This is a genomic window from Pseudomonas sp. S30 (assembly GCF_016518545.1).
In the GTDB taxonomy this organism is placed as follows: Bacteria; Pseudomonadota; Gammaproteobacteria; order Pseudomonadales; family Pseudomonadaceae; genus Aquipseudomonas.
In genome coordinates this window covers 55960-113001 of sequence record NZ_JACVTO010000016.1, presented here as the reverse complement: position 1 = coordinate 113001, position 57042 = coordinate 55960, and the positions used below count along the sequence as shown (strand labels likewise).

General features: G+C 63.9%; 48 protein-coding genes, 5 tRNA genes and 2 pseudogenes (2 of these 55 cut by a window edge). 21 read left to right on the top strand and 34 right to left on the bottom strand.

What is annotated here, in order from left to right; all coding sequences use genetic code 11:
* The 3 genes in view from IAE34_RS17910 to IAE34_RS17900 are tightly spaced (each overlapping or abutting the next) and all read right to left on the bottom strand, a layout consistent with a single transcriptional unit that may run on beyond the window.
* On the bottom strand, positions 1-552 hold the 5' portion of the coding sequence (locus tag IAE34_RS17910) for a chemotaxis protein CheB (protein ID WP_200140311.1). It extends 24 nt beyond the left edge of the window; the window shows 552 of its 576 coding nt (coding positions 1-552); its start codon is at positions 550-552; its stop codon lies off the left edge, out of view.
* Positions 549-1370: a CheR family methyltransferase gene (locus IAE34_RS17905; RefSeq protein ID WP_200140310.1), complete on the bottom strand. Its 822-nt coding sequence runs from the start codon at positions 1368-1370 to the stop codon at positions 549-551. Before IAE34_RS17905 ends, IAE34_RS17910 begins: the two co-directional genes overlap by 4 nt.
* Positions 1367-4840, bottom strand: coding sequence for a response regulator (locus tag IAE34_RS17900; protein WP_200140309.1), 3474 nt, complete (start codon positions 4838-4840; stop codon positions 1367-1369). Before IAE34_RS17900 ends, IAE34_RS17905 begins: the two co-directional genes overlap by 4 nt.
* 251 nt (positions 4841-5091) lie before the next feature.
* Here IAE34_RS17900 and IAE34_RS17895 point away from each other — a divergent pair, with 251 nt between their 5' ends.
* A complete protein-coding gene (locus tag IAE34_RS17895) occupies positions 5092-5442 on the top strand; it encodes a response regulator (protein WP_200140308.1) in 351 nt (116 codons plus the stop codon).
* A 26-nt stretch (positions 5443-5468) separates the two neighbouring features.
* On the opposite strand, the gene cobF is transcribed toward IAE34_RS17895, so the two are convergent.
* Positions 5469-6218, bottom strand: a complete 750-nt coding sequence (gene cobF, locus IAE34_RS17890) for a precorrin-6A synthase (deacetylating) (protein ID WP_200140307.1) — start codon at positions 6216-6218, stop codon at positions 5469-5471.
* 209 nt (positions 6219-6427) lie between these two features.
* Here cobF and IAE34_RS24805 point away from each other — a divergent pair, with 209 nt between their 5' ends.
* On the top strand, positions 6428-6916 hold the full coding sequence (locus IAE34_RS24805; protein ID WP_442793259.1) for an autoinducer binding domain-containing protein: 489 nt from the start codon (positions 6428-6430) through the stop codon (positions 6914-6916).
* Positions 6917-6948: 32 nt separating this feature from the next.
* Here IAE34_RS24805 and IAE34_RS17885 read toward each other — a convergent pair whose 3' ends face one another.
* The 5 genes from IAE34_RS17885 to IAE34_RS17865 all read right to left on the bottom strand — a co-directional run bounded on the left by IAE34_RS17885 (position 6949) and on the right by IAE34_RS17865 (position 10374).
* Positions 6949-7134, bottom strand: coding sequence for a DUF2256 domain-containing protein (locus tag IAE34_RS17885; RefSeq protein ID WP_200140306.1), 186 nt, complete (start codon positions 7132-7134; stop codon positions 6949-6951).
* Entirely contained in the window at positions 7131-7835 is a 705-nt protein-coding gene (locus IAE34_RS17880; protein WP_200140305.1) for a dTMP kinase, read from the bottom strand. Before IAE34_RS17880 ends, IAE34_RS17885 begins: the two co-directional genes overlap by 4 nt.
* Positions 7836-7907: 72 nt before the next feature.
* The gene (locus IAE34_RS17875) at positions 7908-8216 is read right to left on the bottom strand and encodes a hypothetical protein (RefSeq protein WP_200140304.1); all 309 of its coding nucleotides are present in this window, start codon (positions 8214-8216) and stop codon (positions 7908-7910) included.
* A 211-nt stretch (positions 8217-8427) separates the two neighbouring features.
* Entirely contained in the window at positions 8428-8862 is a 435-nt protein-coding gene (locus tag IAE34_RS17870) for a DoxX family protein (RefSeq protein ID WP_200140303.1), read from the bottom strand.
* A 105-nt stretch (positions 8863-8967) separates the two neighbouring features.
* The gene (locus IAE34_RS17865) at positions 8968-10374 is read right to left on the bottom strand and encodes a transglycosylase SLT domain-containing protein (protein WP_200140302.1); all 1407 of its coding nucleotides are present in this window, start codon (positions 10372-10374) and stop codon (positions 8968-8970) included.
* A gap of 124 nt (positions 10375-10498) precedes the next feature.
* Between IAE34_RS17865 and IAE34_RS17860 the strand changes: the two genes are divergently transcribed.
* From IAE34_RS17860 to IAE34_RS17850, 3 genes are all read left to right on the top strand, one after another.
* A complete protein-coding gene (locus tag IAE34_RS17860; RefSeq protein ID WP_200140301.1) occupies positions 10499-11296 on the top strand; it encodes a TatD family hydrolase in 798 nt (265 codons plus the stop codon).
* Positions 11297-11383: 87 nt separating this feature from the next.
* Positions 11384-12862 (top strand): methyl-accepting chemotaxis protein, encoded by a 1479-nt coding sequence (locus tag IAE34_RS17855; protein ID WP_200140300.1) that lies wholly within the window; start codon positions 11384-11386, stop codon positions 12860-12862.
* 75 nt (positions 12863-12937) lie between these two features.
* Entirely contained in the window at positions 12938-13306 is a 369-nt protein-coding gene (locus IAE34_RS17850) for an Mpo1-like protein (RefSeq protein ID WP_200140298.1), read from the top strand.
* Between the two features lie 10 nt (positions 13307-13316).
* Here IAE34_RS17850 and IAE34_RS17845 read toward each other — a convergent pair whose 3' ends face one another.
* The 3 genes from IAE34_RS17845 to IAE34_RS17835 form a co-directional block, all read right to left on the bottom strand.
* Entirely contained in the window at positions 13317-14114 is a 798-nt protein-coding gene (locus IAE34_RS17845; RefSeq protein ID WP_200140296.1) for an acyl-CoA thioesterase, read from the bottom strand.
* Positions 14115-14213: 99 nt separating this feature from the next.
* On the bottom strand, positions 14214-14981 hold the full coding sequence (locus IAE34_RS17840) for a CHAD domain-containing protein (RefSeq protein ID WP_200140294.1): 768 nt from the start codon (positions 14979-14981) through the stop codon (positions 14214-14216).
* A 14-nt stretch (positions 14982-14995) separates the two neighbouring features.
* Positions 14996-15274, bottom strand: a complete 279-nt coding sequence (locus IAE34_RS17835; RefSeq protein ID WP_200140292.1) for a hypothetical protein — start codon at positions 15272-15274, stop codon at positions 14996-14998.
* Positions 15275-15428: 154 nt separating this feature from the next.
* On the opposite strand from IAE34_RS17835, the gene IAE34_RS17830 reads away from it, so the two are divergent.
* A complete protein-coding gene (locus tag IAE34_RS17830) occupies positions 15429-16463 on the top strand; it encodes a patatin-like phospholipase family protein (protein WP_200140290.1) in 1035 nt (344 codons plus the stop codon).
* 97 nt (positions 16464-16560) lie between these two features.
* Here IAE34_RS17830 and IAE34_RS17825 read toward each other — a convergent pair whose 3' ends face one another.
* The 11 genes and pseudogenes from IAE34_RS17825 to IAE34_RS17775 all read right to left on the bottom strand — a co-directional run bounded on the left by IAE34_RS17825 (position 16561) and on the right by IAE34_RS17775 (position 26301).
* Entirely contained in the window at positions 16561-18432 is a 1872-nt protein-coding gene (locus tag IAE34_RS17825) for a SurA N-terminal domain-containing protein (protein ID WP_200140288.1), read from the bottom strand.
* Between the two features lie 181 nt (positions 18433-18613).
* Entirely contained in the window at positions 18614-18886 is a 273-nt protein-coding gene (hupB, locus tag IAE34_RS17820) for a nucleoid-associated protein HU-beta (protein ID WP_200140286.1), read from the bottom strand.
* A 147-nt stretch (positions 18887-19033) separates the two neighbouring features.
* Positions 19034-21430 carry an endopeptidase La gene (gene lon, locus IAE34_RS17815; RefSeq protein ID WP_200140284.1) on the bottom strand — a complete coding sequence of 799 codons (2397 nt, stop codon included), beginning with the start codon at positions 21428-21430 and terminating at the stop codon, positions 19034-19036.
* Positions 21431-21583: 153 nt separating this feature from the next.
* Complete coding sequence (gene clpX / locus IAE34_RS17810; RefSeq protein WP_200140283.1) at positions 21584-22867, bottom strand: ATP-dependent Clp protease ATP-binding subunit ClpX; 1284 nt, start codon at positions 22865-22867, stop codon at positions 21584-21586.
* A gap of 108 nt (positions 22868-22975) precedes the next feature.
* Positions 22976-23617, bottom strand: coding sequence for an ATP-dependent Clp endopeptidase proteolytic subunit ClpP (gene clpP / locus IAE34_RS17805; protein WP_200140281.1), 642 nt, complete (start codon positions 23615-23617; stop codon positions 22976-22978).
* 89 nt (positions 23618-23706) lie between these two features.
* Positions 23707-25020, bottom strand: a complete 1314-nt coding sequence (tig, locus tag IAE34_RS17800) for a trigger factor (protein ID WP_200140280.1) — start codon at positions 25018-25020, stop codon at positions 23707-23709.
* 246 nt (positions 25021-25266) lie between these two features.
* Positions 25267-25566, bottom strand: a pseudogene (locus IAE34_RS17795) (DUF6388 family protein).
* Positions 25567-25713: 147 nt separating this feature from the next.
* A tRNA-His gene (locus IAE34_RS17790) sits at positions 25714-25789 on the bottom strand.
* Between the two features lie 178 nt (positions 25790-25967).
* A tRNA-Leu gene (locus IAE34_RS17785) sits at positions 25968-26052 on the bottom strand.
* 54 nt (positions 26053-26106) lie between these two features.
* A tRNA-His gene (locus tag IAE34_RS17780) sits at positions 26107-26182 on the bottom strand.
* A 42-nt stretch (positions 26183-26224) separates the two neighbouring features.
* Positions 26225-26301 (bottom strand) — tRNA-Arg (locus IAE34_RS17775).
* Positions 26302-26559: 258 nt separating this feature from the next.
* On the opposite strand from IAE34_RS17775, the gene folD reads away from it, so the two are divergent.
* Positions 26560-27414, top strand: coding sequence for a bifunctional methylenetetrahydrofolate dehydrogenase/methenyltetrahydrofolate cyclohydrolase FolD (folD, locus tag IAE34_RS17770; RefSeq protein WP_200140279.1), 855 nt, complete (start codon positions 26560-26562; stop codon positions 27412-27414).
* Positions 27415-27495: 81 nt separating this feature from the next.
* On the opposite strand, the gene IAE34_RS17765 is transcribed toward folD, so the two are convergent.
* The 5 genes from IAE34_RS17765 to IAE34_RS17745 form a co-directional block, all read right to left on the bottom strand.
* Complete coding sequence (locus IAE34_RS17765) at positions 27496-28896, bottom strand: aspartate aminotransferase family protein (RefSeq protein ID WP_200140278.1); 1401 nt, start codon at positions 28894-28896, stop codon at positions 27496-27498.
* A 136-nt stretch (positions 28897-29032) separates the two neighbouring features.
* The gene (locus tag IAE34_RS17760) at positions 29033-30358 is read right to left on the bottom strand and encodes an ATP-binding protein (protein ID WP_200140277.1); all 1326 of its coding nucleotides are present in this window, start codon (positions 30356-30358) and stop codon (positions 29033-29035) included.
* Positions 30355-31038, bottom strand: a complete 684-nt coding sequence (locus IAE34_RS17755; protein ID WP_200140275.1) for a response regulator — start codon at positions 31036-31038, stop codon at positions 30355-30357. The genes IAE34_RS17760 and IAE34_RS17755 overlap by 4 nt, the downstream gene beginning before the upstream one ends.
* Positions 31039-31134: 96 nt before the next feature.
* Positions 31135-31938 (bottom strand): MOSC domain-containing protein, encoded by an 804-nt coding sequence (locus IAE34_RS17750; protein ID WP_200140274.1) that lies wholly within the window; start codon positions 31936-31938, stop codon positions 31135-31137.
* Between the two features lie 60 nt (positions 31939-31998).
* The gene (locus tag IAE34_RS17745) at positions 31999-32934 is read right to left on the bottom strand and encodes a chemotaxis protein CheV (RefSeq protein WP_200140273.1); all 936 of its coding nucleotides are present in this window, start codon (positions 32932-32934) and stop codon (positions 31999-32001) included.
* A 332-nt stretch (positions 32935-33266) separates the two neighbouring features.
* On the opposite strand from IAE34_RS17745, the gene IAE34_RS17740 reads away from it, so the two are divergent.
* The 3 genes from IAE34_RS17740 to IAE34_RS17730 all read left to right on the top strand — a co-directional run bounded on the left by IAE34_RS17740 (position 33267) and on the right by IAE34_RS17730 (position 35692).
* The gene (locus tag IAE34_RS17740) at positions 33267-33752 is read left to right on the top strand and encodes a histidine kinase (protein ID WP_200140272.1); all 486 of its coding nucleotides are present in this window, start codon (positions 33267-33269) and stop codon (positions 33750-33752) included.
* A 397-nt stretch (positions 33753-34149) separates the two neighbouring features.
* A complete protein-coding gene (locus tag IAE34_RS17735; protein ID WP_200140271.1) occupies positions 34150-35043 on the top strand; it encodes a sensor histidine kinase in 894 nt (297 codons plus the stop codon).
* On the top strand, positions 35036-35692 hold the full coding sequence (locus IAE34_RS17730) for a response regulator (RefSeq protein WP_200140269.1): 657 nt from the start codon (positions 35036-35038) through the stop codon (positions 35690-35692). The genes IAE34_RS17735 and IAE34_RS17730 overlap by 8 nt, the downstream gene beginning before the upstream one ends.
* Here IAE34_RS17730 and yegS read toward each other — a convergent pair.
* From yegS to moaB, 3 genes are all read right to left on the bottom strand, one after another.
* The gene (gene yegS / locus IAE34_RS17725) at positions 35676-36563 is read right to left on the bottom strand and encodes a lipid kinase YegS (protein ID WP_200140268.1); all 888 of its coding nucleotides are present in this window, start codon (positions 36561-36563) and stop codon (positions 35676-35678) included. The genes IAE34_RS17730 and yegS overlap by 17 nt on opposite strands.
* Before the next feature lie 103 nt (positions 36564-36666).
* Positions 36667-37893, bottom strand: coding sequence for a molybdopterin molybdotransferase MoeA (locus tag IAE34_RS17720; RefSeq protein ID WP_325100999.1), 1227 nt, complete (start codon positions 37891-37893; stop codon positions 36667-36669).
* A complete protein-coding gene (moaB, locus tag IAE34_RS17715; protein ID WP_200140267.1) occupies positions 37877-38416 on the bottom strand; it encodes a molybdenum cofactor biosynthesis protein B in 540 nt (179 codons plus the stop codon). The genes IAE34_RS17720 and moaB overlap by 17 nt, the downstream gene beginning before the upstream one ends.
* A 164-nt stretch (positions 38417-38580) precedes the next feature.
* On the opposite strand from moaB, the gene IAE34_RS17710 reads away from it, so the two are divergent.
* The 5 genes and pseudogenes from IAE34_RS17710 (at position 38581) to IAE34_RS24795 (ending at position 41548) form a co-directional block, all read left to right on the top strand.
* A complete protein-coding gene (locus IAE34_RS17710) occupies positions 38581-38802 on the top strand; it encodes a YgdI/YgdR family lipoprotein (protein WP_200140265.1) in 222 nt (73 codons plus the stop codon).
* Positions 38803-38883: 81 nt separating this feature from the next.
* Positions 38884-38960 (top strand) — tRNA-Pro (locus tag IAE34_RS17705).
* A gap of 263 nt (positions 38961-39223) precedes the next feature.
* Entirely contained in the window at positions 39224-39397 is a 174-nt protein-coding gene (locus IAE34_RS17700; protein WP_200140264.1) for a PA1571 family protein, read from the top strand.
* A 210-nt stretch (positions 39398-39607) separates the two neighbouring features.
* Positions 39608-40693: pseudogene (locus tag IAE34_RS24800) on the top strand (cache domain-containing protein); the annotation flags it as partial.
* Positions 40694-40780: 87 nt separating this feature from the next.
* Complete coding sequence (locus tag IAE34_RS24795; protein WP_442793231.1) at positions 40781-41548, top strand: methyl-accepting chemotaxis protein; 768 nt, start codon at positions 40781-40783, stop codon at positions 41546-41548.
* A 17-nt stretch (positions 41549-41565) separates the two neighbouring features.
* Here the strand turns inward: IAE34_RS24795 and IAE34_RS17690 are convergent, their stop codons facing one another.
* Together IAE34_RS17690 and IAE34_RS17685 are read right to left on the bottom strand one after the other, a co-directional pair.
* Complete coding sequence (locus IAE34_RS17690; protein WP_200140262.1) at positions 41566-42873, bottom strand: MFS transporter; 1308 nt, start codon at positions 42871-42873, stop codon at positions 41566-41568.
* 60 nt (positions 42874-42933) lie between these two features.
* The gene (locus tag IAE34_RS17685) at positions 42934-43413 is read right to left on the bottom strand and encodes a sigma-70 family RNA polymerase sigma factor (RefSeq protein WP_200140261.1); all 480 of its coding nucleotides are present in this window, start codon (positions 43411-43413) and stop codon (positions 42934-42936) included.
* Between the two features lie 203 nt (positions 43414-43616).
* Here IAE34_RS17685 and IAE34_RS17680 point away from each other — a divergent pair, with 203 nt between their 5' ends.
* From IAE34_RS17680 to IAE34_RS17670, 3 genes are read left to right on the top strand one after another with little or no spacing between them, the layout of a single operon-like run.
* Positions 43617-44795, top strand: coding sequence for an efflux RND transporter periplasmic adaptor subunit (locus tag IAE34_RS17680; RefSeq protein ID WP_200140260.1), 1179 nt, complete (start codon positions 43617-43619; stop codon positions 44793-44795).
* Positions 44796-46754, top strand: coding sequence for a MacB family efflux pump subunit (locus IAE34_RS17675; protein WP_200140259.1), 1959 nt, complete (start codon positions 44796-44798; stop codon positions 46752-46754). It abuts the gene before it with no gap.
* A 3-nt stretch (positions 46755-46757) separates the two neighbouring features.
* A complete protein-coding gene (locus IAE34_RS17670; RefSeq protein ID WP_200140258.1) occupies positions 46758-48152 on the top strand; it encodes an efflux transporter outer membrane subunit in 1395 nt (464 codons plus the stop codon).
* Between the two features lie 157 nt (positions 48153-48309).
* On the opposite strand, the gene pvdP is transcribed toward IAE34_RS17670, so the two are convergent.
* Positions 48310-49932 (bottom strand): pyoverdine maturation tyrosinase PvdP, encoded by a 1623-nt coding sequence (gene pvdP / locus IAE34_RS17665; protein WP_200140257.1) that lies wholly within the window; start codon positions 49930-49932, stop codon positions 48310-48312.
* A gap of 177 nt (positions 49933-50109) precedes the next feature.
* Here pvdP and IAE34_RS17660 point away from each other — a divergent pair, with 177 nt between their 5' ends.
* From IAE34_RS17660 to IAE34_RS17650, 3 genes are all read left to right on the top strand, one after another.
* Positions 50110-54948, top strand: coding sequence for a dermonecrotic toxin domain-containing protein (locus tag IAE34_RS17660; protein WP_200140256.1), 4839 nt, complete (start codon positions 50110-50112; stop codon positions 54946-54948).
* Positions 54949-55208: 260 nt separating this feature from the next.
* Positions 55209-56522, top strand: coding sequence for a C4-dicarboxylate transporter DctA (locus tag IAE34_RS17655; RefSeq protein ID WP_200140255.1), 1314 nt, complete (start codon positions 55209-55211; stop codon positions 56520-56522).
* Between the two features lie 70 nt (positions 56523-56592).
* A protein-coding gene (locus IAE34_RS17650) for a FadR/GntR family transcriptional regulator (protein ID WP_200140254.1) crosses the window boundary here: on the top strand, positions 56593-57042 show its 5' portion. The gene runs 252 nt beyond the window's last position; 450 of the gene's 702 nt are visible here — the first part of the coding sequence; its start codon is at positions 56593-56595; its stop codon lies beyond the right edge, outside the window.

Here is a 57042-nt window from a genome sequence, read left to right as displayed (position 1 = left end):
GGCGAGCAACTGCCCGATACCGCTCAGAGAAAGAATGTGATCGGGTCGGTGCAGGGCAAGTGCAGCTTCCGGCATCGACGCGACCTGTGCATCGCGGGGGTCCTGGACCAGCGTCCGGCCTCCGCATTTCTTGATGTACGCCAGCCCTCGGGCGCCGTCTTCGTTGGCCCCGGTGAGCACTATGCCGAGCAGCCCCTCACCATAGACATCGGCCGCCGAGTGGAACAGCACGTCGATTGCCGGCCGGGAAAAATGCACCGGTGCCTCCTGACTGAGCGACAGGCTGAAGTCGCGCTCGATAGAAAGGTGATAAGCAGGCCCGGCCACATAGATCCTGCCGGGCTCGACAGGTTCCTTGTCACATGCCTCGCGAACCGGGCGCTGCAAGCGTTGCTGCAGCACCTCGGCCAATTGGCTGGGGCGGTCTCCCGGCAGGTGCAGCACGCACAGTACAGGGGGCTCGAAGCCCTTGGGCAAGCCACCGAGCACCTCGAACAGCGCGGCCACGCCGCCTGCCGAGGCACCGATCACCACTGCGCGCACGCTGTTCATGACTTGCGGAAAATCCGCTCGGGCCGCACCAGTGGCTCGAAGCGATCCTTGTAGGCTGAGAAGTCCACCGACTCCTTGCTGCCCAGAAACAGGAACCCACGGTGGCACAGCGACTCATGGAACAGTCCCAGGGCGCGGTCCTGCAACTCCTTGTTGAAGTAGATCAGCACGTTGCGGCATGACACCAGCTGCGTCTCGGAGAACACGCTGTCGGTGGCCAGGCTGTGGTCGGCGAAGGTCACCGTGTCACGCAAACTGCCGTCCATGATGGCGTTACCGTAGGCCGAGGTGTAGTAATCGCTGAAATCACGACGCCCGCCGGCCTTGCGATAGTTCTCTTCGTATTCACGCAGGCTCTGCATCGAGTAGATGCCCTGCTTGGCCTTCTCCAGCGAGCTGGGGTTGATGTCGGTCGCGTAGAGGATGGTGCGCTCCAGCAGCCCCTCCTCACGCAGCAGGATAGCCATGGAATACACCTCTTCACCGGTGCTGCAGCCGGCGATCCAGATCTTCAGCGAAGGCCAGGTGCGCAGTAGCGGGACCACCTCGCGCCGCAGCGCGAGGAAATGGCCAGGGTCGCGAAACATCTCGCTGACCGGGATGGTCAGGAACTGCAGCAACTGCATGAACATGCCTGGGTCGTGCAACACGCGCTCCTGCAACCCCGTAACCGTGCGGCACTCGAACTGGGACAAAGCGTGCAGGATCCGGCGCTTTATCGAAGCCCCTGAGTAGTTGCGAAAGTCGTAGCTGTACTTGAGGTAGATTGCCTCGATCAGCAGACGGATCTCGATATCGGTGTTGCGCTCGCTAGTCAAATTCGCTCCAGTTGCGGCAGCCAGACCCTGATCAACGAGAACAGTCGGTCCAGATCGATCGGCTTGGCCAGATAGTCGTTGGCGCCCGCCTGCAGGCAACGGTGCTGGTCATCCTTCATGGCCTTGGCGGTCACGGCGATGATCGGCAGCTTGCGCCAGCGCGGCTGCTGGCGAATCAGGCGAGTGGCTTCGTAGCCGTCCATCTCCGGCATCATCACGTCCATCAGCACCAGGTCGATGTCGTCGTGCTGCTCGAGGCGCTCCAGGGCTTCGCGCCCGTTGCGGCCGATCTCGACGATCGCGCCCTTGTGCTCGAGCGCACTGGTGAGGGCGAAGATGTTGCGCACGTCATCGTCCACCAGCAGGATCTTGCGACCCTCGAACACCTTGTCACGGCTGCGGGCAGTCTTGAGCATGCGTTGGCGCTCGTGGGACAGCTGCGATTCGACCTTGTGCAGGAACAGCGTCACTTCATCGAGCAGCCGCTCGGGCCAGCGCGCGCCCTTGATGATGATCGACCGCGAGTACTTGAGCAGGTCGGTTTCTTCGTCGCGCGTGAGATTGCGGCCGGTGTAGACGATCACCGGGGGGAAGCTGCGGATGTCTTCGGCGGTCATGCGCTTGAGCAGCTCGTTACCGAGCATGTCGGGCAACTTGAGGTCGATGATCATGCAGTCGTAGATGTTCTCGCGCAGCAACTCGAGCGCCTCCTGGGCCATGGCCACGGCGGTGATCTCGATGTCATCGTCGCCGATCAGGCGAGCGATGCTCTCGCGCTGCAGATCATCGTCCTCTACCAGCAGTACGCGCTTGAGCTTCTGGGTGAGCTTGTCTTCCAGGCGCCCGAATACCTCCTTGAGCGCCTCGCGACTGGTAGGCTTGACCGCATAGCCCACGGCGCCCATGTGCATGGCGGCCTCGACGCGGTCTTCGACCGAGATGATGTGCACCGGGATGTGACGGGTGCTGGCCAGCTCCTTCAGCCGCTGCAGTACGGTCAAGCCAGAATGGTCGGGCAGGCGCATGTCGAGCAGCACGGCGTCGGGCAGGTATCGCGCGGCCAGGGCGAAGCCTTCGTCGGCGGCATGGGCGACCAGGCAGTGATAACCCAGTTCGTGGGCCAGGTCGTAGAGGATCCGGGCAAAATTCGGCTCGTCCTCGATGACCAGGATGCAGCGACCCTCGAAAGGCGCTTGGGCACGATCATCGTCGAAGCTGGGGACCACGACCGACTCTGGCTGGCTGGGCACCGTCTGCGGCGCTGACAACCGGGACAGTTGGGCGGCCGGTGGTCGCGCCACCGGCGCCTCGCCCTGGGGCTCGTTCGGCTCGTGGCGCTCGGGCAGGATGAGGCTGAACACACTGCCTTCCCCGGCGCTGCTCTGGACACTGATGCTGCCGCCCAGCAGCTGTGCCAGGTCACGTGAGATCGACAGGCCCAGGCCGGTGCCGCCGAAGCGGCGGTTGCTGGTGCCGTCGACCTGATGGAAGGCACCGAAGATGGCCTCCTGCTGATCGGCAGGAATGCCGATACCGGTATCGCGAACGGTGAAGACGATACCTTGGCGGGTGTCGTGGCCGATGGTCAGGCTGACCTGGCCTTTGTCGGTGAACTTGATTGCGTTGGACAGCAGGTTCTTGAGTATCTGCTCCAGCCGCTGGCGATCGGTGACCAGCGTGGCAGGTACCTGGCCCTGCAACTGCACGTCGAACTGCAGGCCCTTTTCATCTGCCAGCGGCTGAAACATTCCACGCAGCCCCTCGACCAGACGCACCACCTGGGTGGTTTCCGGACGGACTTCGAGCTTGCCGGCCTCGACCTTGGCGATGTCCAGGATGTCGTTGATCAGGTTGAGCAGGTCGTTGCCAGCCGAGTAGATCGACTCGGCGAACTTGACCTGTTCCTGACTGAGGTTGCCCTGACCGTTTTCGGCAAGCAACTTGGCCAGGATGAGCGAACTGTTGAGCGGCGTGCGCAGCTCGTGGGACATGTTGGCCAGGAACTCGGACTTGTAGCGACTGGAACGCTGCAGGTCCTCGGCACGCGCCTGCAGCTGCTGCTGGGCACTGTTGAGCTCGCTGTTCTTGCGATCCAGCGCCACCGTACGCTCGGCCAACTGCTCGTTGGTCTGCTCGAGCTCCGCCTGTTGGGTCTCCAGATAGGCCTGGGACTCCTTGAGCACCCGCGACTGCTCTTCGAGCTCCTCATTGGCGGTCTTGAGCTCTTCCTGCTGGACCTGCAGCTCCTCGTTCAACTGCTGAGTTTCAGCCAGAACTTCCTGCAGGCGCTGGCGATAGCGGGCGCTCTCGATGGACATGCCGAGGTTGTCGGCAATGCGTTCCAGCAGCTCGCCGTCACGCTCGTTCAGCGGGCGCAGGAAGCCCAGTTCGAGCACGCCATTGACTTCGCCCTCATCGCTGGAGGGCACCAGCAGCGCGCTACGCGGCAGTCCACTGCCCAGGCCGGAGCTGAGTCGGTGGTAATCCTGGGGCAGGTCGTCCAGGCGGATCAGGCGCCGCTCGCGCACACTCTGCGCCAGCAGGCCCTCGTGCTCGCCCAGGATCTGGCCGCGATTCTGCTGTTCGGCATCCAGTCCATAGGTCGCCACCCGTACCAGTTGCCCGTGGGCATCGCGCACGTAAAGCGCGCCCACCACGCTGCCCAGGTAACTGGCGAAGAAACGCAGCACGTTGTCGCCCAGCGCCGTGAGGGTCAGCTGTCCCAGCACCTGCTGAGACAGTTGCTGCTGACCATTGCGCAACCATGCCTGATGCTCCAGGCGGTCGGCGGCGCGCTGCTGGGCCTGAAGATTGCCCACGTAGCTATCGGACAATGCCAGCAGATCTCGACGGCCCAAGTAGGCCAATAGCCCGCTCAGGCCAACGATGAACAGTATGAAGGCGGTGATCGAGATGACCGTGACACGGCTGACCTGCTCGGTGCGGTTCTGTCGCAACTGCTGCTCGGTGGCGATGAGGTCCTGGAACTCGTTGCGAATTTCGTCGGTGATGCGCTTGCCGCGCCCCCCCGCGATGGCGCCTTGGAAATCACCCTTTTCGCGACGCATGCTGATCAGCTGGGCGCCGAAATCGTTCCAGGCGCGCTGCAACCCTATGAGGCGATCGATGCGATCGACCTGGGGCAGGTTGTCGCTGACCATTTCCTTTAGGGCGTCGAGGCTGCCGAAGATGCGCGGCTTGGCCACCTCGTAGGGGTCGAGAAAGCGTTCGTCCCCGGTGATGAGGAAACCGCGCATTCCGGTTTCCATGTCGATCGACAGCTTGAGCGTTTCGTTGGCATTGCCGATCACGCGATCGGTGTGCTCTACCCACTGCATGGCAGACAACAGGTAGTTGATCACCACGACGAACGCCACGGCGCCCAACAGCCCCACACCTAGCGGCAGGCCAATGTTACGGCCCAGCAGTCTGCGGAAGCTGCGTTGATCCATGGAGGCTGCTTGAATCATCTGATAACGCCCGAGCGAGATAAGTCCATTAAAGGTAGGTAGGCGATACGCTGCACTGGGCATGCCGCGCCCACCTGTGCGTCCATTGCCGGCCCGGCATCGGGGCGTCGCAACGGGGCATTTAGCCAGTATTTGAAGGCGGCCGCGCGCAATCGTTCCCTACTGGTGCGGAGCTGGTTATTCTGAGGGAACTTCTGTTCCTTTTACAGGCACTGAGTCACTAACATTACCCTTGCGACAGGATTCAACTCATGCAACTTCTGGTAGTCGAAGACGACGACATCGTCCGCATGCTGATGGTCGAAGTGCTCGACGAATTGGGCTACACCGCAATCGAGGCAGAAAACGCCACGGCAGCCTTGACGATCCTCGAAGATGCCGGTCAGGCCCTGGACCTGATGATGACCGATGTCGGCTTGCCTGACATGCGTGGCGACGCACTGGCTGCCAAGGCGCGCCAGATACGCCCGCAGCTTCCTGTGCTGTTCGCCAGCGGCTACGCCGAGAACGTCGAGGTGCCGGAGGGTATGCACCTGATCGGCAAGCCTTTCAGCATCGATCAGTTGCGCGACAAGGTCGTCAGCATCCTGGGCACCCCGTAACCCACTCCCTGACCACGGCACAGTGCTCAGGGCTCGCGGCGCAGCAGGAAGGTATCCATGATCCAGCCCTTGCGTTGGCGCAGCTGTGCCCTGAGCGTCAGAATCTGCTCCTTGACCACCGGCAGCGCCCCTGAAATCAGTACTTCATCATCCGTCCCCAAGTAGGCGCCCCAGTAGATGGTGATGTCAGGGTCATGCAGATCCTCCAGCGCCCCTGCGCCGTCGAGCATCACCACCACATTATCCACCCTGGCCTGTTCCGCCAGCCGCCGACCGGGCAGGACGGTCAGCGGCTCGCCAATGCGGTTGAGGGCGATGAGATGCCGTGCCGCCAGGGCCTGCACACTACTGATGCCAGGAATGACCTCCAGGGTCAGGGCGGTGCCAAGGTCGCGCACTCGATCCAGGATGCGCAGCGTGCTGTCATACAGCGTTGGCTCTCCCCATAGCAGGAAAGCGCCGATTTCGTGATCTTGCAGCTCGGTCGCGATCAGTTTCGCGTACAAGCTCGCCCGCGCTTGGTGCCAGGCTTGAACCCCCTCGATGTAGTCGGACGCCGCCGCGTTTCGGACCGGGTCGGCCACCTGCACCAGACGATACCCTCCTTGCGGCACGTACCGCGCCAACATGTCCTGGCGCAAGCGCAGGAGGTCGTGCTTCTGCGCACCTTTTTCCAAGACGAAGAACACCGACGCACGCTGCATCGCCTCGACGGCCTCGATGGTGATCTGTCGAGGATCGCCAGGACCGATACCGATCAGCAGCAATCGCTTCATGGGCGCTCCATCTTCATAGTTGAAAAGCATTGACCCTGCGCCATTGTGGGAGTCGTTCGGATCTACTGCCGCAACCGTTCGTCGCCTGGCAGGATCTGACCGTCAATCCATAATGACTATACAGTCACACTCGAATACGGCACGCTTGAAGGCATCGCACGCCCAGCTCGTCGAGCGTGCGCTGATATTTGCAAACCCGGCATGGAGGCATGATGTTAGAGACCGCAGCTGCGCGCTGGGCCAGTGGGAGCGACCTGCGACACCTCCTCGAGAGTCTGCCCAGGCTGGTTCACCTGCTGGGGTTCGAGCATTATCTGTTCGCAGGTCCCAGCCTGTACGTCGACTCCAGCCTGTCGTCCGATCAGCGAGCATGCGTGCAGCGATTTTATTGCGCCTGCCCGCTACCCGACTCCACGAGAACTCACGAGCTGCCGTTGCTATGGGCCGAGCAGAGCCTCCCAGCGCCGCCGCAGTGCTGGGCGAGCTTGCATGGCTGTAATCTGCGCCATGGCTGGCTGCAACCTGTCCAGCGCAATGGCAGCTGCAGCAGCCTGGCTATATTGCGCGCAAATGGGCCCGTCTCTGCCCCGGAATTGTATCGCAAAGCCGGAATTGTGATGTGGATTGCCGAGCGTTTGCACAGAGAGATGATGCTGCAGTCGGCCACCTATGGGGTGAACGATGGCTGTCAGCACTGAAGTTCGCGGCGCCACTAGAAGCACCCTGGTCGTCACCTGAAAGGCAAGCGATGAGCCGCACTCTTGGTCAGCGCAGTGGCATCCACCGCCACGCGCTGTCGGCGGCAGCGCTGCGAACAATAACGGACCTCGTCCCAGCACCGTTCCCACTTCTTGCGCCATGAAAAAGGCCTACCGCAGCAGCTGCATGTCTTTTCCGGCAAATCGCGTTTCTTCATCCATCGGCCCTCGCGTCAGGTTCAGCCATCGTGCTGATTTGAGCAGCGCTCGACGCCTTCGGCCCGCCAGCTCTCGAGCTCAATGCTCCGGCCTGGAGGCGTACAAGAACATGGGCAGCCAGCTGACTGACTACCGTCTCCAACGGACCTTCGTTGTGGCACACCAGCCAACCTTGGTCTACCATCGCCCGCTCGAATGACTCGGTACACACCTCATGCTCCTGCATCGTTTGCACAACGGTACTGCGTAGCCCTGCACGCCTGGCCTTCGCCCTGGCCCAGGATACTGGAGCGGGAGTGACCACAGCCACCTGCAGATCAGGAACCTGCACTGCGCGCTGTAGATTGAACCGCAGAATGTCCTCGAAGGGCACTCCCCGCCTGAACGCGGCATCCGAGGCGAACCAGCGATCCATCAAGATCACGCTTCCGGGCAGCTGGTTGGGGAGCACATGACGAGAGATCCACGCACGGCTGTCAGCTAGTCGGGCACACACACGCCTCTCCAGATCGATGTCCGGCTGCCTGGCCAGGGCGTTCACCAACGCCATGATTTCGGCGCGATAGGGATCGTGATTGCGTTCGCTGAGTCGCACCACCTTGTAGCCGTCGCGCCTGAGCTTGAGCGCCAGCGCTTCGAGCAAGGTGGTCTTGCCGACCCCTTTCGGGCCGTCCAGGGAAACGAACAGCGAAGGATTCATGTATCACCCCGAGCCTGAACCACAGGTGGACGTGTGCGCCAGAGAGGAGAAACAACCATCCATGACAGGTCATCAGGCGCGGGTAATCAACCCCTGGCGCGCTATGCGGGTCAGATGACTGATGGTTTCAGCCGCCTGTTCGCCACTCGGGGCTTGAATAACGGCGAGATCGAAGCGGTCAGTGCCATAGTGGGCCAAGTTGCACGCGCTTTCAGCGAACTGGATGAGGAACGCCCGAGCCTGACCTCGTCGACGAGAGAAGCCGTCCAGGTTGCGCAGCAACGTCGGTTGATGCTGGCCTCCAAGCAGGATACGTGGAGTTCGCGCAGCCGAATCGGCAAGCAATGGAGTCAGACAGACGCTGGTACGTGGGCAACTCATGGAGTATCTCTCCGCCTCGCGAATCCCGCTGGGCAGCGGTGGGAGGCGTCACCGAACCAGCGCTTTAGCGGTATTTCGGAGAGGCTTGTCACCTTTCCCGCGCCCCGCAAGTAGCTGTTTAAATCGGCGCAATATCTATCCTAGAGGGTCGCGCATCACGCTGCAAGAGGCCTTGTCCCACAGCGTGACGTTCGAGCGCGGCAGCGGGCAGTCAACGAGCGAGCAGACGGTCCAGCGACAGTCGCCCTGCACCTTCGATCAGAATTGCCAACGTGCCACCCAACAGCGCCAGGGCGAACTCGGAGCCATTGTTGGACATGAACAAGCCATTGCCGATGTGCACGGTGAAGATCGCCACGATGAGAGTCACACTCAGCACCAGCGCCGCAGGTCGCGCCAGTAGACCCAGCACAACGGCCAGGCCGCCGAAGAACTCAGCGCTTCCCGACAGCAGCGCCATCGCGTAACCCGGAGTGAGGCCGATGCTCTCCATCCATTGCCCAGTGCCTTCGAGGCCATAGCCACCGAACAGACCGAACAACTTCTGCGCGCCGTGCGCCATGAAAATGAGGCCGACCAGAATGCGCAGCACACTGATACCGAAACCGGCACGGGTGGCGAAAAGGGAGTGAAGGGCTGGATGCATGTCGAAGGTTCCCGATTGAGGAAGAGGTGGTGCCGCCATAATAATCAATTAATGAAATGATAAAACGGCTAAATTCCGACTATAAATATCGAAAAAATGAAATCTTTAGCGCCTCAGCGGCTGTTCGAGCCTGGAGCGCTCTCGATTGAAAGCCAGGAAATACTTGTTGACGCTGTTGACGAACGTCACTGTCCCCATCCCGGCCTCCTCCATGGCGATGCGTTCAGTCTGAAAGAACCACTGATTACCATTGAGCCCCCGTCGACGCGCTTGCGCACGCATGGCCTGAACCCGTTCAGGGCCCAGATTGTAGGCAGCGAGCACGAACGCCATGCGTTCACGCTCGTTGAGCTGAGGACTCGAGAAGAACTTGCGACGAATCAGCGCCAGGTAGCGCGCGCTGGCCTGGACATTGCCGTCGACCGTCGCCGTGTCGCTGACGCCCACACGCTGGGCAGCGGACGGTGTCACCTGCATCAGCCCGTGGGCCCCGCCCATACCGCGTGCGCCAGGGTCCAGGGTCGACTCCTTGAAAGCCAGTGCCGCCAGGTTGAGCCAGTCGATCTGTTGTTCGGCCGCATGTTTCTGCAGCACCCCGCGGACCGACGCCAGACGTTGGCGATCCTGTCGAGCAAGCGGGTTCTGAACACGGTACTGTCGGCGGTAGATGCGCTCGAACGCCGCGTCCTGGTTATCCGGCGCTCGGTAGCTAGCCAGGAATCGATCCACACCGAGCATCAGCTCAACGGCATCCTTGCGCGCATACCAGCGCACAGCTTGAGGCCGGCCCAGGGCCACGCGGCCGTTGACCCGCAGCTTCGGCATCACGCGCGCCCAGCGCTGGGCGATGGGGCGCTCGACCACGGTCAGCGGGTAGATACCGGCCTGGACCATTTCCAGGACGTCTTCCACCGCCAGGGTCGGATCGACCCATTCGATCTTGATGGGCGCACGCTTGCGCAAGGCCAACTGCTGATTGATCTGTTCGATCACCGGCCCGGCCGCACTGGCACTGGTCAATGCGACGGTACGCCCGGACAGCTGGTCTGGGCGGGTGAAGGTTCGGTCACCCTGGCGACCTACCAGTTGCAGCGTGACCTGGTCGAGCACCGGGGCGCTGGCAGCCACATCCCGCAGTTGAGCGGCATCGACCAACTCGCCCGGCGCCACCAGGTCGCCCTCGCCTCGCAGCAGCGCGCCGATCAATTGTTCCTTGGCCCGCGGGACGATTTCGAGCGTGATCCGCTGCTGCGGGTCCATACGCGCATTGAGAGCATGTTCGAGCGCGCGTAGCCGATAGTACTCGACGCCGACCGGCTCGCCTTTGACTTCACCAGAGCTGTTGCGGCTTTGGTTGACCAGGACCTTGAGCACCTTGCTGGCACGAATCTGCGGGAGGTCTCGAGCCTTGCTCGCAGAACCGTGATGCGAAGGGCCGGACTCGGCAGCCACGCAAGTTCCCACGGTAAACGGGCAGAGCGACAGCAGAGTGACCAGCAATAATCGCCGCATGGGATCCGGCCTGACAAGGGAATGGATGATGGCAAAAGACCAGCAGACACCCATGAAGTTCTGGGTTTTCCCGTGAAAAGAGGGTTTTTGCTATGGTGTCGGCCCCGCCTCCAGAGAACGCACCATGCAACTGATCGATATCGGCGTCAACCTGACCAATAGCAGTTTCCAAGGTCAGGAGTCAGCCATCCTCGAGCGCGCGCAAGCGGCCGGGGTGGCGCAGATGGTATTGACGGGCACCAGCGTGGCCGCCAGCGAGCAGGCCGTGGCCCTGTGTGAAACTTTCGATGCCCAAGCGCAGCACCTGTTCGCCACGGCCGGCGTGCATCCCCACGATGCCAGCGGCTGGGACGCCGGCAGCGAGCGAAGCCTTCGAGACATGATGCGCCACCCCCGAGTGAAAGCGCTGGGCGAGTGTGGCCTGGACTTCAATCGCGACCTCTCCCCTCGCCCACTCCAGGAACGCGCACTGCACGCACAACTGGCGCTGGCGGTGGAATGCCGGTTACCCGTCTTTCTTCACGAACGCGACGCCAGCCAGCGCCTGCTGGCCATTCTCAAGGACTACCGCGACCACTTGAGCGCCGCAGTCGTGCACTGCTTCACCGGTGAGCGCGACGCGTTGTTCGCCTACCTGGACATGGACCTGCATATCGGTATCACCGGCTGGATCTGCGACGAACGCCGAGGCACTCACCTGCATCCGCTGGTCGGCAATATCGCCGAAGGTCGCCTGATGCTGGAAAGCGATGCTCCTTACCTGCTGCCTCGCACCCTGAGACCCAGGCCCAAGAATGGTCGTAACGAGCCGGCTTTCCTGCCGGCCGTACTGGCCGAGGTGGCGCGACACCGTGGCGAGAGCCTGGAGCACTGCGCTGCCCATGTCACAGCGACAGCCAGGGCCTTTTTCAAGCTACCTTGATGCACGTCATGACACCCCTGGGACAGCGCGAACAAAATAATGGCACCTTGCCAATAATGTTTCCGCTCAATTCAGAGAAGACCTTCCATGGGTGCCTGGCTTAGCAATGTTTCATTGAAGTACAAATTCTGGGCCGTCAATGCGGTGGCCTTCTTCACCACCCTGCTACTGGTACTCTATGCGGTCAACCTCGAGCAGCAGGCACGTGCGGACGATGCGCGAGCGCAGGCGCGGGCGCTGGCCAATCTGTTAGCGAGCTGGCCGGCCGAACAGCCAGTACCAGCCTTGCCCTTCTTGATCACGTGGCAGACCGGGCAGACCCCTACCTTCGCCGGCGAGCCTCTGCTGCCCCTGGGTGAAGCGACGGGTTGGGTGGAGGTACCGGCCGCCTGGTTGCTGGGGACCGATCCCGTGCGCGGGGCCCAGGTGCTGCAACAAGGCGCTCGGCACATCGCCGTGGTTGCCCAGTCGCCCAGTCTGCGCCAGGTGCTGCTGGACCGCTTCAGCCAGTATGCGATATGCGTGCTGGTCCTGATGCTGGCGATGCTCGGGGCGTCGCAGTTGCTCATCCGTTTCCTGCTGAGCCAACTCAACACGCTCAAGGATGTGATGCTCAGGGTGGAAAAGAGCGGCGACCTGTCCGCCCGCGTGCCCTTGGCATGTGGCGACGAGGTGGGGCAGATGGCCGGCGCCTTCAACGCCATGCAGGCCACCTATCACCGAGTGGTCGGTACCGTCGCACACACCGCCGCCCAGCTCGACGCCGGGGCCGCGCGGCTGGCTGCCAGCATGGACGATGTGCGTCATGGCATGCTCGGTCAGCAAAGCGAAACCGACCAGGCTGCCACGGCGATCAATGAGATGTCCGCCACGGTGCATCACATCGCACAGCATGCTGGCGCCACGCGCGATCTGTCACAGAGCGCCGACCACCTCGCCGGCAGTGGACAGGTCGTGGTGACTCGGGTACAAGCGTCGATCGCCAGCCTGTCCAGCGGCGTGCAGCAGACCGCCGAGATGATCCGACGACTCGCCGATGACAGCCAAAAGATAAACGGCGTGGTTAACGTGATCCACAGCATTGCCGAGCAGACCAACCTGCTGGCGCTGAACGCCGCCATCGAAGCCGCGAGAGCGGGCGATCTGGGCCGCGGCTTCGCGGTGGTGGCAGACGAGGTGCGTAACCTGGCCAAGCGAGTGCAGAGCTCTACCGACGAAATCACCACCATGGTGTCGGCATTGCAGGCAGGCACGCGCGACGCCGTCGACTTCATGCAGGAAAGCTCGTTCAAAGCGGACGATTGCGTACAACAGGCCCGTGAGGCTGGCGATGCCCTGGCCGAGATCACCCGTGCGGTGGCGCAGATGCGCGAAAGCAACACCCAGATTGCCGTGGCCGCCGAGCAGCAGAGCCAGGTGGCTGAAGAGATGAACCGGGCAGTGGTGAGCATTCGCGACGTCACCGAGCACACGGTACGCCAAACCGTGAGTTCGGCCAGCACCAGCAACGAATTGGCCACTTTGGCCGGCGAGCTGAACCAGGCCATCGGCCAGCTGACTCTATAGCGCCCATACACAGCCTCGATTGGCCCCTGAGCAGGGGCCGCACTACGCTATGGACATGAGCAAGAGGAACCGTCCATGAGCAAACGTCTGCCCAATCTCCGCGCCTGGCAATGGCAGGGCTACACCCGTCATCATCGTCACCCGGCCAACCTGGTGCTTCACCTGATCGCCGTGCCGTTGTTCATCCTGGCGGTCCTGCTGCTGATCTCAGGTGTTTTTTCGCTGGACCTCACCCAATTGGCCGTAGGCGCTATCGCCCTGATCGCTGCCCTTGGTATGCAGCGCCAAGGGCACCGCCTCGAGCAAGAGCAGCCTGAACCGTTCAGCGATCGCAACGATGCCTTCACGCGCCTGCTCACCGAGCAGTTCGTGACATTTCCGCGCTTTGTTCTGAGCGGCGGCTGGTGGCGGGCCTGGCTGGAGCGCCACAGGCATCGCCACTGAACCGACATGATCAGGCGAAGATGGTCACGGTCTGGCGGCTGAGCGCCAGCAGCTGTCCATCGGCCGAGTGCAATCGGGCGGCGGCGTGGCCATATCCGTCACGGGCGTATTCGGTATCCACCCGGTAGTGACACCATGCCTGGCTCGATTGGGAAGGTAAGGGTTGCATGAACTCGACCGTCCAGGTGAGGGTACTGCCAGCCGCCGGCTGCCTCAACATTGGCAGCACGCTTGGCGGCCAGGCATCGACCAGCGCCAGCAGGTGAGCGACCGTCATCGGCCCCTCTGAGATATCGCGCATTCTAACCCAACCGCCCATTTCCCGTGAGTCGCTGCCACTGAACGGCAGACCACCGATCGACCAGCGCAGCGCCAGGTGCCTCATGAACACTGGCGTGACGCCTGGAATGTGTGGCAGTTCAGGCTGGGCGTGCTCCAGAGCCGTGAAGGGCACTGCGGGTTCGGCCTCCACCACTACAGCTGAGGTGCGGCCGGCGCCGAAGCTGCCTTGTACCAGCGTCACCACCTGACCGTTCTGGATAGCTCGACCCAGCAAGGTGGTGACGCCCTTCCCTTCGCGCAGCACCTGAACATCCAACTGGATGGGCTGTTCAGGTTCGGCCGGTCCCACGAACGTGGTGGCCAGTGAGCGTACCGGGCGATCGTCGGACAGCGCCGCCTGCATGGACTCATAGACGAGTGCAGCCATGAGTCCGCCAAAGCATGCCCGGCCCTGAGCCCAGCTGGACGGAACGGTCAAATTGGCAGGCGTGGTCCTGGCTGCGAGCAGGAGTTGGTCAAAGTTCATCGGCTGTCCTCACCCAGGGCTTTCGTGGAGAAATCCTGGCCATGGTAGCCAGCAAGGACACCTGTCGGCAGCCCGTATATCGGCCATTGATTAGCATGGCTATCGGCGGGAAGCCGCTCTGCGCAGGGTTTTGAGCGTGTCGTCGCAGGTGCGCTCGGCGCGTTGCAGTTGCGCCTGCCACTGCGCCACGCAAGGCGCCAGGTCCGCATGCTCACGAGCCTGAACCAGCCACTGCAGCCGATCGTGCCAGTCGCCCAGGTCTGCCTGGGCCTGCTTGAGCAAGCGCTGGAGCGGCTTTTTGGCATGGCGCAGTTGTGGATAGGCTTCGTCGCCGTAGCGCACGCGCTTTATCAGCAGGCGCAGACGATGGCGATCGTGGTCGGGATCGTCGATGGCGGCCTGCAGCCTGTGCCATTGCTTGACGAGCCGTTTGTCGACCCGCTTGCGCAGGTCGTTCGCCATGCCTTCACGCTCGGCAGCGCGCAGGAACAGCGGCAGGGAATCCAGTATGCCCAACACTCGGGTCAGCTGCGCGCTGGCAGCGACCCCGGCGAAGGTCGTGACCCTGCCCTGTGCGCGGCGCTGTCCGGCTGCGTCATGGCCCTGGGCGATCAGGTGCAGAGCGAGCACTTCTCGATCGCGCAGAGGTGTGGTCAGGGTGCCCAGAGACCTGGCGGCGTCCTCCATCTGCTCCACACCCGGCAGCCCACGCAGTGGCCGCAGCAAGCTGCGCAGACGCCTCAGGGAGGTGCGCAGGTCGTGCAACGCTTCACTGTCGGTATCGGCCGCCAGGCGCTCACGGCAAGCCAGCAGCCGCACGTGCAAGGCCATGACCTGAGCAACAACATGATTCATCATCGCTGACATCACGGATTCCTCGATCAGCGCCCGGCGCGGGACTCACGGATATAGAAACGCGCGCGTTCGGCCTTGGTGCTGCAGCCTTCGAAGGCCTCGAATTGCTGCTGGGTCTTGGCGCCGGTCAAGAGCGAAAGTGCCTTGGAGTAGCTGACCGTGCCGGCGAACCCTTCCGCCTTGGCCAGGTCGAGCTCCTTCCATGCCGCGTCCAGCTGCGAAGCGCAGGTGTCGCGGTAGGCTGTCTTGCCAGCACAGCCGGCCAGCGCCAGGGCCATCAACGGAGCCAGGATCCACGCTTTCATCGGTAACACCTCAACAAGGGATAGACAGTCGCTGTTTCGACGGTCGGCACGATGAAAAGTGCCCGCATTGGCTGGTGGCACTGTCGACACCATTGAAGCGCAGCGACCAATGCGTGCATTGTGACGATCATCGCCAGATCATGCGGGGAAAATGATGAGCAAACGTGTCGCACTGGTACTCGGTTCTGGGGGGGCCCGGGGCTACGCTCATATCGGCGTGATCGAGGAAATCGAACGCCGGGGTTATGAAATAGCCTGTATCGCCGGTTGCTCGATGGGTGCGGTCGTGGGCGGGATCTACGCGGCTGGCAAGCTGGGCGAGTACCGGCGCTGGATCGAGGGCCTGGACTACCTCGACGTGCTGCGGCTGGTGGACGTGAGCTTTCGACTGGGTGCGATTCGCGGCGACAAGGTGTTCGGACAGATCCGCAAGATCGTCGGCGAAATGAACATCGAGCAGTTGCGCATTCCCTACACCGCTGTAGCCGCCGACCTCACCAACCAGCAGGAAATCTGGTTTCAGGAGGGCTGCCTGCATCAGGCCATGCGTGCATCGGCCGCGATTCCGAGCCTGTTCACACCGGTGATGCAGGGCAACCGCATGCTGGTCGATGGCGGCATTCTCAACCCGTTGCCCATCGTCCCGGTGGTATCGAGTCACTGCGACCTGATCATCGCCGTCAACCTCAATGCCACCAATCAGAAACAGTATCAACTGCCGGTGATCGAGCGGCCTGCGGCTTTTCGCATGCGATTCGAATCGGTGATCAGCTCGTTGGGTTCACGCATGCCTTTTCGACGCAAGCCGGCCGAGCAGTTAGTGCGTATCGAGCAGGAAATCGTCACCGAACGCATGGCACAGGGCAATCCCTGGCTGGGTGAGCCGAGCGAGACTGGTCAGTCGGCCGCCGCGCCGGAGCGTGAGGGCGCACCGAAGTCGGCGACAGGTTCGTTCATCATCGACAACGTGGGCCCGGCTTCGCTGCTGGACCTGATCAACCAGAGCTTCGAGGTGATGCAAACCTCGCTGGCACAATACAAGATCGCGGGCTATCCGCCCGACGTGCTGATCAATGTGCCAAAGCGGGTATGCCGATTCTTCGAGTTCTACAAGGCGCCCGAGTTGATCGCCCTCGGGCGGCAGATTGCGCACGATACCCTGGATGCCCACGAAGCGCAGAAGCACTGAAGAGTGCTGAAGGCTCCGCAGCGGATCCCAGCCAGGCTGGCGACCCGCATGAACGAAACAGGCCGCTGATGCGGCCTGTCTCGTGAGCGGCTAGCGCTTAGTAACGAGTAATGTCAGCCTTCTCTTCGAGATACTTGCGGTAAGCGGCGAAGTCTTCCTGACCCGTGCGCGAAGCCAGGTACTGACGAATCTGCTGCTTCTCGTCGTCGGACGCCGCAGCACCTTCATTGACCCCTTTGAGCTGCAGCACGGCTAGGCTGCCGTCCTGAAGAACGACGCTGGAATAGACCGACTTGTCCTTGCTCGCCGGCTTGGCCATGCGGAACGCAGCTTGCAGTTCGGTCGGGTCGATGCCTTCCTGATCGCGGGTGACCGCTTCCAGGACTTTCCACTGTTGACCATCCTGTGCCGAACCCGCAGCGATCGAGCCGTCACGCAGGCCCGCGATCAGCTTGTCGGCCTTGACCTTGAGCTCGGCCGTGGCCTTTTCCTTGGCCAGGTGGTCGCGAATGTTCTGCGCAACGGTCTCCAGCGCCAGTTGCTCAGGCTTGCGGTGTTCTTTGACGCGCAACACCACGACCGTTTCCGGATCGAGTTCCAACGCGGTACTGTTGGCGCCTTCGTTGAGCACTTCCTCACTGAAAGCGGCCTGGACCACGGCGCGGTTGGCGGTGATGCCGTCGCCACCTTCGCGACCGAACGCCGAAGAGGTGTGCACTTTCAAGCCTAGCTCCTGGGCAGGCTGCGCCAGGTCCGAGGCCTCGAATGCCGAGTCTTCCAGCTGCTTGGTCACTTCGACGAACTTCTGTTCGACCTGCTGGGTTTTCAGCTCGTGGGTCAGTTTGCCCTCGAGGCTGGCAAAGCTGGGGACCTCAGGCGCTTCGACGCCCAGCAGCTTGATCAGGTGATAGCCGTATTCGGTACGCACCGGGGCAGATACCTGGTCCTTGCTCAGCTTGTACAGCGCTTCTTCGAACGCAGGATCGTAGACGCCCGGACCGGCCAGACCCAGGTCGCCACCGCTGGCAGCGGAGCCTGGATCCTGCGAGAACTCCTTGGCCAGCTTGGCGAAGTCTTCGCCCTTGGCCAGGCGCTGCTGGATCTCTTCGATACGGGCCTTGGCCTGGGCGTCGTCGGTCTTGTCGTTGACCTCGATGAGAATGTGCGCCGCCCGGCGCTGCTCGGCGAGGTTGGCGATCTGCTTCTCGTACTCGGCCTTCAACTCTTCCGGATTGACCGACACCTGGTCGAAGAACGCGGATTTCTTCAGCTCGATGTAATCGATCACGACCTGGTCGGGCGTCATGAACTCCTTGGCATGCTGATCGTAATGCGCCTTGACCTCGGCATCACTGACCTGCACGGCCGCGGGGTTGGTCTTGAACGTCAAGGACGCGAAGTCGCGGGTTTGATTTTCCAAGCGAGCGAACGCATCGACCTGCTGGTCGGTGACGAAGCTGCTGTTGACCATACCGATGCGCAGCTGATTCACCAGCATGTCCTGGCCGAGCACCTCACGGAACTGCATGCGGCCATAGCCCATCTGCCGAATGACGGCATCGAAACGCTCGGCGTTGAATTTGCCATCGACCTGGAACTGCGGCATTTGCAGGATCAGCTGATCCAGTGCCGTTTCCGAGAAGGCGAACTTGGCATCCGCCGCGCCCTGCAACAACAATTTCTGATCGATCAGCTGCTTGAGAGCCGCTTCGCGCAGCATCTTTTCGTCCAGGCGCGCTGGATCGAAGTCCTTGCCCATGCGCTGCATGAGCTGGCGTCGACCCGTGTCGACCGCCTGGCTCAGCTCAGCCTGACTGATGGTGTCGCCGTTTACCTTGGCAGCATCCTGGCGATGGGTGGCGGCCTGAAAAATGGCCTCGAAACCCGTCAACGCCATCAGTACCACGATGAGGCCGATGATGGTTTTGGCAATCCAACCCTGTGAATTGTCCCTGATATTCTGCAGCATGCGTCCCCCAGAAACGGTCGTACCACTGCATCGACAACCGCGGAGAGTGGGTAGAATCCTGATAAAAGAAAGGCGCATCCGAGGATGCGCCTTTTCCTAGCGAACGTGACGGCAAGAACGTTGCACGGCCCTGCCCTCACGCGCTCGAAGCCGAAGAGATCGGCCTCGCGTGAAAGACGACTTAGTTGACGGCGTCCTTCAGGGCTTTGCCGGCCTTGAAGCCTGGAACCTTGGCAGCTGCGATCTGGATGGCCTTGCCCGTTTGCGGGTTGCGACCGGTGCGCGCAGCGCGCTCATTGACGGAGAAGGTGCCGAAGCCTACCAGCACGACGTTGTCACCTGCTTTCAGGGCTCCGGTAACGGACTCGATCACTGCATCCAGCGCGCGGCCAGCGACGGCTTTGGGAATATCAGCAGAAGCGGCGATAGCGTCAATCAGTTCCGACTTGTTCACTCTAAGTCCCCTTATATCTCGATTGAGTTGTTTCTAAGTATTTAATGAAGCGGATGAAATGCCCACTGGGGGCCCTGTGACATTGACGCCGCGCTTTATAGCAAGGCGGCGAAAAAGGTGTCAACGAGGTTACCAGTGGGGTACGAACTAGTGCCTGCTCATTCTTTCCTTGGCATCGCTGTCGCGTTTCTCTTCTTTCGCGACAATCTCCGGAGCCACATCTGGCAAGGGTTGCGGGGCGTATTGCAGCGCAATTTGCAGGACTTCGTCAATCCATTTAACCGGTTTGATCTGCAGATCCTGTTTAATATTTTCAGGAATCTCCTTCAGATCGCGCACATTCTCTTCCGGAATGATCACGGTCTTGATGCCACCGCGGTGGGCTGCCAGCAATTTTTCCTTCAACCCACCGATGGCCAGCACCTGCCCGCGCAAGGTGATCTCACCCGTCATCGCCACGTCGGCGCGTACGGGAATCTGGGTCAGTGCCGAGACCAGCGCAGTGCACATGCCGATACCCGCGCTAGGTCCGTCCTTGGGAGTGGCACCTTCAGGCATGTGGATATGCACGTCGTGCTTTTCATGGAAATCGGTGGCGATCCCCAGGCTGCGTGCACGGCTGCGCACGACGGTCTGGGCAGCGGTGATCGACTCTACCATGACATCACCCAGCGAGCCGGTCTTGATCAACTGGCCTTTGCCTGGAATCACCACGGATTCGATGGTCAACAGTTCGCCGCCCACCTGAGTCCAGGCCAGGCCGGTGACCTGACCGATCTGGTCCTGAGTTTCCGCCAGGCCGTAGCGGAACTTGCGTACGCCCAGCAGATGCTCAAGTTGCTCGCCGGTCACCTTGACCTTCACCTGCTTGAGCCCGGCGTGCTCCTTGACCACCTTGCGGCAGACCTTAGCGATCTGCCGCTCCAGGCCGCGCACCCCGGCTTCGCGGGTGTAGTAACGGATGATGTCGCGGATCGCCGAGACGTCGACTTCCAGCTCGTCCTTCTTCAGACCATTGGCCTTGACCTGCTTGGGCACCAGGTACTTGACTGCGATGTTGATCTTCTCGTCTTCGGTGTAGCCCGGCAGACGGATGATTTCCATGCGGTCGAGCAGCGCCGGAGGAATGTTCATCGAGTTGGAGGTGCACAGGAACATCACGTCCGAGAGGTCGTAATCGACTTCCAGGTAATGGTCGTTGAAATTGTGATTCTGCTCGGGATCGAGCACCTCGAGCAGTGCCGAGGCAGGATCACCACGCATGTCGCTGCCCATCTTGTCGATTTCGTCGAGCAGGAACAGCGGGTTGCGAACCCCGACCTTGGTCATCTTCTGGATCAGCCGGCCCGGCATGGAGCCGATGTAGGTACGGCGATGTCCGCGGATTTCGGCTTCGTCACGTACGCCACCGAGGGCCATGCGCACGAACTTGCGGTTGGTGGCCGCCGCGATCGACTCGGCCAGGGACGTCTTGCCTACACCGGGCGGTCCGACCAGGCACAGCACCGGGCCGCGGATCTTCTTCACGCGCTTCTGGACGGCGAGGTACTCCAGGATACGCTCCTTGACCTCCTCCAGCCCGTAGTGGTCGGCATCGAGGATCTCCTCGGCCTTGGACAGGTCCAGGCGCACCTTGCTCTGGGCCTTCCAAGGTACCTGGACCAGCCAGTCGAGGTAGGAGCGTACGACGGTAGCCTCGGCAGACATCGGCGACATCTGCTTGAGCTTGTTCAGCTCGGCCTGGGCCTTGGTCAGGGCATCCTTGGGCAGGCCAGCGGCGTCGATACGCTTCTTCAGTTCCTCGATTTCGTTGTGGCCTTCGTCGCCGTCGCCGAGCTCTTTCTGAATGGCCTTCATCTGCTCATTCAGGTAGTACTCGCGCTGACTGCGCTCCATCTGCTTCTTGACCCGACCGCGGATGCGTTTCTCTACCTGCAGCAGGTCGATCTCCGCATCCAGCAAGGCGAGAACGTGCTCGACACGTGCAGGCAGGTCGATGATCTCGAGGATCTCCTGCTTCTGCTCGATCTTGAGCGCCATGTGCGCGGCCATGGTGTCGACCAGTCGCCCCGGTTCTTCAATGCTGTTGAGCGATGACAAGACTTCGGCGGGCACTTTCTTGCCCAGCTGCACGTATTGTTCGAATTGCGAGAGCAGGCTGCGCACGAACACTTCGGACTCGCGCTCGGCGGCTTCGACCTCATCGATCAGCGTGACCTCGGCGCGAACATGCCCCTCGACCTCACTGAAGCGCTCTACCGACCCGCGTTGCTCACCTTCGACCAGGACCTTGACGGTGCCATCGGGCAGTTTCAGCAGTTGCAGGACGGTGGCGACGGTCCCGACGCGATACAGGGCGTCTTCGCCTGGATCGTCATCGCCGGGGTTCTTCTGGGCCAGCAGGAGGATCTGCTTTTCGCCCGTCATCGCAGCTTCGAGGGCTTCGATGGACTTCTCGCGTCCCACGAACAGCGGGATGACCATGTGCGGATAAACGACGACATCGCGCAATGGCAAAAGAGGCAAGTCGAGAGTGGTCTTCATGATTTCGCCTCTACAGCGGCCTTGCGGCCGGAAACCGGTGGAAATAGTGCTTGGGGCTAATGTGGGGGTAGGTCGGCAAAAATACAAGCGCTGACGCCAGAAAAGCAGAAAGGGCCCGTAGGCCCCTTCAAACTTCACCATGCTGCGACCGACTCACGCGTCAGGGGCAGCCTTGGCTTGTGGCTCGCTGTTCTCGTAGATCAGCAGCGGCTGCGAGGTGCCGTCGATGACGCTTTCATCGATCACCACCTTGCTGACTTCCTTCTGCGAAGGAATCTCGTACATGGTATCGAGCAAGACCCCTTCGAGAATCGACCGCAACCCACGCGCGCCGGTCTTGCGCTCCAGCGCCTTGCGCGCGACGGCCTTGAGCGCATCACTGCGGAACTCGAGATCGACGCTCTCCATCTCGAAGAGCTTGGCGTACTGCTTGGTGAGCGCATTCTTGGGCTCGGTGAGGATCTGCATCAGCGCAGCCTCATCCAACTCGTCGAGTGTCGCCAGTACCGGCAAGCGGCCTACGAACTCCGGGATCAGACCGAACTTGACCAGATCGTCCGGCTCGACCTCACGCAGGGATTCCCCGACCTTCTTGCCTTCCTGCTGGCTACGCACCTGCGCGCCGAAACCGATGCCACCCTTGGTGGAGCGGTTCTGGATGACTTTCTCGAGCCCCGAGAAGGCACCGCCGCAGATGAACAGGATGTTGCGCGTGTCGACCTGCAGGAATTCCTGCTGCGGATGCTTGCGCCCACCTTGCGGCGGTACCGAGGCCACGGTGCCCTCGATCAGTTTCAACAAGGCCTGCTGCACGCCTTCGCCCGAAACGTCACGGGTGATGGAGGGGTTGTCCGACTTGCGCGAAATCTTGTCGATTTCGTCGATGTAGACGATGCCCATCTGGGCCTTTTCCACGTCGTAGTCGCACTTTTGCAGCAGCTTCTGAATGATGTTCTCGACGTCTTCCCCCACGTAACCGGCTTCGGTCAGGGTGGTGGCGTCGGCAATGGTAAACGGCACGTTCAGCAGGCGTGCGAGGGTTTCGGCGAGCAGGGTCTTGCCCGAGCCGGTCGGCCCGATCAGCAGGATGTTGCTCTTGCCCAACTCGACTTCGTCGCCTTTCTTGTCACGTTGATTCAGGCGCTTGTAGTGGTTGTAGACCGCTACGGCGAGCACCTTCTTCGCGCGCTCCTGACCAATCACGTACTGGTCCAGGATGCCGCTGATTTCTTTCGGCGAAGGCAATTTGTGCGCGCTGCTCTCGGCCTGGGCTTCCTGCACCTCCTCACGGATGATGTCATTGCACAGGTCGACGCACTCGTCGCAGATAAATACCGAGGGCCCGGCAATCAATTTGCGCACTTCATGCTGGCTTTTGCCGCAGAAGGAGCAATAGAGCAATTTGCCGTTGTCCTCGCCGTTACGGGTGTCAGTCATTCGATCGATCCAATCCGGTAGGCTTGCAACACAAGATGAAGGCAATTGCGGGCTTTTTCAAGTCCGCAGGCGGACGCCTGCGGCGCCCACCCGCTCCGGCACCCTGGCTCAGGACACCAGTTGCCGCTTGTCGTAGACCGAGTCGACCAAACCGTACTCGGCCGCGCGCGAGGCGCTCATGAAGTTGTCACGCTCGGTGTCGCGCTTGATGGTTTCCAGGTCCTGGCCGGTGTGGAACGCCAGCAACTCGTTCAGGCGAGACTTGATGCTGAGGATTTCCTGGGCGTGGATCTCGATGTCCGTGGCCTGGCCCTGGAAGCCGCCCAGGGGCTGGTGAATCATCACGCGCGAGTTGGGCAGGCAGTGCCGCTTGCCAGCTGCACCGGCAGCGAGCAGGAAGGCGCCCATGCTGCAGGCCTGGCCGATGCAGATGGTGGAGACGTCGGGTTTGATGAACTGCATGGTGTCGTAGATCGACATGCCTGCGGTCACCGAACCACCCGGCGAGTTGATGTACAGATGGATATCCTTGTCCGGGTTTTCCGCTTCAAGGAACAGCAGCTGCGCCACGACCAGGTTGGCCATGTAGTCCTCTACAGGCCCGACCAGGAAAATCACACGCTCCTTCAACAGGCGCGAGTAGATGTCGTAGGCACGTTCGCCACGGGCGGACTGCTCGATAACCATCGGGACCAGGCCGCCGGCGGCCTGGATGTCAGAGCTCTGCTGAATATAAGAATTGCGGGACATGTCCTGCACTCACTCCCAAATAGTCATGGCTTTAATAACGCACAAGCCAGCCCGAAGGCTGGCTTGTGCGGTTCCTACAAAGTAGCAGATCACTCAGCTTCGGCAGGAGCCTGAGCTGGCTTGACAGCCTCTTCATACGAGACCGACTTGTCGGTCACAGTCGCTTTCTGCAGGACAGTATCTACAACTTGCTCTTCCAGCACAACCGAGCGCACTTCGTTCAGCTGCTGGTCGTTCTTGTAGTACCAGGCGATGACCTGCTCAGGCTCCTGATAGGCCGAGGCCATCTCTTCGATCGTCTCGCGAACCTTGGCGTCGTCTGGCTTGAGGTCGAACTGCTTGACCACTTCAGCCACGATCAGACCCAGCACCACACGGCGCTTGGCCTGCTCCTCGAACAGCTCGGCCGGCAGTTGGTCGGGCTTGATGTTGCCGCCGAACTGCTGAACGGCCTGCACGCGCAGACGATTCACTTCGTTTTCCAGCAGGGCCTTGGGGGCGTCGACCGGGTTGGCAGCCAGCAGACCGTCCATGACCTGGTTCTTGACCTTGGTCTTGATGGCCTGACGCAGCTCACGCTCCATGTTCTTGCGAACTTCGGCGCGGAAGCCTTCCAGCGTCGATTCCTTGATGCCGAACTGGGCGAAGAACGCTTCGTTAAGCTCGGGCAGCACAGGCGCGCTGACGCTGTTGACGGTGATGGTGAACTCGGCAGCCTTGCTGGCCAGGTCCAGGTTCTGGTAGTCCTCGGGGAAGGTCACGTTGACCACGCGCTCCTCACCCGCCTTGGCACCCACCAGACCGTCCTCGAAGCCAGGAATCATGCGGCCCGAGCCCAGCACCAGCGGGGTGTTGGTGGCGGAGCCGCCGGCGAAGGCTTCGCCGTCGATCTTGCCGACGAAGTCGATGTTAACCTGATCGTCCTTCTCGGCCGCGCGCTCGACGGTCTCGAAACGTACGTTCTGCTTGCGCAACACTTCGAGCATGGTGTCCAGGTCGGCGTCGGCCACCTCGGCGCTCAGGCGCTCGACGTTGATCGAATCGAAACCGGCGACGGTGAATTCCGGGAACACTTCGAAGATGGCGACGAACTCCAGACCCTTGCCCTTCTCGAACGACTTCGGCTCGACGGCCGGTGCGCCGGCCGGGTTCAGCTTCTGCTCGACCACGGCTTCGTAGAAGGACGCCTGGACCAGATCGCCGAACGCCTCCTGGCGCGCAGCGTCTTCGTAACGCTGGCGGATCACGCTCATCGGGACCTTGCCGGGACGGAAGCCCGGGACCTTGGCGCGACGGGCAGTCTGTTGCAGACGCTTGTTGACTTCGTTCTCGACGCGCTCGGCCGGAACCGCGATGGTCATGCGGCGCTCGAGAGCAGAAGTGTTTTCAACAGAAACTTGCATGGATATTCCTCGTTGCACAGACGTTAGCCGGCGAAAGCCCGACTCCAGAATCAAGGGCGAATATTCTAGTGACTCGAACACCAGAAGTCACCCCACCTGGAGCGACGAGCACAACGCCGGGCGATTTCCTTGAAAGACCCGTACCATAACGGCTGGGGACGACCAACCGGGCCTGGCATGCTCATCGGGCGAGCACACCAGGCCAAATCCGAACGACGGCAGCGAGACCGCCGCCTGCTTGCGCCTTCAACTGGGCTCGATGTCGTTGAAGCTGCAGTATTCTTCCCACGACATGTCCAGGGCCTGAGCCACCTCGCGATGGGTCTCCAGACGCATGGCCTGCAGCTACTCGGGCGATTGCGCGATCAGTTGCAGGGCCAGCTCCCACGGCTCGAGCCCCTGCTCCTGGGCCGCATCTTCGAATGTCCACTCGATCTGCTGGTCCTGCTCGTGCGGTGCCAATGCACGCACCTCGTCGAGCAACTGCGGATTGGCTTCACGGAAGCGTTGCAGCGCCAGGGCCTGGCGCGCTTCTCTGGCGATCATCGGCAAACTCTCCAAGGGGCCGCGAGCATTTATCAAGCGGCTGAAATCTATCAGCTTTCATGCAGAAACTGCCAGTGGCCGCCTGCTGCGCGACCATCGGAAACGACAAAGGCGCCTGATCGCAAGATCGAGGCGCCTTCGAAAATATGGGGTGGACGATGGGAATCGAACCCACGACAACTGGAATCACAATCCAGCGCTCTACCAACTGAGCTACGCCCACCATAATGCCGTGCAACGGTACAGCCTAGGCTGTGCCTGAAAAACCTTGATACTCGGTGATGCTGCGTTGAAAACAGCCTCGGAATGCTCATTTACAACCCGTAAACTCCGCTTCCTCGGCTGTTTTCGCCTTGCCTGACCTTCGCCTCAAGACTTTTCAGACAAAGCCTAGATAAACATGGTGCGGACGAAGAGACTCGAACTCTTACAGCTTGCGCCGCTGGAACCTAAATCCAGTGTGTCTACCAATTTCACCACGTCCGCGTAACGCTCAAGACAAAGGCGCCGGATACGACATCGAGGCGCCTTCGTAGAATATGGGGTGGACGATGGGAATCGAACCCACGACAACTGGAATCACAATCCAGCGCTCTACCAACTGAGCTACGCCCACCATATTGCATTACAGACCGACTTGCTTGCCCAAGCTGCCTAATGGCGCACCCGGCAGGACTCGAACCTGCGACCATCCGCTTAGAAGGCGGATGCTCTATCCAGCTGAGCTACGGGCGCATGAGCTGAAACCCAAGCAGACTAGCGTTCAACGAACCGCCCATTCTGCCCGACTTCACCAACCAGTGCTAGGCTGTGCCCGACAAGTGCGGCGAATCTTAATAGCCCCCCGTGGGACCGTCAACAACTTTCTCAGAAAAAATGAAACGATTGAAGGGCTTAGAGGATTTGCCCGACCACGTGCCTTTGCCCTCGGCTACGGTCGTGAGAGAATACCGCCTCTTTATTGTTTCCCTCTCGATGGTTAATCACCCGTCTATGACTGCACACCTTATCGATGGCAAGACGATCGCCGCCAACCTGCGCCAGCAGATCGCCCAACGTGTCACGCAACGCCGCCAGCAGGGCTTGCGCACGCCAGGCCTGGCGGTGATCCTGGTCGGCACGGACCCTGCCTCCCAAGTCTACGTCTCGCACAAACGCAAGGATTGCGAAGAGGTCGGCTTCATCTCGCAGGCGTTCGACCTGCCCAGCGATACGACGCAGCAAGCCCTGACCGATCTGATCGACCGCCTCAACGACGACTCCTCGGTGGACGGGATCCTGCTGCAACTGCCGCTGCCGGAGCATCTGGACGCCTCGCTGCTGCTCGAACGCATTCGCCCGGACAAGGACGTCGACGGCTTCCACCCCTACAACGTCGGCCGACTGGCCCAGCGCATCCCGCTGCTGCGCCCCTGCACACCCAAGGGCATCATGACCCTGCTGCACAGCACCGGGCAGGAACTGTACGGCATGGATGCGGTGGTCGTCGGCGCCTCGAACATCGTCGGGCGACCGATGGCCATGGAGTTGCTTCTGGCCGGCTGCACGGTGACGGTGTGCCACCGATTCACCCAGGACCTGGCCGGGCACGTCGGTCGTGCCGACCTGGTGGTCGTGGCCGCGGGCAAGCCCGGACTGGTCAAGGGCGAGTGGATCAAGGAGGGTGCCATCGTCATCGACGTGGGTATCAATCGTCAGGAAGATGGCAAGCTGGTAGGTGACGTGGTGTACGACACCGCCCTGCCCCGCGCCGGCTGGATCACGCCGGTGCCAGGCGGCGTGGGCCCGATGACCCGTGCCTGCCTGCTGGAAAACACGCTGTATGCAGCTGAAGAACTGCACAAATGAACTGAGTGACGCGCTGGCATGAAAAGGGCGCCTCCTGTGAGGCGCCCTTTTCATGCAGCCAGGCAACGCGCAAATGGACGATCAGGCGACCGCTACCGCCGCCTGCACCGCGCGCGCGAAGCGCTCGGCCACGTCATCGATCTGCTCGGCACTGATGATCAGCGGCGGCAGGAAGCGCACCACCGCGCCATGTCGGCCCCCCAGCTCCAGAATCAGGCCGCGCTTGAGGCACTCGCGCTGGACCTTGGGCGCCAGGCCCGGCAGGGCGGCCGGGTGACCGAGCGCATCGCGCGCGCCATGTGGATCGACCAGCTCCACGCCGAGCATCAGGCCCCGGCCGCGAATATCGCCCAAGTGCGGATAGTCGCGCTGCAAGTGCCGAAGGTGCCCCTGCAGGCGCTGTCCCATGGCCTCGGCGTGTTCGTCCAGACGGTGCCGGACCAGGTAGTCGATCACCGCCGAGCCTGCGGCCATGGCCATCTGATTACCGCGGAAGGTGCCGGCGTGGGCGCCTGGGGCCCAAGTGTCGAGCCAGTCGCGGTAGACCACCACCGCCAGCGGCAGGCTGCCGCCGATGGCCTTGGACAAGGTCACCACGTCCGGCACGATGCCCGCGTGCTGGAACGCGAACATCCGCCCGGTGCGGGCGAAGCCGCTCTGGATTTCGTCGACGATCAGCGCCACTCCGGCCTGCTCGGTGATGCGACGCACGCCGCGCAGCCATTGCACGTGTGCGGGGATCACGCCGCCTTCGCCCTGCACCACCTCGAGGATGACCGCCGCGGGCAACTGCACACCCGCCTCGGGATCGAGCAGGAGGTTTTCAAGGTAGTGCAGATTGGCCTGCACCCCGGCTTCGCCACCCAGGCCGAACGGGCAGCGGTAATCGTAGGGATACGGCATGAATTGCACGCCATTGCCCAGCAAGGCGCCCAGAGGTTTCTTCGGCCCCAGGCTGCCCATCAGGCTCAAGGCGCCCTGGGTCATGCCGTGGTAGCCGCCCTGGAAGGCGATCACAGTGCTGCGCCCGGTGGCCGTGCGCACCAGCTTCAACGCAGCCTCCACCGCATCGGTGCCGGTCGGCCCGCAGAACTGGATCTTCGCGTCACGGCGAAAGTCCTCGGGCAGCACGGCGAACAGGTCCTGGACGAAGCGATCTTTCACCGGCGTCGTCAGGTCCAGGGTGTGCAGCGGCAACTCGTCGGCCAGCACCCGCTGAATCGCCTCCACCACCACCGGGTGGTTGTGTCCCAGCGCCAGAGTGCCAGCACCGGCCAGGCAGTCGATGAACTGTCGTCCTTCCACATCCTCGACATGAATACCGCGGGCGCGCTTGAGCGCCAGCGGGATACGCCGCGGATAGCTGCGTGCATTGGACTCCTGCTGCTGCTGACGCTCCAGCAGGGGCGAATCGTGGAATTGGTACAAGGTCTCTGGCGCAGCGGCAGGCAGTGCCTGGGCGAGACTGGATACGGTCGACATCGGCGAACCCTCGCAAGCAGGTGGAGACGCCCGCCACGGCCCTGTAACCGGAAGTGTCGGGAATTCATTGCTTGGGAGACGCTTGAGCCTGGCGCCGATTTAGCCGGCACGGGGACTCGATGCGCGTGGCGAGGGCTCAGGCCCCTGTCGAACGCGCAGGCACCTGCAGGAAGACCCGCAACCCGTCGCTGCGACTGTCGAAGCTCAGGTTGCCGGCACAGCGCTGGACGATCGCCTGGACGATCGCCAATCCGAGGCCACTGCCCAGGCTCTTGCTGCTGCGCCAGAATCGTTCGGTGAGGTGCTGGAGGTCTTCATCGGCGATACCCGGGCCGTGATCGCGGACCAGAAACCCGACCTGACCTTCGGCCATCTGCACATCCAGCTCGACCGCCTCGCTGCCGCCGTGACGCAGCGCGTTGTCCAGCAGGTTGCGCAGCGCTGCCACCGCCAGCGGCGCCGGCATGCCCAGGTACACGCGCGCGGCCTCCTGCGGCAGGCGCAGCACCACAGGCCGATCCACCCCGACCCCGGCATCCTGCATCGCCTGGCGAGCGACCTGTTCTGCGCTGCACTGCACGCCATCGTCGAACGACAGGCTGCCTTCGACCCGAGCCAGCATCAGCAACTGCTCGAGCGTGCGGTGCATGCGGTCGGCGCCCTGCTCGGCATGTTCGAGGGCCTGCTCGCGCACATCGCCATCAGTCATGCGCGCCACCTGCAGATGGGTCTTGATGGCCGTCAGCGGGCTGCGCAATTCGTGGGCGGCATCGTCGGTCAGGCGCCGCTCGCGCTCCAGATTCTGAGCGATGCGCAGGAACAACTGGTTCTGGGTTTCCAGCAGGGGCTGCAGCTCGCTGGGCATGCCTGCCACCTGCAGCGGCTCGATACTGTCGGCACGACGCCTGCGCAGCGCATCGCGCATGCGGTTGAGCGGCTCCAGACCCTTGCCCAGGCCGATCCAGAGCAACCCGAGGCTGCCGAGCAAGGCCATCAACACCGGCGCCGACGCCACCAGCAGAATCGACCGATTGAGCGCCTCGCGCTCCTGGTGGCGATCGGCAGTGGTGATGCGCACATCACCATGGTTGTAGGTGAACGTACGCCAGGCGCTGCCATCGATGAGCTGATCGCGGAAGCCGCTGCGCTGGTCGTCCATGCCACCTTCATGCTTGTGGTTGCTGGCCAGGATTTCGCCGCGCAGGGAACTGACCTGGCAGGCCATCCCGTCCGGCACACTGAACTGGTCGGCGGCGAAATGCGCCTCGCGATCCTTGCCGCTGAGCGGCTGGGGCAATTGATCGACCAGCCCCGCGACCATTCGTGCCGAAGCCACCAGGCGCTGATCCAGGGAGAACATCATCTGCTGGCGCAGGTCGCGCAGCATCCAGGCGGCCGCGAGAATCCAGATCAGGATGAAGGCGCTGCCCAGAATCAGCGACAGACGTACGCGCAAGCTCATGGGGCAAGGTCCTCGGCGGCCTGCGCCGCACCCAGCCGGTAGCCCAGGCCGCGCACGGTCTCAACGATGCTGTTGCCGAGCTTGCGACGCAGGTGGTGGATGTGCACGTTGAGCGCATTGCTCTCGACTTCGTCGCTGAAGCCGTACACGCAATCCTTGAGCTGCTCGCCGGACAGCACCCGCCCGGGGTTCTGCAACAAAGCCTGGAGCAAGGCCTGCTCGCGCCGCGACAGGTCCACCGGACGCCCGCCCAGGGTCGCCTCGCAACTGCTGGGATCATAGATCAGTGCCCCATGCTCGATGACATTCACCGCGCGCCCGGCGGCCCGCCGCAGCAGGGTGTGCAGCCGAGCCGCGAGTTCGCGCAGATCGAAGGGCTTGAGCAGGTAGTCGTCGGCGCCGGCTTGCAGGCCGTCGACCCGGTCGGTGATCGCGTCCCGCGCCGTGAGCACCAGCACCGGCAGTAGCTCACCCTGCTGACGCAGGCGTCGCAGCAGCTTGAGCCCGTCTTCGTCCGGCAGTCCCAGGTCCAGGATCATCACGTCGAACTGCGCCGCCTGCAGCAGCGCCCGTGCGGCCGAGGCGCTGGCCACGCGATCGACGGTCAGGCCCTGGGCGGCAAGGCCGGCGCAGATACCACTGGCGATGAGGTCATCATCCTCGCAGAGCAGGACGTGCATGGGCGGTCTCCAGATAGGGGCTCACAGTGCAACAAGAGGCGATTAAGAGAGGATTATGAACCTCGCTGCGCGCCTCGTCGCCTGAACCCTGAGCCGTCAGTCGAGGATCTCGACCGGCATGCCGACTTCCAGGCGCCCGCGACCATCGACCGCCAGGTTCTGCCCGAACAGAACGTCGCCGTCACGCTCGCGAAAGCGCTTGAGCGTGGTCAGCGGCTCGCGGTCTGGACTGCGCTCGCCGGTGTCCGGGTCCAGGGTGGTGAAGATGCAGCGCACGCTGGGCTTGAGCACTCGCAGTGTGAGTGCGCCGATACGGATACGCGTCCAGCCGTCTTCGGCGAAAGGCGCGGCGCCTTCGACCACCAGGTTGGGACGAAAGCGCAGCATCTGCATGGGCCGTCCGATACGCCGGTTGAGTTCATCGAGGGACGCCTGGCCGATCAGCAGCACAGGGAAACCGTCGGGAAACGCTGCGCGGTCGGTATCCAGGCCATAGCCGCTGGGCAGTAGACGCGCTCGCTGGCGCGGGCAATGCACCAGCCGCACGGGCTTTTCCAGCCAGCGGCTGAGCCACTGGGCGGCCGCGTCGCCGGCATCGGGCACGCGCAGCGTGTCGCGCCAGATGGTCACACCGCGTAGGGCATCGTCGGGCGCCGGCACAGGCACGTGCAGGAGCGGCATGCCGGGCGCCTCCAGCATCAACCCACCCTGATCATCCTCGATCGCTTTCAGGCGTCCCAGTTGTGGCCAGGCACGCTGGGTGAGGAATCGCCCGCTGTCCTGTTCGACCACCATCCAGCGCCGATCACCTTCCAGCCCCAGTGCATCCAGCCGCGACTCGACCAGGCTCTGCGCCTGGCCGGACTTCACCGGATACCGATACAGCGCGCTCAGAAACATCCTTGCCGACTCCCGCCCAGCCAAATTCCAAGCCTACACCTGCAGCACGGAACGTGCTGCTCAGGCATCGGCGTGGTCCAGGGAAAGACGCTCGCGCACCACGTCCACCAGCCGGTCCGGCTGGAACTTGGAGAGGAAGTTGTCACAGCCGACCTTTTTCACCATCGACTCGTTGAAACTTCCTGACAAGGAAGTGTGCAGGACAACATAAAGGCCACGCAGACGCGGGTCGTTGCGAATTTCGGTGGTCAGGCGATAGCCATCCATCTCGGGCATTTCCGCATCGGTGAACACCATCAGCAGCTTTTCACAAATGTCTTCCCCGGCGTCGGCCCAGCCCTTGAGCAGCCTCAGCGCCTTGAGACCGTCGCTGGCCACATGGAGCTTGACGCCCAGTTGCGACAAGGTGTCGCGCAGCTGCGCCAGGGCGACGCTGGAATCGTCGACCAGCAGCACCTCACGGCCACGGGCCCGGGCCAGCACCGGGTCTTCGAGCTTGTCGCGCGAGACCTTGGCGCTGTAGGGCACGATTTCGGCCAGGACCTTTTCCACATCGATGACCTCGACCAGCTTGTCGTCCACCTTGGTGATGGCGGTCAGGTAGTGCTGGCGGCCGGCGCTGGTGGGCGGCGGCATGATCGCTTCCCAGTTCATGTTGACGATGCGGTCCACGCCACCGACCAGAAATGCCTGAACGGAACGATTGTATTCGGTGACGATGATGGTGCTGTCGGGCCCCGGCTGCAGAGGACGCATGCCGATGGCCTGGGAAAGATCGATCACCGGCAGGGTCTGTCCGCGCAGGTTGACCACGCCGCAGACGAACTGGTGCCGCTGCGGCATCAGGGTCAGCTTGGGCAGTTGCAGCACCTCCTGTACCTTGAACACGTTGATCGCGAACAGCTGCCGACCCGCCAGGTGGAACATGAGAATTTCCAGGCGGTTCTCGCCTACCAGTTGCGTACGTTGATCTACCGTGTCGAGAATGCCAGCCATTGCACAACCCTCAGCCGTCGAAGCTACAAATGAACATATTTCCCGTTTATCGGCAGGTGACTGGCGAGCTTGACCTCTGCCGCAGAGAGGTTTGGGAATTGATATCAGTTTAACATCATGCTCTACTGCAGACATCTCCTTTCAGCGACAACTCGCCAGCCCATCTTCATCAGGGAAACCCCTAGGCTCAATCAGGAGCAACCTGATATTCGCAATATCCAATAGCCATTAATGTGACGCCATTCTCAGTGCATGGACGGAGTCAGGCTTTTGTCAGCGAACATCAGGAAGTCTTCACACCCTGCCCCACCCTTGCACAGTGGAGCCTGACGATGGAGCGTGGGCCGTCGAACGGCGTCGCGCTGCAGGCATTTCTGCCTCAAGCGCAGGCCTTGCTGGAAATCGCTCAAGAATGCCTGGAGCATCTGCAACTGCTCGGCGACGACAGCGACGCGTGCCTCTGCCTGACCCAGAGCCTCGACACCCTGGCGCGGGGAGCCAGCGCGGTGGGTATGCACACCACGTGCGAATTCATTCGAGCAGTGCTGGCGATGATGCCGGATAGCCACATGTCTCGACTTTCTTCAGCCCAAGCGCTGGCCAGCCTCGAAGGCTGCCTGCATCTGCTCGACTGGCACCTGCAACTGGTCGATCCCTGCTCTGGAGGCCTGGCTCTGGATTGCAGCGAACAGCATCGGTTGCTGCACCGACTCGCCAGCGCCATGGGTCTTCCGGTACCTCGACCCTGCACTTTCTGCAGGCTGCCGCCGGAGGGCGAAGCTGTTCCGGCAGTGCCAGCGGCAGCGGCCAAGCGATGAAGATGGCTCGAGCCCAAATGCCGTGAAACACCTGAACGTGACCGTATATTGCAGCGTAAATAATCGCTAACTTGAGAAGTTGTACAAGTTTCTTCAAGGCGGGAAAACCCGTCAGCCTAGTTGCCGACGAAAGTTCATGGCTGGATACTAGGTAATAGCGCTTGGCCAGTTTTCATTGATCTGTCCAAGCGCTTGAGAGCCCCGAGATTCCTCATTCCCCCAGCAACTAGCACTCGCCACCTGAGCCATTCGAAGTGGTACCATGCGCACTAATGAACGAACATCACCTGCCTCTTGCACGCTGATCGCAGATATCGCCGATCAGAGAGCCGGACGCGTTCAACTGCCATAGCGTTTGACGACCTGCGTGGGCAATTACCCGGTGGCTTTCCAATCTATGCTTTCACGCTCGAAGATTTCCCGGCATGGCCGTGCGCGCATGGCTCTGGCGCCAACGGCGATCTGCCTGCTGTGCGCAGCCTCGCTCACCAGCAACCTGCTGCTGTATGCCAACGCCCAGCCGGTGTCTGCCGCTGCCTTGCTGCTGCAACTGGCGAGCCTGCTGGGCATTGGCTGGCAGCTCTGGCGTCGTCCCGGCACCATCAACCTGCGGCCCCAGGAACTGGCCGAGCGCATGCTGCAAGTGCAGGAGGCCGAGCGCCAGCGCCTGAGTCGGGAACTGCATGACGACATCGGTCAATCGCTCACCGCCGCCAGGCTGCAACTGGAAGGGCTGCAACGGCGCGCGCCCGAAGCGCTGCAGTCGCGATGCCGAGCGCTGCGCGACACCCTGGATGAAACACTGAGCAGCGTGCGTGACGTATCGGCGCTGCTCAATCCTCGCCAGCTCACCAGCCTGGGCCTGGAAGCGAGCTTGCGTGCGCACCTGCTGCGCACCCTGGACAACAGCGGCGTGGGCTGGAGCCTGGAATGCCGGCAGCGCCTGGGTGGCATTGGCGACGAAATGGCCATGGCCGCCTTTCGCATCACCCAGGAGGCGGTCACCAACGTGCTGCGTCACGCCAAGGCGCGCAATCTGCTGGTGAACCTGGCACGCACGGCCGAAGGATTGCGCGTGACCATCCAGGACGATGGCGTCGGCTTCGTACCGGTGGACGACCCCGCGGCCATCGGACAACGCGGCATGGCCGGTATGCAGGAGCGGGCCGCAGCGCTGCAGGGCCATCTGCGGGTAACCAGCCAGCCTGGCCATGGCACCCGCATAGAGGCCGTGCTGCCCTGGCCTCCTCGCCGCGACCCACGTGCCGCGACCGGATCCGGCCATGACTAGGCTGCTGCTGATCGACGACCACTCGCTGATCCGCGCGGGTGTGCGTGCACTGGTGGGCGACCTGCCCGGCTACGAGGTGGTCGGCGAAGCCGATGACGGTCATCATCTGCTGGACATGGTTCGGCGGCTGTCTCCGGACATCGTCCTGCTGGACATTTCGATGCGCTCGACCAGCGGCCTGGACGCCCTGATGCAGCTGCGCGCCAGCGGCAGCGCGTGCAAGGTACTGATTCTGTCCATGCACACCGAGCCGGATCTGATCATGCGGGCGCTGGAACAGGGTGCCCACGGCTACCTGCTCAAGGACACCAGCGCCAGCGAACTGGAGCATGCCTTGACCGCGCTGGAGTGCGGTGAGCGTTACCTCAGCCCGGCCATCGCCCACACCGTGATCAACCAGGCGCTGTTGCGGGCGCGGCACTCCGGCGAGACGGTCTGCGACCGTCACAGCCTGACGACGCGGCAACTGGAAATCCTGCGTTTGATCGTGCGCGGCAAATCAACGCGCGAAATCGCTTCAGGGCTGGGCCTTTCGATAAAGACCGTGGAAACCCACCGGTCGCAGATCATGAAGCGCCTGCAGATCTACGACGTGGCGGGGCTGGTGCTGTTCGCGGTGAGAGAAAAGATCATCAGTCTGGATGACTGAACAGCGCAGAGTCGCTTGGCAGGTGCACCTTCAGCGCCTTGGGTACCGCCTCGAACCGCAGACTGTCGCCCTCCAGCGGCTCGCCGTCCAGGTTGATGGCCAGGCCTTCGGCCTGACCGATCTCGACCCAGGGCAGCCGTGCCCGGACGAACAGCTCCTCACCGCTGAGCAGATCGCGCAGCGCCCCGACCATGGCCTGGGGCGCCGGCAGGATCGCGACATCCAGCAGCCCGTCGTCGGCCAGCGCTTCCGGGCACAGGACATGACCGCCACCGGCTTGACGCCCGTTGCCGACGGCCAGTGCCAGCAGCTCGCCCTGCCAGTGGAAATCCGGTCCGTCGAGGGTGGCCGAGGCGACCTGCAGCTCGCTGAAGCGCGACAGCCCGGTGAACAGGTAGGCCGCACCGCCCAGGACCTTCTTCAGGTCTTCCGAGGTGTTGGCCGTGACCTGGCTACCAAAGCCGCCGGTGGCCATGTTGAGGAACATCTGCTCGCCTACGCGGCCGAGGTCGACCGAGCGTGCGGGTACTTCGAGCAGACCCAGGGCAGCGGCAGGCTCCAGGGGGACGCCCGCAGCCCGGGCGAAATCGTTGGCCGTGCCCAAAGGCATGAGCACCAGGCTGGCCTCACCCTGGCTCTGCGCCATGGCCTCGGCGATGTCCCGCAAGGTGCCGTCCCCGCCGCCTGCAACGATCTGCGTATAGCCGGCTGCAAGGGCTTCCTCGACCAGGCGACGGGCGTCGCCGGCCTCCCAGGTCAGGCGCACGTCAAGGTGTCGCCCTGCCTTGCGCACCGCATTCACCGCGGTGCGGACCTCTTCGTTCAGCGCCTGCTTGCCGTGCAGGACCAACATCGCCTTTTGCCCTTGCATCCCGAATACTCCGTGGTAGACGCCAATCCAATCTCGACCACCGGCGAAGGGCAAATGCTGCATGCGCACGCGGATTTGTTGCGACTGCGCATCAGCGACCGGATCAGCCCATCAGCTCGCTGAAGGGAATGAAGGGCACCACGTCGCCGGACTGCACCGTACGACCTTCGCGCACCTCCACCAGCCCCTCGGCCCAGGCGGCACTGCGCAGCACGCCAGAGCTCTGGTTGGGATAGAGGATCACCCGACCCTGGTCGATACGTGCGCGCAGGTATTCGCGCCGGTTGCCAGGCTTGGGCCAGTCGAAACCGGCCGGCATCGAGAACTGCAGAGGCGTGACATCGGCCACGCCCAGGCGGCGCAGCAGGTAGGGACGTGCCAGCAGCGCGAAGGTGACCAGTGTGGACGCCGGATTACCCGGCAGGCCGATCACCGGTACGCCGCGCCAGTGGCCGAAAGTCAGAGGCTTGCCGGGCTTGATCGCCAGTTTCCACAATGCCAGTTCGCCCGCTTCGCGCAGGGCCATGCCCAGGTAATCGGCTTCGCCGACCGAGACGCCGCCGGTGGACAGGATCAGGTCGACGTCGCCGAGGTTCTCCAGGCACTGCCGGGTCAGGTCGAGGTCGTCGGCCAGGATGCCGGCATCCACCACCTCGCAGCCCAGACGCTGCAACCAGCTGACCAGCAGTTGGCGGTTGCTGTTGTAGATCTGCCCTGGCCCGAGCGGCTGGCCCGGCTCGACCAGTTCGTCGCCGGTCGACAGGACCGCGACCCGGGCACGGCGGCGCACCGTCAGTGCGCCGTAGCCGAGGGTGGCCGCCAGACCCAGCTCGATCGGCCCCAGACGCGTGCCGGCTTCCAGTACCTGCTCGCCAGCGCGGGTTTCCTGGCCCTGGGGACGCACGTTCTGCTGGGCGATCAACCCTTGCAGGAAACGCACGCACCCATCGGCGAGCACCTCGGTGTTTTCCTGCATTTCAACGCAGTCGGCCCCCTCGGGCAGCGGCGCGCCGGTGAAAATGCGCGCGCAGGTGCCTGCCTGCAGCGGCGCCGGCGCATGACCGGCGAAAATCCGCTGACTCACCACCAGCGGCTGACCCTGCAGATCGTCCAGGCGCAGGGCATAACCGTCCATGGCACTGTTGGGCCAGGGCGGCAGATCGAGGCTGGCTTCGAGCACCTGGGCCAGCACCCGTCCCTGGGCTTCGGCCAGCACGACCGTTTCGGTGTCCTGGATCGGCGTCGAGTCGGCCATCGCCAGCAGTTGCTCCAGAGCCTGCTCCACCGGCATCAGCGGCCGGCTCGCCGCGCTTTCAGCCACGGCTGTCACAGGCCGCTGCCTGCTTCAGGTGGGCGACGAAATTGCAGGGGCGATGACGGGCGTCGAGTTGCTCGGCGAGGATCCCGTCCCAGCCGGTGCGCACGGCGTTGGTCGAGCCCGGCAGGCAACAGACCAGCGTGCCATTGGCCAGGCCCGCCAGCGCCCGGGACTGGACGGTGGAGGTGCCGATGTCAGGCACCGAGATCTGTCGGAACAACTCGCCGAAGCCATCGACCTGCTTGTCCAGCAGGCAAGCCACCGCCTCGGGGGTGCTGTCGCGGCCGGTGAACCCGGTACCCCCGGTGATCAGCACCACCTGCACCTGGTCGTCGGCGATCCAGGTGGCGACCTGGGCGCGGATCTTGTACAGGTCATCCTTGAGCAGCACCCGCTCGGCCAGGCGATGGCCCGCTTCGCTGAGACGGTCGACGAAGACCTGACCGGACGTGTCGTTTTCGAACGTGCGGGTATCGCTGACCGTCAACACAGCGATATTCAGGGGAACGAACGGGGTATCTGCCTTGGCTTTCATGGGAATCCGTCACGCAGTCGGTAAAGCGTGCGTTATAACACAGGCCGGCACTCGCCCCGACCTGCATAGCCGGTGTTTGTGTCATGCCCTGCAGGTGGAGAGGAACTTTGCAGGCAGGCGTTGCGTCTGACGGACATCCCGCACCATCGAACTGGAGATACACGATGATCCAACGGACTATTCCCGCCTTCCTGCTCGCCCTGGGCCTGGCTACCGTCGCCGGTTGCGCTTCGCCGACCGTCATCACCCTGAACGACGGTCGCGAGATCCAGGCCGTGGACAAACCTTCGTATGACGAGGACTCCGGGTTCTACGAATTCGAGCAGCTCGATGGCAAGAAAGCACGCATCAACAAGGATCAGGTGCGCACCGTCAAGGAGCTGTGATGCGGAGCGATTTTCGAGCAATGTCCCTTTTAACAACAAGGGCTTGCGCTCGAAAATACGATGCAGTAGGATTTCGCTCATCGGAGTGTAGCGCAGCCAGGTAGCGCGTCTCGTTCGGGACGAGAAGGCCGCAGGTTCGAATCCTGTCTCTCCGACCAGCTTATTGAAAAAACCCGCCCAGCGCGGGTTTTTTTTCGTCTGCCCAGAGATCCGGCCACTCATCGAAGTCCGCGGAACTCTCATGCCTGCGCCGCACTCGCATTCAGGTATGCCCAGTGCCTATCGCCTATCGGTCTAAGCGGCGCTGGAGCTTTGTTGCACTTTCTGGTGCACTGTACCTGTCGTGATTCCAAAGGAACTGTCACAGGGCAGTCACGGCGAGTGTTTACCTTGAGCTTGCAACCTGAAGAGGAGACAGGAAATGAGCTTGCAACATGGCAGCAGCAACGCGAACACCCCCCACTACGCTCAACACCAGGCGTGCGGCTCGATCATCGACGCCCAGGGTCGCGAAATTCCGATTACCGAGCAGATGATCCAGAAGGCCTGCAAGGAACTCGAAGAAACCCGAGACGAAAAGATCCACCAGGCTTGATGCCAACGAATCCATTATGCCCGGCGCTTGCGCCGGGTTTTTCGTTTCTGCGCCGGGTGAAAACTGTCGGTTGCCGCTTGACGACCGTAGTGGCGCCTGTCCTGCGCTAAAGCTTTGGCAGGTACGCGCCGAAACAGGGTAAATAGCATTTGGCCATGTCTGCGTGCAGGCTGCTCCTTGCGTGTTATTCCCCACGAATGGTTCGTCCCGATGAAGATAAAAAACAAGCTGGTGATTGCGTTCGTTCTGGTGGCATTCATCCCGGTCGCCCTGGTAGGCGCGATTTCGGTGATCAATATTCGCAACGAGGCGATCGATCAGTTCCTCGATGGCAGCACCCGGGAGATACGCCAGATCGACGGAAACATGCGACAGTTCTTCGACGGCACCCTGCAGAACGTCGAACAGATGGTGACCGACCCCATCTATGCCTCGGTCACCAGCCTGAAAGATTACACCGCAGCCGACGCTGCCAGCCGCCCCCTGCCCGCTTCCGCCCAGCAAGTCATCGATGCGTTCGCCCGCTATGGTGCTACCCACCCGGCAGCGGCGATCATCTCCATCGGCCTGCAAGACGGCACCTATGCCAAGTGGCCGGACGATCCCAAGCTGGCCAGCTATGACCCGCGCACGCGCCCCTGGTACAAGGCGGCCATGGCCACGCCCGGCAAGACCGTGCGCACCACCGCTTACTATTATGACAAGGACGACGTGGCCCTGGTCGGCACCGCCCGCACCCTAAGCGATGCCGCGGGCGCGCCCAAGGGTGTGTTCGTGGTGAGCGTGTCGCTGAAAAACCTCACCGAGCTGATCAAGAGCATCAAGCTGGGCAACAGCGGCTACGTGATGCTGATCGAGGACGGCACTGTACTGGTCGATCCACGCGACGCCAGCCATGGCTTCAAGCAGCTCAAGGATCTCGGCGAGCCGTATGCCAAGCTGGCGGCCACCGAGCAAGGCTCCACCGAGGTGGTGATCGACGGTACGCGCTACATGGCCAATATCTGGACCTCACCGGTCCTGGGCTGGCGTTTCGTAGGGCTGATCGAATACAAGGAGGTGATGGGCTCGGCGACCTCCATGACCTACCTCACCGCGATCATCGTGGCGGTGCTCGCGCTGATTTTCGCCTTGATCGCAGCCGCGTTTTCGCGCGTGATCGTCAAGCCCATCGGCCAGGTGAGCACGGGCCTGCAACAGATCGCCGAGGGCGAAGGCGACCTGCGCCACGACCTGGTGATTCAGGGCAAGGACGAAACCGCCGAACTGGCCGGCTGGTTCAACAAGTTTCTCGCCGCGATTCGCCAACTGATCCAGCACATCGGCGCAGCCTCGGGCAACCTGCATGAAGCTTCGCGCGCCAACAGCCAGCTGGCCGGCAACATGAACCAGGCGGCCGGGCGCCAGCGCGAGGCGGTGGAGCTGGTATCGACCGCGTTCAACCAGATGGTCGCCACGGCGAACGAGGTGGCGCGCTCGTGCAGCAGTGCCGCAGGCGCGGCTGAAAATGGCCATCGTCGGGTCGCCGAGGGCAAGCAGCAGATCGAGCAGACCACCGACAACGTCAACCGCCTCGGCACGCGCCTGAGCGAATCGTCCCAGGCCATGCTCGAGCTGGAGGAAGGCAGCCGCAACATCAACCAGATCCTCGGCACCATCCGCGCGATCGCCGAGCAGACCAACCTGCTGGCCCTGAACGCGGCGATCGAGGCTGCGCGTGCCGGCGATCAGGGTCGTGGTTTTGCCGTGGTGGCCGACGAGGTGCGGGCGCTGGCCAAGCGCACCGCCGACTCCACGGGCGAGATCGACCAATTGCTCAGTGCCTTGGGCAACAAGACCCAGGAAGTCTCGCACAAGATGGAAAGCTGCCTGGACCTGTCACGCGCCAGCGTGTCGTCCATCGAAAGCGCTCGCGACAGTTTCGAGGGCATCCAGCTGTCGGTGAACGAGATCCGCGACCAGAACCTGCAGATCTCCGCCGCCGCAGAGGAACAGCACAGCGTGGCCGAGGAGATCAACCGGCACATTCAACAGATCTACGACGAGGCGCGGCTGGTCGAGGGCCTGGCCAGTTCGGCGCAGTCGGACTCCGGGCGGCTGTCGCAACTGTCCGAAGAGCTGAACGGGCTGGTGGGACGCTTCAAGTCCTGACGCTCATTCGCGCCCGCTCAGCACCCCGCCGGCTCCTCGACACGCAGAGGGGCCCGCTGGCCATAGACGGCACCGGTCATGGCGCCCACGGCGCCCATGATCAGGCAGAACCCCAGGCACACCCACGGGCTCCAGGGCATCAGCGCGATCAGCAACAGCGGCGTGACACTGGCCCACAGCGCGTAGGTCAGGTTATAGGTGAACGAGATGCCCGACACGCGAATCGACGCCGGGAACAGCCCCACCATCACTGACGGCACCACACCGACCACCCCGCAACTCAAGCCCGCCAGGGCATAGGCGGCCCAGATCGAGCCCCACTGCCCGACCAGGCCGGCATACAGTGTGCCGATGCCCAGCGGCAGCAGCAGGCTGTAGAGGGTCAGGGCGCGCCAGGCACCGATTCGGTCGACCAGCAGCCCCGCCAGCACGCAGCCGATGTTGAGAAAGACGATGCCCACGCTGCTCAGGGCGAAGGTGTGCCCGGCATCCAGACCGAAGCGCTGCTGCATCACCGTCGGGGTGATCACCACCAGCACCACCACCGCCGAGGTCAGTACGCAGGTCAGCAGCGCTGCGGGCAGTAACGCCGCGCGATGCTCGGTCAGCACAGTGCGCAAGGGAAAGGCCACCGGCCGCGCCTGGCGTTCGCGCATGGCCAGGAACACCGGCGTTTCGCTCAGCCAGCGGCGCAACCAGACGCCCATCACCCCGAACACGCCGCCGAGCACGAAGGGGTAGCGCCAGGCGAACTCGAGGATTTCCTGTGGCGTGTAGAGCCGCGCCAGCAGCGTGGCGACCAGCGCGCCGAGCAGATAGCCGAAGGTCAGCCCGGCCTGCAGGAAGCCCAGCGCATAGCCACGCCGGCCAGGCGGCGCATGTTCGGCGACGAAGGTCCAGGCGCTGGGCACCTCGCCCCCGACCGCTGCGCCTTGCAGGATCCTCAGGGCCAGCAGCACCAGCGGTGCGGCATAGCCGATGTCGGCGTAGGTCGGCATCACGCCGATCAGCAGGCATGGCAAGGCCATCATCAGGATGCTCAGGCTGAACACCCGTTTGCGTCCCAGGTGGTCGGCGAAGTGCGCCATCAGCAGGCCGCCAAGCGGTCGCGCCAGATACCCGGTGACGAAGATCCCGAAGCTCTGCAACAGGCGCAGCCATTCGGGCATCTGTGGCGGAAAGAACAGCTGGCTCAGGGTCAGGGCGAAGAACACGAAGATGATGAAGTCGTAGATCTCCAGCGCGCCCCCCAGCGCCGCGAGACCCAAGGTACGGTGATCGCCCCGACTCAAACGGGGCGTGCAGGCGGTATCGATGGCAGTCATTTCAGGTTCGGCTGATTGGGCAAAGCCTGGGAGGATAGCAAAAACCGCCGCCGGGGCGACCTAGGACTCCAGGTCCCGCAGGCGTCGGCGGCAATGCTTCATGGCATTGACGATATGCTTTTCGACCATGGCCTTGGAGATGCCCAGGCGCACGGCGATCTGCTCATGGGACAGACCTTCGATCTTGCGCAGCAGGAAGCTTTCGCGGCAGGGCCGACTGAGCTCGTCAAGCGCCTGGTGCACGTTTTGCAGCCGTTGATCGATGTGGAACAGTTGCGCAGGCGCCGGGCTGTGCCAGCGTTCGTCGTCGTCCAGGACTTCCAGCGGTTCGAGTTGACGCACGGACTGACGGCGATGGCGGTCGATCACCAGGTTCAGCGCCGTACGATAGAGGAAAGACCTGGGGCGTTCGATAGGCGGCAGCTCGCCGCGTTCGAGCAGGCGCACGCAAGCGTCATGGGCCACGTCCTCTGCTGCATGGCGACTGCCAAGCCGGGTGCAGAGAAAGCCCACCAGTTCGCGATAGTAACGTTCGACCACTGCCCTCGCCTCTCCCAGGCAACACCGATGCAGCTGAGAATGCGCATCAGTGATATCAGCTTGGCATCTTACAAAGTACAACCATTCTCAGCAACACGGCCTGCACGACTGGCTAAATCTTGCCGCGCAGCGCTCGTCTATCGGTGACGTTCGTGCGTGCCCGTTGCCCTGGCGCGCCCTCATTCCCCCGGTCGGAAGTCTGCATGAGTCGTACCTCACAACTGCCCCGCCGCCTCGCCCTGGGCGCCCTGGGCCTGCTCGCACTGGGCGCTCTGCTGGCTTGGAAGACGCTGCCGTTCGGCGCCCCGACGGTGAGCACGGTGCAGGTCACCCGCACCGACATCGAAAGCAGCGTCACCGCGCTGGGCACGCTGCAACCGCGACGCTACGTGGATGTGGGGGCGCAGGCCTCGGGGCAGATCCGCACGCTGCACGTGGAAGCCGGCGATGAAGTGCACAAGGGGCAGTTGCTGGTCGAGATCGACCCTTCCACCCAGCAGGCCCGGCTGGATGCCGGCCGTTACTCGATCGAGAATCTCAAGGCGCAGTTGGCCGAGCAGCGCGCCCAGCATGTGCTGGCACAGCAGCAGGTCAAGCGGCAGGACGATCTGGCGCGCTCCGGCGCCACCCGCGCCGAAGACGTGCAACGGGCCCAGGCCGAGTTGAAAGTCACCCAGGCGCGCATCGCGATGTACCAGGCGCAGATCCTCGAAGCCCAGGCCAGCCTGCGCAGCGCCGAAGCCGAGCTTGGCTACACGCGCATCTACGCGCCCATGGACGGCACCGTGGTGGCCGTGGATGCCCGCGAAGGACAGACCCTCAACGCCCAGCAGCAGACGCCGCTGATCCTGCGCATCGCGCGGCTGTCGCCGATGACGGTCTGGGCCCAGGTGTCGGAGGCGGACATCGGCCAGGTCAAGCCCGGCATGAGCGCGTACTTCACCACGCTCGCCGGCGGCAAGCGACGCTGGACCAGCACGGTGCGGCAGATCCTGCCGATTCCGCCCAAGCCCCTGGAGCAGACCAGCCAGGGTGGCGGCAGCCCGGCCAGTGCCAGCAGCGGTTCCACCGGCAGCAAGGTGGTGCAGTACACCGTGCTGCTGGATGTCGATAATCCCGATAGCGCGCTCATGGCCGAGATGACCACGCAGGTGTTCTTCGTCGCCGGCCAGGCCCACCAGGTGCTCACCGCCCCCCTGGCGGCACTGGACGAGGCGCCCAGCGATGGCCTGCGCCTGGCCCAGGTGCTCAATGCCAACGGCAAAATCGAGCAGCGCCAGGTCCGTACCGGCCTGAGCGATCGCCTGCGCGTGCAGATCCTCGACGGCCTGCAGGAAGGCGAGCGCCTGGTGATCGGTGCGGCTCGTGCCAGCGGAGGCTGAATGAACGCAGCGCTGATCGAGCTTGACGACATCCACAAGGTCTATGGCGGTATCGACTCGCCCGAGGTCCAGGTGCTGCGTGGCATCAGCCTGAGCATCCAGCCCGGTGAGTTCGTCGCCATCGTCGGCGCTTCCGGCTCCGGCAAGTCCACGCTGATGAACATCCTCGGCTGCCTGGATCGCCCCTCCAGCGGGCGCTATCGCTTCGCCGGGCGCGATGTCGCCGAACTGGACAGCGATGAACTGGCCTGGTTGCGCCGCGAGGCGTTCGGCTTCGTGTTCCAGGGCTATCACCTGATTCCCTCGGGCTCTGCCCAGGAGAACGTCGAGATGCCGGCCATCTACGCCGGTACCCCGGCGGCGGAGCGCCACGCCCGCGCCGCTGCATTGCTCGAGCGCCTTGGCCTGGCCAGCCGCACCGGCAACCGCCCTCATCAGTTGTCGGGGGGCCAGCAGCAACGCGTGTCGATCGCCCGCGCGCTGATGAACGGCGGCCACATCATTCTGGCCGACGAGCCCACCGGCGCCCTGGACAGCCACAGCGGCGCCGAGGTCATGACCCTGCTCGACGAACTGGCCAGCCAGGGCCACGTGATCATCCTCATCACCCACGACCGCGAAGTGGCGGCGCGGGCCAGACGCATCATCGAGATCCGCGATGGCCTGATCGTCAGCGACTCGGCCAGCGCCCAGGCGCCGTCCGTACCGGGGCTGCAGGCCGATGACCTGCGTCGGCGCCTGGATCGCGGCGCCAGCCTGCGCGGCGCCTGGAAGGGCGAGATGATCGAGTCGCTGCAGGCCGCCTGGCGGGTGATGTGGATCAACCGCTTCCGCACTGCGCTGACCTTGCTCGGCATCGTCATCGGCGTGGCCTCGGTGGTGGTGATGCTGGCCGTGGGCGAAGGCAGCAAGCGCCAAGTGATGGCGCAGATGGCCGCTTTCGGCTCGAACATCCTCTACGTCAGTGCCAAGCACGCGACCACCCGCGAGGCAGCGGGTCGGGTCACCCTCGACGACGTCGCCGCGATCGCCGGTTTGCCACAGGTGCAGCGCATCATGCCGGTGATCGGTGGCGACCTGATGGTGCGCCATGGTAACAACAGCCAGTCGTTCTACGTGGGCGGCAACAACACCGAGTTTCCGCAGATTCTCAACTGGCCGGTGGTGCATGGCAGCCTCTTCACCGAGGCCGACGAACGCAGCGGCGCAGCCGTGGCGGTGATCGGGCAAAAGGTCAGGGACAAGCTGCTGGCCCCCGGCAGCGATCCCCTGGGCCAGTACCTGCTGATCGAAAACGTGCCGTTCCAGGTGCTTGGCGTGCTGGCCGCCAAAGGCGCCAGCTCGGGCAACCAGGACAGCGACGAACGCATCGTGGTGCCCTACTCGGCCGCCGCCACGCGCCTGTTCGGCTCCCGCGACCCGGAGTACGTGATCATCACCGCTGCCGACTCCAGCCGGGTGGCGGACACCGAAGCGGCCATCGATCACCTGCTGCGCCAGCGTCACCAGGGCAAGCGCGACTTCGACCTGACCAACGACGCCGCGTTGATCCAGGCCGAGGCACGCACGCAGAACAGCCTGTCGCTGATGCTCGGTGCGATCGCCGCGATCTCGCTGCTGGTGGGCGGCATCGGCGTGATGAACATCATGCTGATGACCGTGCGCGAGCGGACCCGCGAGATCGGCATCCGTATGGCTACGGGGGCGCGCCAGCGCGACATCCTGCGCCAGTTCCTCACCGAGGCGGTGATGCTGTCGATGGTCGGCGGCCTGACCGGTATAGCCCTGGCCCTGGGTATCGGCGGTGCCCTGCTGCTGGCCGACATCGCCGTGGCCTTCGCCCTGCCCGCCATCCTCGGCGCCTTCGCCTGCGCCGTGATCACCGGTGTCGTGTTCGGCTTCATGCCGGCGCGCAAAGCCGCCCGACTCGACCCGGTCAAAGCCCTTACCAGCGTGTAGCCCATGACATTGCCAAGCCGCATCAGCCTGTTGACCCTGAGCCTGTGCCTCGCCGCCTGCTCCGCCGCGCCGCCACCGCCTGCGCGCATCGTGCCGCCCAGTGCCTGGGAGGGAGTCGCCCAGCGCGCCGACGCCGCCTTGACCCAAGCCTGGTGGCAGGCGTTCGCCAGTCCCGAACTGGATCGCCTGATCGCCCGAGCGCTGGACAACAGCCATGACCTGGCGGCAGCCGCTGCGCGCGTCCGCCAGGCCCAGGCCAGCGCAGTGGTGGCCGGCGCGCCGCTGCTACCAGAGGTACAGCTGGGGCTGGACGGCAGTCGTCAGCGTCTGCTGCGCGGCCCGGGCAGCGATCGCCTGGACGCCTCCAGCAGCGAGCGTACCAGCACCGCGTTCTCCACCCGGCTGAGCGCCAGCTACGAGATCGATTTCTGGGGTGGCCTGCGCAGTGCGCGCGACAGCGCCCTGCGCACGCTGCAAGCCAGCCGCTTCGATCGCCAGACGGTCGAGCTGACACTCACCAGCGCCGTGGCCGACAGCTATCTGCAAGGCCTGGCACTGGACGAGCAACTGCGCATCGCCCGCCTCAACCTGGCCAATGCCCGGGACGTGCTGCGTCTGGTGGAGGCCCGTGAGCGCTCGGGTGCCTCGACCCGTCTCGAGCTGGCCCAGCAGCGCAGCCTGGTAGCCAACCAGGAACGCCAGGTGCCGTTGCTGGCACAGCGGCGCCAGGACAATCGGGTGACCCTGGCCACCCTGCTGGGCGACCCGGTGCAGGCGCTTGCCGTCAGCGACCGTTCGCTGGGCGCACTGCACTGGCCGAGCATCGGCAGTGGCGTGCCCAGCGAGCTGCTCAGCCGGCGCCCCGACATCGCCGCGGCCGAGGCGCGACTGGCGGCCGCCAGTGCCGATGTGCAGGTGGCCAGGGCGGCGCTGCTGCCGCGGGTGGTGCTCGGCGCCGACCTGGGCAGCAGCGAGCGAACCTTCGCCCGTGTGCTCGACAGCCCGTTCTACACCCTCACCACTGGCCTGGTCACACCGATCTTCGACCATGGCCGGCGCCGCGCCGAGCGCGACCGCGCCCAGGCACGCGAGCAGGAGTTGCTGGAAGACTACCGGAAACAGATCATCGCCGGCTTCGCCGACGTGGAGAAAGCGCTGAACGCCATCGATGGCGTAGACCGGCAACGCCAGTGGCAGGACGAGGAAGTGGGGCAGGCGCGCATCGCCTTCGAACTCGCCCAGCAGCGTTACGCTTCGGGGGCCGAAACCTTGCTGACGGTGCTGGAAACCCAGCGAACCCTCTATCAGGCCGAAGACCAGCAGGCCCAGTTGCGCCTGGAGCGCCTGCAAGGCAGCGTGGCGCTGTACAAGGCGCTGGGTGGCGGCTGGAAGCTCTGAGAGGTTGACGCGGCGCGGGCCATCGCTCGCGTCCCGGTGGCCCGACTGAGGTTAGGCGGTTCGAGCGAGGTGGCGCCTGGCCCGCCAGCCAGCGAAACGAACAGGCGATTCGTACACGGCGCGGCCACCGCACAGGGCGCCCGTCGCCGCGCCCGGGTCAAGACAGAATGTTCTTCATCGACAGATGCCGTGCGTACCAGGGCCGCTGCGGTACGCGGCGCAGTAGCCGGTCGATCGCGTCCGGTTCGCCGAAGGTGATGCGCAGGGCCAGCTTCATCACTTCGGGGTCCATCTCGACACTCTTTCCGGGGCGAATCCCTGGCAGGGTGCTGCAACCATGGGTGTCGGGACCCAGCCAGGGATCGGCGACTTCCACCCACGGCCCCGGCGCGAACCACGGCACGCCATTGACCTGCAGACGACGCACCTGGCCGGGATGATGGCGCTCGTGGGCGCGATACCAGTCTTCGATGCGGTCGTCGATCCAGCCGTGGAAGCCCCAGAAGACCGGGTGCACGTGGGACGAAAAGGGATCGCCGAGAAAGTCGTTCTCGCGCTCGAACCAGCGCCCGGCGAAGTCGTCCTGCGCCCGAGCGAACGGCACTGGAATCCCGCTGGCAGGGTCGCGAGGCACCGAGGCCCAGCACATGTGCAACCAGTCGTGCAGGGTCATCTCCATCTCCGAGCCGAATGCCCCGAGGCTCAGTTTCGACAGGTAGACCGGATCCTGGTACTGCGACTCCCACACCTGGAAATTGCTGGTGAAGGTTTCACCGGCCTTTATCGCCGAGACCCACTGGCCGTACTCGTCGTCGCCAGGCGCCTGCCAGGGAGGCGGTACCCGGTAGCCGTCATGATTGTCGAAGTAGCGGCCGAAGCCCTGGCGGTCGAACTCCACGCTGGGCTGCGGCAGGGGAAACTGCTGCCAGGACGGCAGGTCCTGCAATTGGCGGGCGGCGCCGAGCATGTGCCGATGCATGAACAGGAAATCCACACCCGAACCGTTGCGGTGCTTGTGCGGTCCGCGGGCATCGCGTTCACGATCGCGCGGACCGGGCTGCCAGCCGAGGCCGCGCAGCGCGTCTCGTTTTTCGTCGGAAATCTTGTGCCATTGATCACGGGTGGCATGCCAGAGTTGGTGGAACAGCCGGTGCTCGGGACTGATCACCCAGGCCTGCATGGCCGGTGTGTAGGGCAGACGCTCGCGCGCTTCGGGGAACAGGCGCTTGACGGCGACGAAGCGGCTGTCCTGCATCGGCAAGGTGAGCGGACGGTCCAGACGCTGCAGGCGGCCGCTGAGGGTGCCGCTGCCGGCATTAGCGAAGGCGCCCCACACCTCGTCGAGGGTGGCCTCGCACAGGTAGGTCGGGCCGCCAGCCTGCCCCACCAGCCGCCAGCGCACCTGCGCCGACGAGGCGCCGACCAGATCGCCCAACACCCGGTAGGCAGCGGTGCCATCGGCGCGCAGGCGCGCGCCGGTGTCGACGAATCCGCGCAGGCCCCGCCCCTTGGTGGCGATGTCGAGAAACACCTCGACCCCGTCGCGCGGCAAGCCTTCCAGGCCCGCGTCCGTGCCTTCGAAGCGAATGTCCCAGATACCCCGCAGATGGTCGGCCAACAGTTGCCCGGCGAGGTCGGCCAGCTCCACGCTCGCCTCGCCCGGGGTGACGATATCGTCTTCCGGATCGTGGGTCAGTACCCGCTGCGCATGATAGGCCGCACCGCCCGCAGCACCCGCCAGTGCCAGGCCTGCGATGAATCCTCGTCGGGAAATGGTCATTGCGCCTCTGTCCGTTACAGCCATGCTGCGGCCTCTATCCAAGCTAGAACGTTGGCTGGCGGGGGAAATTTAACGGTCTGGCGCGCGTGCTCGGTGGGCCTGTGGTAGTCGGTTACGCCCGGGCTGGGGCTCTCGCCCGCTAGCATCGGCACCACCTCACTTGCAGGAGTACCGTCCATGTCCAGCCCTCATCCCTCGCCGCACATCTCGCTGATACACGCCCGGATGCCGACCTGGCTGTACAGCGCCAGTGCGGACCAGCGCGCGCGCCTGCAACAGCGCATCCGCGACAGCTTGCGGGCGACTCGCCAGCTGCGCGAAGTGCTCGCCAGGGTCAAGCCGATCGATGCCTTCTGCCGTCCGTTGCTGATCCAGGCCATGGCCCGCTGGTACCCCGCTGCCGCCCTGCCCGATGCCGACCACGGCATGCTGCGCCGCTTCGCGCCATTGCGCGATGCCAGCTGGCTGGAAGCGGCGATGCAGAATTTCGACGACGGCGAAGCGATTCGCCTGCATGCCTCGAGCCGCGACCTGCGGCCTCTGCCGCTGGATCCGGCCAGCTTCGTGAAAGGTGCACGCAACCTGGACCTGGGCCGGCGCTATCAAGACCACCTGCGTGAGCATCTGGATACCGATGACTGCCGGCAGCGGCTGTACCAGCAGGACCGCGCCGCCTTCGCTGCCGAGCTGACCCTGGCGCGTCTCGAGGGGCGTATCGACAGCCAGGGCGAACTGTTGGGCGAGGCCCTGCTGAACGGGCAGCTCGAGGTGCCTCAGCCCGAGAGCCACAGCAGACCCGTGGAGTGCGCCTACCTGAGCCTGTTCGGCATCCCGCTGCACGGGCCGCTGCTGATCAGGCTCGCACCCCGCGACAGCACCGAACCTTGCCTGCTGTACCTGCCGGGCGCCGGTCAAGGCGCGGTACGCCAGTATTCTTCGCTGCAAGCGCTGGGCGAGGCACTGACCCGCGATCTGTGGGACGACAAGTTTCGCCACTACTTCAGCGCCTTCGTCAGCAATGCGCAATTCGCACAGTTCGCCGACCGATTGCGCCAGACCTTGTATCCGCGCTATCCCTACAGCGGCTTCCAGCAAACCCCCGTGCTCGAGAAAGGCCAGAGCTTCAGCTGGCTGGCGCGTGCGTTCCCCCCACCCCGCAGTATCTGGTTGCCGACGCTGGACAAGAACGCTCGCCTGCCTTGGAGCCACGACGCCTGGCCAGGCGATCCCTTCGCCGCGCGAGCCCGACACAGGATCATCCGCACGCTGCGCGACGCCGCCGCCATCGCGGTGCCGGTCGCCGAGCGCGATCAGGCAGTACAGGACGCGCGCATCGCAGGCTGGCTGCAACTGGGCCTGAACGTGGCCAACGTGGCCTCGTTGTTCATCCCGGCCCTGGGCGCGGTGATGATGGTGGTGGGCGCTTCGCAGGTGGTGGACGAGTTCCTCGAAGGCGTGCACGCGCTGAACGATGGCGACGGCGATGCCGCCGTGCAGCACCTGTTCGGGGTATTCGAGAGCCTGATCGTATTCGCAGCGCTCGGGGCGGGTGCGCACTATGCAGAGGTCGCCGGGCCGCTCCAGCAGTGGCACCCGATCGAGCAGGACGGCGCGCAGCGCCTGTGGAACGGCGACATCACCCCGTTCGCCCGTAAAATACCGTGGCAAGGCGAACCCGCGGCGGCGGATGGCTTCATTCACTGGAAGGGTCGTCCGTGCCTGCAGATCGACGAACAGGTCTACCCGCTGCAACGCGGCGCCGACGCGCGCTGGCGCTTGCAGGCCACCCCCACCCACCGCGCCAGCCCTGCCCTGCGTGGTCATCTGGGCAGTGTCCCGGTACTCGAACACGAGCATCCCTTGAGCTGGGCAGGCCAGACCCTGCTCAGGCGCATGACGCCTGCCAGGACCGGCCTGCAGGATGACCAACTGGAACGCGCGCTGCGCAGCAGCGGCTACAGCGAGGCCCAATTGCGCCAACGGGCGGTCGACCACCAGCCGCTGCCAGCCTTGCTGCTCGACAGCCTTCAGGCGCGCGGCGCGCGGGGTCTGGCTACCGCCCCACCGCGCAGCCCGGCGGCCATCCTGCTGTCGCGGCAGTTTCCCTCGCTCGGTGACCGCGCTTGCGCCGAACTACTGGCCGCCGCCCGCACGCAGGATTTGCGCTATCTGGAGCGCGCCCAGCGGATACCCCTGGCCGTCGCCGAGGCCGCGCGCCTAGCGGTCAGAACGTCCCGCCTCACCAGAGCACTGGACGCTTTCGACGTGGCCAACGGGGCCGAAGCCGATCGCGACCTGATCGTGCTCAGGCAGTTGACCCGCCTGCCGGGCTGGAGCGCACGCACACGCCTGGAGTTGCGCCTGGACCGAACCGGCGGTGCGCTGCTCGCCCAGGCGGGCACGGATGGGGTGCCGGCCAAAGTCATCGTGCGCCGCGCTGACCGTTATCGTCCCCATGATGAAACCGGCCTTACACTGAGCAACGATACCGACCTGTTTCAAGCGATCCTGCAAGCCCTGCCGGACGCCGAGCGCAGGGCGCTTGGCGTCGACATCCATGAGCCGCAGCGCCTGAACGCTTTGCTGTTCGCGCTCGCCGCGGCCGATCGCGAGGGCTCGGCCCAGGCGCTGGGCATGCAGCCCATCCGCCCGCTATTGCGCTTTCCCAGTCGCGCACCAGGCGATGCCCGCCTCGGCTATCGGCTCAGCGGCCGCGGCCAGGGGTGGGACGACCCCGACGCACTGTTCGACGAGCTGTACCCGGCCAGCCCCGAAACCGATCGTCACGCACTGCGCGAGCATCTGCGTGGGCAGGCCGGTGAGGGGCCGCAAGCCTTCTCACGACTGCTGCAGACACTTCGCGACGAGTACCGCCGGCTCGACAGCGCCCTGGAGCTGTGGGTGGACGAACCGCCAACACCGTCGGCCGGGGTCACTGCCGCCACGCGGCGCAGCGCGCGCATCGCCTTCAGCCAGGCCCTGCGCCAGGCATGGCGCCGTGAAACCGTCCCGCCCAGCCTGGGCTTCGACCGCCTGGCGCTGCAGCTGGACGGCAGCGGCATCGGCCGGCTGCCCACCCTGCCCGACCGCATGCCCCATGTCCGCGCACTGATCCTGGTCAACCTCGACGCTGGAGGAGCGGCGAACCTGGGCGGTTTTCTCGAAGCCTTCCCAGCGCTGCGCCACCTGGACCTTACCGCGTGCACGCTCAGCCGCCTACCGCCGCAGCTGGGTCAACTCAGCGCCTTGGAGGATCTGGATCTGTCGCAGAATCTGATCGATCTGCAGGTGCCGGAGAACGTCGAGACCATCGCCAACCTCATGCGCCTGCGTCGACTGAACCTGACCAACACCCTGCCCAGCCTGCCGCCCAGCGCACTGCAGCGCTGGGCACAGTTGCCCAGGCTGCAAGCGCTGCAACTCGATGCCAATGAACTCGAGCTGTTCGAGCAGCACGTGCAGGCGCTCGAGCAATGGCCTGCACTGAGCGGCCTGAGCCTGCGCGAAAACAACATCACCCTGACACCCCAGACCCGCATGGCGCTGGCCCGCCTCAATCGCCTGGAGCAGCTCTACCTGGGCGACAATCCACTGGACCTGGCGCCTGACGTCAGTGGCTGGGTGCACCTGCGAGTACTCGACTTGCAGGACACCGAGATCATCGAATGGCCCGAAGGGTTGAGCGCCTTGCTCGACCAGGACCCTTTGCGCCTGCGTCAGCTCGACCTCAGTGAAAATCTTCTGAGCCAAGTGCCGCCCCTGGCCGGGACGCGGTTCGCCGAGGCCGCCGCCGCAGGCGGGGACACGCGGTACAATTTCGACGAAAACCCGCTGGACGATCCGAGCCTGCAGCGCCTGAGCGAGGCCGGGCTGGCGGTAGCTGCGCGCCAGCCGATGGAACAGGCCTGGTTCTTCGACTGGCCGATGGACTTGTTGGATCATGTCTCGGAAACCGCTGAAGAACCCCTGTGGCACCCCCTCTACGCGCTTTTCGCCCGCCTGCCGGACACCGCCGAATATCAGCAGCACCCGCAACTCACCGTGCAGCGCATGCAGCACGTGCTGCGCCTGTTGAGCGAACCGGGCCAGGCTGGCGCCGAGCCGTGGGGTCGGGGCGACTTGCTGCAACGGGTCAGCGCACGTCTGGAGGACGCCGCCCAGACTTGCGTCGATCAGGCCAGCCTACTGTTTCAGCAGACCGAGAACGATGTCCTGATGTGGCAGATGCTCACCACAGCGGCGCCGACTGCCAGCGATACCCAGGCCGTGGTGCAGAGCGCGGCTGGCGTGTTGCGTCAGCACCTGCTCGATGAGCGCATCGCCCGACTGTACGACGCACGTGTGGCCAGACGGCGAGCCTTGGCTGAAGGCGCGGCCAACCCTGAAGCGGTCGCGGCGGCGCCGCTGCATGCCAATGACGATCTGGACGACGCGACATTGGGGGCGCCGAACTTTCTGCTCGACGAAGTCGAGATACAGCTCGATGCCCGTCGCCGACTGCAGGCACGCCTGAATCTGCCTGCTCAACCTCAGGAAATGGCATTCGGGTATCTGGCACGACTCAGCGATGCCACCCTGGACCGCCTGGGTGCAGGCGTTCTGGCAGAGTTCGACCAGGCGCGCTTCGTCGAATGGGCCATCGACCAGCCGCTGTGGCGCGATTGCCTGCAGCGACTGCACCGACCGGACTTCCAGGCGCTGGATCAGCTCTGGGAAGGCGCCGTCGACTATCACTCAAGCTTCAGCGAAGCCAGCAGCGGACAAGGCGCGTACGTCGGCGCCCCCGTCCCGGAGACCTATCTGCTGCTGCTCGAACAACAGCTGGGCGATCATCCCGGCCTTCGCTGGCGCGAAGGCACGGTGGTGCAGCGGGTCGACCTGGTGTCGGGGCGCTATGCCAACGAAAACGAGATCTACCGGCGTGCCAGCGACCTGCTGCTCCAGGCGCGAACGGCGGCCACGGAGGCCCTCAACAGAACCCTCACGCAATCCATGGCCCAGCGGTATCTGGGCTGAAACTCCGCCCGCGCGCTCAGGCGGGCAGTGAAAAAAGCACGCGGTTCGGCCCGAGCCGCGAGCTAGAGGGGGTGGATGGACACATCTGGTAACTGGTCAGACCGGTCAAACCAAAAAGCCTTGCCAGTCTCAGTAATCCGCGCTTACATTGGACCCCGCACTGGACAAACCGGTAAGACCACAATAATTAAGTCCCGCGCTCTTTGGCCCTCATTCTCGTCGGGCATCGAAGCAGGGACACCGAAGCAGAGATCCCTCCCATGCTCAAATGGTGCTCGCGTTCGATCTTCCTCCAAGTCGTCCTGGGCCTGGCCCTCGGCGTCGTCTGCGGTCTGAGCTTCCCTGACCTTTCCCTGCAACTCAAACCACTCGGTGACGGCTTCATCAAGCTGATCAAGATGCTGATCGGCATCATCGTGTTCTGCGTGGTGGTCAGCGGCATTTCCGGCGCAGGCGATCTGAAGAAGGTCGGCCGCATCGGCCTGAAATCGGTGATCTATTTCGAGGTGCTCACCACCATCGCCCTGGTCATCGGCCTGGTGCTGGCCTTCTCCACCGGCATCGGTCAGGGCGCCAACATCCACCTCGACCAGCTCTCCGGCGCCGATGCCGGCGCGCTGGCCGAGCGCGGTGCGCACCTGCATGGCGCCACGGCGTTCTTCATGGACTTGATCCCCACGTCGGTGATCGGCGCCTTCGCGGACAACAACATCCTGCAAGTGCTGCTGTTCGCCGTACTGTTCGGCAGTGCGCTGAACCTGGTTGGGGAGTCGGCGTCGGGCATCTCCCGGCTGATCAACGAGCTGAGCCACGTGATCTTCCGCATCATGGGCATGATCGTGCGCCTGGCGCCGATCGGCGTGTTCGGCGCCATCGCCTTCACCACCAGCAAATACGGCCTGGAGTCGCTGCAGCACCTGGGTGGCCTGGTGGCGCTGTTCTACATCACCTGCGCAGGCTTCGTGCTGCTGGTGCTGGGCACGGTGATGCGTGTCTCGGGACTGAGGATGATCCCGTTCCTGAAGTACCTGCGTGAAGAGCTGACCATCGTGCTCGGCACCGCCTCGTCGGATGCCGTACTGCCGCAGGTGATGCGCAAGCTCGAACACCTGGGCATCGGCAGCTCCACCGTGGGGCTGGTGATTCCCACCGGCTATTCGTTCAACCTGGACGGCTTTTCCATCTACCTCACGCTGGCGATCGTGTTCATCGCCAACGCCACGGGCACGCCGCTGGCCATGACCGACCTGCTGACCATCCTGCTGGTCTCGCTGGTCACCTCCAAGGGCGCCCACGGCATCCCCGGCTCGGCGCTGGTGATCCTCGCCGCGACCCTGACCGCCGTGCCGGCGATTCCGGTGGTGGGCCTGGTGCTGGTGCTGGCGGTGGACTGGTTCATGGGCATCGGCCGCGCGCTGACCAACCTGGTGGGCAATTGCGTCGCCACCGTGGCCATCGCCCGTTGGGAAAAGGACATCGACCTGGAGCGGGCCAATGACGTGCTGGCCGGCAAGCCTGGCTTCGCGCCGCTGCCGCGCAAGGCCGGGACCTCGGTCCAGCAGCAGGAAATCTGAACCCGCCGGGGCCGGTGCAGCGCGCCGGCCGGCGGGCGGCCAGTGACAAGCCTGGATCGAGGAATCACCTGTGATCAGCTCATCGACCGTCGTCACCTGCGTGGTGGAGAAACTGCGTGCAGCCCTGGCCCGTGGCCAATGGCGCAGTGGCCAGATGCTGCCCGGCCAGCGCGAGCTGGCCGAGCAACTGGGCATCAGCCGCCCCTCCCTGCGCGAAGCACTGACCGTGCTGGAAACCCTCGGCCTGGTCCGCGCGATGCCGGGCAAAGGGGTGCTGGTACTGGACGCCGACGCCAGCGCTGCCACGGACTCCGTCGGCGCCGCCAGCCTGGCCGATGTCCTGGAACTGCGCTACACCCTCGAGCCCTTCATCGCCGGTTTGGTCGCACAAGCGGCCGGCAGCCAGGACATTAACCAGCTGCGCCTGACCCTGATGGACCTGCGCGAGGCCGTGGAAGCCGGCGACAGCGAGGCGGGCGTGGCGGCCTACATCGCCCTGCACGAGGCCTTGTTCGCCCTG

Coding starts and splice junctions, on each gene's coding strand:
- IAE34_RS17900 (WP_200140309.1), bottom strand. CDS start 4,840: ATGATTCAAGCAGCCTCCATGGATCAACGCAGCTTCCGCAGACTGCTG.
- IAE34_RS17895 (WP_200140308.1), top strand. CDS start 5,092: ATGCAACTTCTGGTAGTCGAAGACGACGACATCGTCCGCATGCTGATG.
- cobF (WP_200140307.1), bottom strand. CDS start 6,218: ATGAAGCGATTGCTGCTGATCGGTATCGGTCCTGGCGATCCTCGACAG.
- IAE34_RS24805 (WP_442793259.1), top strand. CDS start 6,428: ATGATGTTAGAGACCGCAGCTGCGCGCTGGGCCAGTGGGAGCGACCTG.
- IAE34_RS17885 (WP_200140306.1), bottom strand. CDS start 7,134: ATGAAGAAACGCGATTTGCCGGAAAAGACATGCAGCTGCTGCGGTAGG.
- IAE34_RS17880 (WP_200140305.1), bottom strand. CDS start 7,835: ATGAATCCTTCGCTGTTCGTTTCCCTGGACGGCCCGAAAGGGGTCGGC.
- IAE34_RS17875 (WP_200140304.1), bottom strand. CDS start 8,216: ATGAGTTGCCCACGTACCAGCGTCTGTCTGACTCCATTGCTTGCCGAT.
- IAE34_RS17870 (WP_200140303.1), bottom strand. CDS start 8,862: ATGCATCCAGCCCTTCACTCCCTTTTCGCCACCCGTGCCGGTTTCGGT.
- IAE34_RS17865 (WP_200140302.1), bottom strand. CDS start 10,374: ATGCGGCGATTATTGCTGGTCACTCTGCTGTCGCTCTGCCCGTTTACC.
- IAE34_RS17860 (WP_200140301.1), top strand. CDS start 10,499: ATGCAACTGATCGATATCGGCGTCAACCTGACCAATAGCAGTTTCCAA.
- IAE34_RS17855 (WP_200140300.1), top strand. CDS start 11,384: ATGGGTGCCTGGCTTAGCAATGTTTCATTGAAGTACAAATTCTGGGCC.
- IAE34_RS17850 (WP_200140298.1), top strand. CDS start 12,938: ATGAGCAAACGTCTGCCCAATCTCCGCGCCTGGCAATGGCAGGGCTAC.
- IAE34_RS17845 (WP_200140296.1), bottom strand. CDS start 14,114: ATGAACTTTGACCAACTCCTGCTCGCAGCCAGGACCACGCCTGCCAAT.
- IAE34_RS17840 (WP_200140294.1), bottom strand. CDS start 14,981: ATGTCAGCGATGATGAATCATGTTGTTGCTCAGGTCATGGCCTTGCAC.
- IAE34_RS17835 (WP_200140292.1), bottom strand. CDS start 15,274: ATGAAAGCGTGGATCCTGGCTCCGTTGATGGCCCTGGCGCTGGCCGGC.
- IAE34_RS17830 (WP_200140290.1), top strand. CDS start 15,429: ATGAGCAAACGTGTCGCACTGGTACTCGGTTCTGGGGGGGCCCGGGGC.
- IAE34_RS17825 (WP_200140288.1), bottom strand. CDS start 18,432: ATGCTGCAGAATATCAGGGACAATTCACAGGGTTGGATTGCCAAAACC.
- lon (WP_200140284.1), bottom strand. CDS start 21,430: ATGAAGACCACTCTCGACTTGCCTCTTTTGCCATTGCGCGATGTCGTC.
- clpX (WP_200140283.1), bottom strand. CDS start 22,867: ATGACTGACACCCGTAACGGCGAGGACAACGGCAAATTGCTCTATTGC.
- clpP (WP_200140281.1), bottom strand. CDS start 23,617: ATGTCCCGCAATTCTTATATTCAGCAGAGCTCTGACATCCAGGCCGCC.
- tig (WP_200140280.1), bottom strand. CDS start 25,020: ATGCAAGTTTCTGTTGAAAACACTTCTGCTCTCGAGCGCCGCATGACC.
- folD (WP_200140279.1), top strand. CDS start 26,560: ATGACTGCACACCTTATCGATGGCAAGACGATCGCCGCCAACCTGCGC.
- IAE34_RS17765 (WP_200140278.1), bottom strand. CDS start 28,896: ATGTCGACCGTATCCAGTCTCGCCCAGGCACTGCCTGCCGCTGCGCCA.
- IAE34_RS17760 (WP_200140277.1), bottom strand. CDS start 30,358: ATGAGCTTGCGCGTACGTCTGTCGCTGATTCTGGGCAGCGCCTTCATC.
- IAE34_RS17755 (WP_200140275.1), bottom strand. CDS start 31,038: ATGCACGTCCTGCTCTGCGAGGATGATGACCTCATCGCCAGTGGTATC.
- IAE34_RS17750 (WP_200140274.1), bottom strand. CDS start 31,938: ATGTTTCTGAGCGCGCTGTATCGGTATCCGGTGAAGTCCGGCCAGGCG.
- IAE34_RS17745 (WP_200140273.1), bottom strand. CDS start 32,934: ATGGCTGGCATTCTCGACACGGTAGATCAACGTACGCAACTGGTAGGC.
- IAE34_RS17740 (WP_200140272.1), top strand. CDS start 33,267: ATGGAGCGTGGGCCGTCGAACGGCGTCGCGCTGCAGGCATTTCTGCCT.
- IAE34_RS17735 (WP_200140271.1), top strand. CDS start 34,150: ATGCTTTCACGCTCGAAGATTTCCCGGCATGGCCGTGCGCGCATGGCT.
- IAE34_RS17730 (WP_200140269.1), top strand. CDS start 35,036: ATGACTAGGCTGCTGCTGATCGACGACCACTCGCTGATCCGCGCGGGT.
- yegS (WP_200140268.1), bottom strand. CDS start 36,563: ATGCAAGGGCAAAAGGCGATGTTGGTCCTGCACGGCAAGCAGGCGCTG.
- moaB (WP_200140267.1), bottom strand. CDS start 38,416: ATGAAAGCCAAGGCAGATACCCCGTTCGTTCCCCTGAATATCGCTGTG.
- IAE34_RS17710 (WP_200140265.1), top strand. CDS start 38,581: ATGATCCAACGGACTATTCCCGCCTTCCTGCTCGCCCTGGGCCTGGCT.
- IAE34_RS17700 (WP_200140264.1), top strand. CDS start 39,224: ATGAGCTTGCAACATGGCAGCAGCAACGCGAACACCCCCCACTACGCT.
- IAE34_RS24795 (WP_442793231.1), top strand. CDS start 40,781: ATGAACCAGGCGGCCGGGCGCCAGCGCGAGGCGGTGGAGCTGGTATCG.
- IAE34_RS17690 (WP_200140262.1), bottom strand. CDS start 42,873: ATGACTGCCATCGATACCGCCTGCACGCCCCGTTTGAGTCGGGGCGAT.
- IAE34_RS17680 (WP_200140260.1), top strand. CDS start 43,617: ATGAGTCGTACCTCACAACTGCCCCGCCGCCTCGCCCTGGGCGCCCTG.
- IAE34_RS17675 (WP_200140259.1), top strand. CDS start 44,796: ATGAACGCAGCGCTGATCGAGCTTGACGACATCCACAAGGTCTATGGC.
- IAE34_RS17670 (WP_200140258.1), top strand. CDS start 46,758: ATGACATTGCCAAGCCGCATCAGCCTGTTGACCCTGAGCCTGTGCCTC.
- pvdP (WP_200140257.1), bottom strand. CDS start 49,932: ATGACCATTTCCCGACGAGGATTCATCGCAGGCCTGGCACTGGCGGGT.
- IAE34_RS17660 (WP_200140256.1), top strand. CDS start 50,110: ATGTCCAGCCCTCATCCCTCGCCGCACATCTCGCTGATACACGCCCGG.
- IAE34_RS17655 (WP_200140255.1), top strand. CDS start 55,209: ATGCTCAAATGGTGCTCGCGTTCGATCTTCCTCCAAGTCGTCCTGGGC.